At 70.2% G+C, this 56,131-nt stretch carries 54 protein-coding genes (2 of these 54 only partly in view); 27 read left to right on the plus strand and 27 right to left on the minus strand.

The genetic code is table 11. The annotated features are described in order from the left end of the window. On the plus strand, positions 1 to 202 hold the end of the coding sequence (gene ettA, locus COA07_RS02250) for an energy-dependent translational throttle protein EttA (protein WP_066712808.1). Its footprint begins 1,478 nt before the window's first position; the window shows 202 of its 1,680 coding nt (coding positions 1,479–1,680); its start codon lies beyond the left edge, outside the window; its stop codon occupies positions 200 to 202. A gap of 236 nt (positions 203 to 438) precedes the next feature. Here the strand turns inward: ettA and COA07_RS02255 are convergent, their stop codons facing one another. From COA07_RS02255 to COA07_RS02275, 5 genes are all read right to left on the minus strand, one after another. Next, positions 439 to 999: a Uma2 family endonuclease gene (locus COA07_RS02255; protein ID WP_066712806.1), complete on the minus strand. Its 561-nt coding sequence runs from the start codon at positions 997 to 999 to the stop codon at positions 439 to 441. Positions 1,000 to 1,041: 42 nt separating this feature from the next. Beyond that, positions 1,042 to 2,673: a M28 family peptidase gene (locus COA07_RS02260; RefSeq protein ID WP_096640396.1), complete on the minus strand. Its 1,632-nt coding sequence runs from the start codon at positions 2,671 to 2,673 to the stop codon at positions 1,042 to 1,044. Further along, complete coding sequence (locus COA07_RS02265) at positions 2,673 to 3,560, minus strand: NYN domain-containing protein (protein WP_245841953.1); 888 nt, start codon at positions 3,558 to 3,560, stop codon at positions 2,673 to 2,675. Before COA07_RS02265 ends, COA07_RS02260 begins: the two co-directional genes overlap by 1 nt. A gap of 10 nt (positions 3,561 to 3,570) precedes the next feature. Continuing rightward, entirely contained in the window at positions 3,571 to 4,074 is a 504-nt protein-coding gene (greB, locus tag COA07_RS02270; RefSeq protein WP_066711632.1) for a transcription elongation factor GreB, read from the minus strand. Positions 4,075 to 4,239: 165 nt separating this feature from the next. Continuing rightward, the gene (locus COA07_RS02275) at positions 4,240 to 6,234 is read right to left on the minus strand and encodes a lytic transglycosylase domain-containing protein (protein ID WP_373853912.1); all 1,995 of its coding nucleotides are present in this window, start codon (positions 6,232 to 6,234) and stop codon (positions 4,240 to 4,242) included. 115 nt (positions 6,235 to 6,349) lie between these two features. Here COA07_RS02275 and dapA point away from each other — a divergent pair, with 115 nt between their 5' ends. The 6 genes from dapA to COA07_RS02305 all read left to right on the plus strand — a co-directional run bounded on the left by dapA (position 6,350) and on the right by COA07_RS02305 (position 13,275). Then, the gene (dapA, locus tag COA07_RS02280) at positions 6,350 to 7,234 is read left to right on the plus strand and encodes a 4-hydroxy-tetrahydrodipicolinate synthase (RefSeq protein WP_066711633.1); all 885 of its coding nucleotides are present in this window, start codon (positions 6,350 to 6,352) and stop codon (positions 7,232 to 7,234) included. Positions 7,235 to 7,300: 66 nt separating this feature from the next. Beyond that, complete coding sequence (gene smpB, locus COA07_RS02285; RefSeq protein ID WP_066489654.1) at positions 7,301 to 7,783, plus strand: SsrA-binding protein SmpB; 483 nt, start codon at positions 7,301 to 7,303, stop codon at positions 7,781 to 7,783. A gap of 16 nt (positions 7,784 to 7,799) precedes the next feature. Then, the gene (locus tag COA07_RS02290; RefSeq protein ID WP_066711636.1) at positions 7,800 to 8,354 is read left to right on the plus strand and encodes a DUF2062 domain-containing protein; all 555 of its coding nucleotides are present in this window, start codon (positions 7,800 to 7,802) and stop codon (positions 8,352 to 8,354) included. 93 nt (positions 8,355 to 8,447) lie between these two features. Further along, positions 8,448 to 10,469: a M13 family metallopeptidase gene (locus COA07_RS02295; protein WP_066711634.1), complete on the plus strand. Its 2,022-nt coding sequence runs from the start codon at positions 8,448 to 8,450 to the stop codon at positions 10,467 to 10,469. Between the two features lie 15 nt (positions 10,470 to 10,484). After that, positions 10,485 to 12,887, plus strand: a complete 2,403-nt coding sequence (locus COA07_RS02300; RefSeq protein ID WP_096640509.1) for a hybrid sensor histidine kinase/response regulator — start codon at positions 10,485 to 10,487, stop codon at positions 12,885 to 12,887. A 40-nt stretch (positions 12,888 to 12,927) separates the two neighbouring features. Then, complete coding sequence (locus COA07_RS02305) at positions 12,928 to 13,275, plus strand: response regulator (RefSeq protein WP_245841954.1); 348 nt, start codon at positions 12,928 to 12,930, stop codon at positions 13,273 to 13,275. Between the two features lie 369 nt (positions 13,276 to 13,644). Here the strand turns inward: COA07_RS02305 and COA07_RS02310 are convergent, their stop codons facing one another. Beyond that, positions 13,645 to 15,654: a S9 family peptidase gene (locus COA07_RS02310; RefSeq protein ID WP_066711701.1), complete on the minus strand. Its 2,010-nt coding sequence runs from the start codon at positions 15,652 to 15,654 to the stop codon at positions 13,645 to 13,647. Positions 15,655 to 15,764: 110 nt separating this feature from the next. Here COA07_RS02310 and ilvD point away from each other — a divergent pair, with 110 nt between their 5' ends. Genes ilvD through COA07_RS02330 form a run of 4 tightly spaced genes read left to right on the plus strand, consistent with a single transcriptional unit; the run spans position 15,765 to position 20,455 of the window. Further along, complete coding sequence (ilvD, locus tag COA07_RS02315; RefSeq protein ID WP_066711702.1) at positions 15,765 to 17,486, plus strand: dihydroxy-acid dehydratase; 1,722 nt, start codon at positions 15,765 to 15,767, stop codon at positions 17,484 to 17,486. After that, positions 17,467 to 17,919, plus strand: a complete 453-nt coding sequence (locus COA07_RS02320) for a hypothetical protein (protein WP_066711703.1) — start codon at positions 17,467 to 17,469, stop codon at positions 17,917 to 17,919. Before ilvD ends, COA07_RS02320 begins: the two co-directional genes overlap by 20 nt. Continuing rightward, a complete protein-coding gene (locus tag COA07_RS02325) occupies positions 17,916 to 19,289 on the plus strand; it encodes an NAD(P)H-hydrate dehydratase (RefSeq protein ID WP_096640398.1) in 1,374 nt (457 codons plus the stop codon). Before COA07_RS02320 ends, COA07_RS02325 begins: the two co-directional genes overlap by 4 nt. Further along, positions 19,286 to 20,455, plus strand: coding sequence for a class I SAM-dependent RNA methyltransferase (locus COA07_RS02330; protein ID WP_066710131.1), 1,170 nt, complete (start codon positions 19,286 to 19,288; stop codon positions 20,453 to 20,455). The genes COA07_RS02325 and COA07_RS02330 overlap by 4 nt, the downstream gene beginning before the upstream one ends. A gap of 22 nt (positions 20,456 to 20,477) precedes the next feature. Here the strand turns inward: COA07_RS02330 and truA are convergent, their stop codons facing one another. Continuing rightward, entirely contained in the window at positions 20,478 to 21,215 is a 738-nt protein-coding gene (gene truA, locus COA07_RS02335) for a tRNA pseudouridine(38-40) synthase TruA (RefSeq protein WP_066710133.1), read from the minus strand. Further along, a complete protein-coding gene (gene fmt, locus COA07_RS02340) occupies positions 21,212 to 22,117 on the minus strand; it encodes a methionyl-tRNA formyltransferase (protein WP_066710136.1) in 906 nt (301 codons plus the stop codon). Before fmt ends, truA begins: the two co-directional genes overlap by 4 nt. Positions 22,118 to 22,171: 54 nt before the next feature. Between fmt and recR the strand changes: the two genes are divergently transcribed. The 4 genes from recR (at position 22,172) to COA07_RS02360 (ending at position 25,678) form a co-directional block, all read left to right on the plus strand. Continuing rightward, positions 22,172 to 22,768, plus strand: coding sequence for a recombination mediator RecR (recR, locus tag COA07_RS02345; RefSeq protein WP_066710142.1), 597 nt, complete (start codon positions 22,172 to 22,174; stop codon positions 22,766 to 22,768). A 59-nt stretch (positions 22,769 to 22,827) separates the two neighbouring features. Beyond that, positions 22,828 to 23,361, plus strand: a complete 534-nt coding sequence (gene def / locus COA07_RS02350; protein WP_066710143.1) for a peptide deformylase — start codon at positions 22,828 to 22,830, stop codon at positions 23,359 to 23,361. A 167-nt stretch (positions 23,362 to 23,528) separates the two neighbouring features. Continuing rightward, entirely contained in the window at positions 23,529 to 24,911 is a 1,383-nt protein-coding gene (locus tag COA07_RS02355) for a DNA recombination protein RmuC (RefSeq protein ID WP_066710144.1), read from the plus strand. A 50-nt stretch (positions 24,912 to 24,961) separates the two neighbouring features. Continuing rightward, positions 24,962 to 25,678, plus strand: a complete 717-nt coding sequence (locus tag COA07_RS02360) for an AAA family ATPase (RefSeq protein ID WP_245841955.1) — start codon at positions 24,962 to 24,964, stop codon at positions 25,676 to 25,678. A gap of 5 nt (positions 25,679 to 25,683) precedes the next feature. Here the strand turns inward: COA07_RS02360 and COA07_RS02365 are convergent, their stop codons facing one another. Genes COA07_RS02365 through COA07_RS02395 form a run of 7 tightly spaced genes read right to left on the minus strand, consistent with a single transcriptional unit; the run spans position 25,684 to position 30,785 of the window. Beyond that, positions 25,684 to 26,481 (minus strand): TrmH family RNA methyltransferase, encoded by a 798-nt coding sequence (locus COA07_RS02365; RefSeq protein ID WP_066710148.1) that lies wholly within the window; start codon positions 26,479 to 26,481, stop codon positions 25,684 to 25,686. A gap of 29 nt (positions 26,482 to 26,510) precedes the next feature. After that, on the minus strand, positions 26,511 to 26,780 hold the full coding sequence (locus tag COA07_RS02370; protein ID WP_066710150.1) for an HPr family phosphocarrier protein: 270 nt from the start codon (positions 26,778 to 26,780) through the stop codon (positions 26,511 to 26,513). Then, positions 26,777 to 27,184, minus strand: a complete 408-nt coding sequence (locus COA07_RS02375; RefSeq protein ID WP_066488783.1) for a PTS sugar transporter subunit IIA — start codon at positions 27,182 to 27,184, stop codon at positions 26,777 to 26,779. The genes COA07_RS02370 and COA07_RS02375 overlap by 4 nt, the downstream gene beginning before the upstream one ends. 29 nt (positions 27,185 to 27,213) lie before the next feature. Beyond that, complete coding sequence (rapZ, locus tag COA07_RS02380) at positions 27,214 to 28,116, minus strand: RNase adapter RapZ (RefSeq protein ID WP_066710160.1); 903 nt, start codon at positions 28,114 to 28,116, stop codon at positions 27,214 to 27,216. After that, a complete protein-coding gene (locus tag COA07_RS02385) occupies positions 28,113 to 28,541 on the minus strand; it encodes an HPr kinase/phosphorylase (RefSeq protein ID WP_066710152.1) in 429 nt (142 codons plus the stop codon). Before COA07_RS02385 ends, rapZ begins: the two co-directional genes overlap by 4 nt. Then, on the minus strand, positions 28,538 to 30,112 hold the full coding sequence (locus COA07_RS02390; protein ID WP_066710154.1) for a stimulus-sensing domain-containing protein: 1,575 nt from the start codon (positions 30,110 to 30,112) through the stop codon (positions 28,538 to 28,540). Before COA07_RS02390 ends, COA07_RS02385 begins: the two co-directional genes overlap by 4 nt. Further along, positions 30,081 to 30,785 (minus strand): response regulator transcription factor, encoded by a 705-nt coding sequence (locus tag COA07_RS02395; protein WP_066710156.1) that lies wholly within the window; start codon positions 30,783 to 30,785, stop codon positions 30,081 to 30,083. The genes COA07_RS02390 and COA07_RS02395 overlap by 32 nt, the downstream gene beginning before the upstream one ends. A gap of 192 nt (positions 30,786 to 30,977) precedes the next feature. Here COA07_RS02395 and COA07_RS02400 point away from each other — a divergent pair, with 192 nt between their 5' ends. After that, a complete protein-coding gene (locus tag COA07_RS02400) occupies positions 30,978 to 32,609 on the plus strand; it encodes a phosphoenolpyruvate carboxykinase (RefSeq protein WP_174525815.1) in 1,632 nt (543 codons plus the stop codon). A 49-nt stretch (positions 32,610 to 32,658) separates the two neighbouring features. Here the strand turns inward: COA07_RS02400 and COA07_RS02405 are convergent, their stop codons facing one another. Next, on the minus strand, positions 32,659 to 33,108 hold the full coding sequence (locus COA07_RS02405) for an NfeD family protein (RefSeq protein WP_174525855.1): 450 nt from the start codon (positions 33,106 to 33,108) through the stop codon (positions 32,659 to 32,661). After that, a complete protein-coding gene (locus COA07_RS02410; RefSeq protein WP_066712903.1) occupies positions 33,108 to 34,094 on the minus strand; it encodes an SPFH domain-containing protein in 987 nt (328 codons plus the stop codon). Before COA07_RS02410 ends, COA07_RS02405 begins: the two co-directional genes overlap by 1 nt. A gap of 149 nt (positions 34,095 to 34,243) precedes the next feature. On the opposite strand from COA07_RS02410, the gene guaB reads away from it, so the two are divergent. The 3 genes from guaB (at position 34,244) to COA07_RS02425 (ending at position 37,977) form a co-directional block, all read left to right on the plus strand. Continuing rightward, positions 34,244 to 35,701, plus strand: coding sequence for an IMP dehydrogenase (gene guaB, locus COA07_RS02415; RefSeq protein ID WP_066712902.1), 1,458 nt, complete (start codon positions 34,244 to 34,246; stop codon positions 35,699 to 35,701). Between the two features lie 578 nt (positions 35,702 to 36,279). Continuing rightward, positions 36,280 to 37,428 (plus strand): RsmB/NOP family class I SAM-dependent RNA methyltransferase, encoded by a 1,149-nt coding sequence (locus COA07_RS02420; RefSeq protein WP_096640400.1) that lies wholly within the window; start codon positions 36,280 to 36,282, stop codon positions 37,426 to 37,428. Between the two features lie 33 nt (positions 37,429 to 37,461). Further along, positions 37,462 to 37,977: a tetratricopeptide repeat protein gene (locus COA07_RS02425; protein WP_066707790.1), complete on the plus strand. Its 516-nt coding sequence runs from the start codon at positions 37,462 to 37,464 to the stop codon at positions 37,975 to 37,977. 3 nt (positions 37,978 to 37,980) lie between these two features. Here the strand turns inward: COA07_RS02425 and rsmA are convergent, their stop codons facing one another. From rsmA to COA07_RS02445, 4 genes are all read right to left on the minus strand, one after another. Beyond that, positions 37,981 to 38,814 carry a 16S rRNA (adenine(1518)-N(6)/adenine(1519)-N(6))-dimethyltransferase RsmA gene (rsmA, locus tag COA07_RS02430; protein WP_066707788.1) on the minus strand — a complete coding sequence of 278 codons (834 nt, stop codon included), beginning with the start codon at positions 38,812 to 38,814 and terminating at the stop codon, positions 37,981 to 37,983. After that, a complete protein-coding gene (gene pdxA / locus COA07_RS02435) occupies positions 38,811 to 39,827 on the minus strand; it encodes a 4-hydroxythreonine-4-phosphate dehydrogenase PdxA (RefSeq protein WP_083956733.1) in 1,017 nt (338 codons plus the stop codon). The genes rsmA and pdxA overlap by 4 nt, the downstream gene beginning before the upstream one ends. Positions 39,828 to 39,837: 10 nt before the next feature. Then, positions 39,838 to 41,199, minus strand: a complete 1,362-nt coding sequence (locus COA07_RS02440; RefSeq protein WP_066707784.1) for a peptidylprolyl isomerase — start codon at positions 41,197 to 41,199, stop codon at positions 39,838 to 39,840. 92 nt (positions 41,200 to 41,291) lie between these two features. Then, the gene (locus tag COA07_RS02445; RefSeq protein ID WP_174525792.1) at positions 41,292 to 43,487 is read right to left on the minus strand and encodes an LPS-assembly protein LptD; all 2,196 of its coding nucleotides are present in this window, start codon (positions 43,485 to 43,487) and stop codon (positions 41,292 to 41,294) included. A 191-nt stretch (positions 43,488 to 43,678) separates the two neighbouring features. Between COA07_RS02445 and COA07_RS02450 the strand changes: the two genes are divergently transcribed. From COA07_RS02450 to COA07_RS02465, 4 genes are all read left to right on the plus strand, one after another. Continuing rightward, on the plus strand, positions 43,679 to 45,118 hold the full coding sequence (locus COA07_RS02450; protein WP_066707779.1) for a leucyl aminopeptidase: 1,440 nt from the start codon (positions 43,679 to 43,681) through the stop codon (positions 45,116 to 45,118). A gap of 19 nt (positions 45,119 to 45,137) precedes the next feature. Next, positions 45,138 to 45,578, plus strand: a complete 441-nt coding sequence (locus COA07_RS02455) for a DNA polymerase III subunit chi (protein ID WP_066707775.1) — start codon at positions 45,138 to 45,140, stop codon at positions 45,576 to 45,578. An 84-nt stretch (positions 45,579 to 45,662) separates the two neighbouring features. Continuing rightward, the gene (ndk, locus tag COA07_RS02460; protein WP_066707774.1) at positions 45,663 to 46,085 is read left to right on the plus strand and encodes a nucleoside-diphosphate kinase; all 423 of its coding nucleotides are present in this window, start codon (positions 45,663 to 45,665) and stop codon (positions 46,083 to 46,085) included. Next, entirely contained in the window at positions 46,085 to 46,606 is a 522-nt protein-coding gene (locus COA07_RS02465) for a GNAT family N-acetyltransferase (RefSeq protein ID WP_066707772.1), read from the plus strand. Before ndk ends, COA07_RS02465 begins: the two co-directional genes overlap by 1 nt. 3 nt (positions 46,607 to 46,609) lie before the next feature. Here COA07_RS02465 and COA07_RS02470 read toward each other — a convergent pair whose 3' ends face one another. The 4 genes from COA07_RS02470 to purM are packed head-to-tail and all read right to left on the minus strand — an operon-like array spanning position 46,610 to position 49,267. After that, a complete protein-coding gene (locus tag COA07_RS02470; protein WP_066707770.1) occupies positions 46,610 to 47,239 on the minus strand; it encodes a hypothetical protein in 630 nt (209 codons plus the stop codon). Then, a complete protein-coding gene (locus COA07_RS02475) occupies positions 47,236 to 47,598 on the minus strand; it encodes an MmcQ/YjbR family DNA-binding protein (RefSeq protein ID WP_066707767.1) in 363 nt (120 codons plus the stop codon). Before COA07_RS02475 ends, COA07_RS02470 begins: the two co-directional genes overlap by 4 nt. Next, the gene (purN, locus tag COA07_RS02480; RefSeq protein WP_066707799.1) at positions 47,595 to 48,167 is read right to left on the minus strand and encodes a phosphoribosylglycinamide formyltransferase; all 573 of its coding nucleotides are present in this window, start codon (positions 48,165 to 48,167) and stop codon (positions 47,595 to 47,597) included. Before purN ends, COA07_RS02475 begins: the two co-directional genes overlap by 4 nt. Then, positions 48,164 to 49,267, minus strand: coding sequence for a phosphoribosylformylglycinamidine cyclo-ligase (gene purM / locus COA07_RS02485; RefSeq protein WP_066707765.1), 1,104 nt, complete (start codon positions 49,265 to 49,267; stop codon positions 48,164 to 48,166). Before purM ends, purN begins: the two co-directional genes overlap by 4 nt. Before the next feature lie 64 nt (positions 49,268 to 49,331). Here purM and COA07_RS02490 point away from each other — a divergent pair, with 64 nt between their 5' ends. From COA07_RS02490 to COA07_RS02505, 4 genes are read left to right on the plus strand one after another with little or no spacing between them, the layout of a single operon-like run. Then, a complete protein-coding gene (locus COA07_RS02490) occupies positions 49,332 to 50,567 on the plus strand; it encodes a hypothetical protein (protein ID WP_066707763.1) in 1,236 nt (411 codons plus the stop codon). Beyond that, complete coding sequence (locus COA07_RS02495; RefSeq protein ID WP_066707761.1) at positions 50,564 to 51,187, plus strand: HdaA/DnaA family protein; 624 nt, start codon at positions 50,564 to 50,566, stop codon at positions 51,185 to 51,187. Before COA07_RS02490 ends, COA07_RS02495 begins: the two co-directional genes overlap by 4 nt. A gap of 14 nt (positions 51,188 to 51,201) precedes the next feature. Then, on the plus strand, positions 51,202 to 53,373 hold the full coding sequence (locus COA07_RS02500) for an RNA degradosome polyphosphate kinase (protein WP_245842004.1): 2,172 nt from the start codon (positions 51,202 to 51,204) through the stop codon (positions 53,371 to 53,373). A 10-nt stretch (positions 53,374 to 53,383) separates the two neighbouring features. After that, positions 53,384 to 54,883: a Ppx/GppA family phosphatase gene (locus tag COA07_RS02505; RefSeq protein WP_083956732.1), complete on the plus strand. Its 1,500-nt coding sequence runs from the start codon at positions 53,384 to 53,386 to the stop codon at positions 54,881 to 54,883. A gap of 160 nt (positions 54,884 to 55,043) precedes the next feature. Here COA07_RS02505 and COA07_RS02510 read toward each other — a convergent pair whose 3' ends face one another. Beyond that, a complete protein-coding gene (locus COA07_RS02510; protein WP_083956731.1) occupies positions 55,044 to 55,367 on the minus strand; it encodes an I78 family peptidase inhibitor in 324 nt (107 codons plus the stop codon). Then, a protein-coding gene (gene rnd / locus COA07_RS02515; protein WP_066707749.1) for a ribonuclease D crosses the window boundary here: on the minus strand, positions 55,364 to 56,131 show its 3' portion. It continues 411 nt past the right edge of the window; 768 of the gene's 1,179 nt are visible here — the last part of the coding sequence; the start codon falls outside the window, past its right edge; its stop codon occupies positions 55,364 to 55,366. Before rnd ends, COA07_RS02510 begins: the two co-directional genes overlap by 4 nt.

Genomic DNA, 56,131 nt, shown 5'->3' on the forward strand with positions numbered 1-56,131 from the left:
GTTCGCGGGCTGCGCCGTGGTCATCAGCCACGACCGCTTCTTCCTCGATCGCCTGTGCACGCACATCCTGGCGTTCGAGGGCGACAGCCACGTCGAATGGTTCGAGGGCAATTACGAAAGCTACGAGGAAGACAAGCGCCGCCGCATGGGCGACGCCGCCGACCGCCCGACGCGGCTGGCGTACAAGAAGCTCACCCGCTGATCCATCCGCCGACCGGGGCAGGGCGGGGCGCCACGGCGCTCCGCCCGCTCGACCCGGAAGCGCCGTGAATCGGTCGGTGCCGTCAGCGACACTACCCGTCGTCATGCCGGACGTGTTCCGGCATCCACCGCTCCGCATCAATGCCGGCGACAGATATCACGGCTCGGAACGAACGACGTGCGCCGGGGTCGCCAGCATGTCGGCGGTGACGATACGACGATGAAGGCCGGCGCGGCCTAAAGCCCCGTCGTCTCCACCACCAGCCCCGCCACCGTCGCCGCGACCAGCGGTTCGCCGAACGCCACCGTGCGGCGTTCGCGATAACCCTCGCCCTCCGGCGCCCACATCTGGTGGATCACCGCCGACGCCACATCGACCACCCAATATTCCGGAATGCCGGCGCCGGCGTAAAGCGACTGTTTCACAGAGAGGTCGCTGGCCAGCGTGCTGTCGGCAACCTCGACCGCCAGACGCAGGTCCCGGCCCGGTAATACCGCCTCGCTATGGTCGACGACCGCGACGGCCAGGTCCGGCTCGGGCATCGTATCGTCGGACAGCCTGACCGACGGAGCGATCAGCAGGGACAGGCCCGTTTCGCCCGGCAAAGCCTGGCCGATCGCCAACGCGAGCGCACCCTGTATGCGTGCGTGCAGGGTGTGGGCCGGGCTCATGATCCAGATATCCCCCTCGATCAATTCCGTCCGCCGATCGCCGAACGTACCCCCGGCGGCAAGCCGAAGGTAATCATCGACCGTCAGCCGGTACTTGCCCGGGCGAAGACGCTCCTGAACCGTCATGAGGGTAGAGGTATCACCAAAATCGTGCCGGGAAAACCGGCACTACCTACGCTCCCCCGCGCTCCGGTCGCGGATCGCCGCGAACTCGCTGCCCGCGCTCCACGTCGGCCACACGCCCGCCGTCGACAGCCGTGCGCCGATCGTGTGGAACAGGTCGACGTCCTGTGCCGCGCCGGTCAGGTTCCAGCCCGCGTCCCAGGCGTCGCAGGTCTTGTGGTAACAGGCCATATAGTCGTCCAGCCACTTCTGCCCCGCCGCCCGCCCACCGGTGCGCAGGTCCGATGCGCCGCCCAGCGCCATCAGCAGCAGCGACGGCACGCCGCGCCGCACCAGCGAGAAATGGTCCGCGCGATAGAACAGGCCGCGTTCGCTGAACGTCTCGGGCGTCACCACGCGGCCCTGCGCGCGCGCGGCATCGGCTAGCAGCGCGTCGAGCGACGACTGCCCCGCGCCGACCAGGACCACGTCCTTGGCCGCCCCCGCGGTCTGCAGGATGTCGAGCGTCAGGTTCGCCGCGGTGGTCGCCGCGGGATAGACCGGGTGCGCGGCATAATATTCCGACCCCAGCAGCCCACGCTCCTCGCCGGTCCACGCCGCGAACACCAGCGTCCGGTCGCGCTTCGGCCCCGCCTTGAACAGCCGCGCCAGTTCCAGCACGCCCGCCACGCCCAGCGCATCGTCGTTCGCGCCGGGGCGCAGCGTCTTGCCCGACGCATCCGCCGGGCCCTCGCCATAGGCGTCCCAGTGCGCGGCGAACATCACGCTTTCGTCCGGACGGCGCGTGCCGGGCAGCCTGGCGAGCACGTTGGCGCTCTCGATCCGCTCCACCGCCACCCTGGCCACCGCGGTGAAGCGCGGCGCCATCTCGATCGGGCGGAAGCTGGCGGAACGCGCCGCGACGCGCAGCTTGGCGAGGTCCAGCCCCGCCGCGGCGAACAGCCGGTCGGCCGCGTCATGCTCGATCCAGCCCTGCACCGGCACGCGCTCGTCGCCGGGAGCGCGCACGATATCGTAATTCTCGCCGTTCGAGGCATTGACCGTCGACCACGGATAGCCCGCCCCGCCGGTGTCGTGGACGATCAGCGCCGCCGCCGCCCCGCGCCGCGCGGCTTCCTCGAACTTGTAGGTCCAGCGCCCGTAATAGGTCATCCGCCGGTCGCCGAAGCGGCCCTTGGCATCGTCGCCGGCCTGTGCCTCGAAATCGGGGTCGTTGATGAGGAAGACGACCGTCTTGCCCTTCACGTCCACGCCCTTGAAATCGTCCCACCCGGCCTCCGGCGCGGACACGCCGTAACCGACGAAGACCATCGGCGAGGCGGTGATGTTGATCGCATCGTCCGGACGCACCGTCGTCACCGCAATGTCGCGCCCCTGCTTCAGCGGGGTGTCGCCGATCGTCATCCAGGCGTCGGGCGCGATCCGCGTATGGACCAGCGGGACGGGTTGCAGCCACGTTCCGTCCGGGCCGCCCGGCGCCAGCCCGATCGCCTTGAACTGCGCGACCAGCCAGTCGAGCGTCTTCTTCTCCCCCGGCGTGCCGGGCGCCCGCCCGCCGAAATCGGGCGAGGCGAGCGTGCGCACGTCGGCGGACAGCCGCGCCGGGTCGGCGTGCGTCTGCGCGGCGGCGGGAAGCGCGACCAGGGCCGCGGCGGCGGCGATCAGCAGCAAGCGCATCAGCGGACCCGCTTCACATACGACTGGCCACCTTCGCGGCGTTCCAGTTTGAAGTTGGCGACCGATTCGATCAGATCGGACAGCCGCTTGTAGCCATAATTGCGCACGTCGAAGCTCGACCGGTTGGCCGCCAGCTGTCCCATCGCCGACAGGTTCACATACCCCTTCTCGTCACGCTTCGACGCGTCATAGGCGTCGATCAGCAGCTTCAGCAGTTCGTCGTCCACCGGCAGCTTGGGCCGCGCCGCGATCGGCGGCGGCAGCGATTCGGCGATCGGCACGTCGGTTTGTACCGGCACGCGCGGGGCGGGGGCGGGGGCGGCGGGCGGTGTCGGCGTCGCGGCCGGCGCTGCGGCGGTCGGAGCGGGCGTCGGCGCGGGGGCGGCAGGCACCGGCGCGGCGTCCTCCTCGACCGGCAGCGAGATCGCGTTGACGTCGATGAAGCGCGTGCACGCGCGCCGGAACGCCTCGGGCGCGCGGCTGGTCCCGAAGCCGTAGACCGGAATGCCTTCCTGCCGGATGCGCATCGCCAGCGGCATGAAGTCCGAATCGGACGACATGATGCCGAACGCCTCCACCTTGCCACGGAACAGCAGGTCCATCGCGTCGATCGTCATCTTCATATCGGTGGCGTTCTTGCCCTTGGTCAGGTCGAACTGCTGCTGCGGCTCGATGCCGTGCTTCACCGTCATGTCGCGCCACGAATTGAGCGCGGGCTTCGACCAGTTGCCGTACACCCGCCGCACGTTGACCGTGCCCAGTTCCGCCAGCACGGTCAGCACCGGGTCCAGCGTCGCGGCGGAGGCGTTGTCCGCGTCGATCAGCAGCGCGACGTTGCGCGTCGGGGTCATGTCGTAATTGGCCATGCCCGGTGCATCGACCGGCATGGCGGCAAGGTCAATCGTTTAGCGACGGCGCCGCGGCGGGATAATCGATCGCGACGATCTCATATTCGCGCTCGCCGGCCGGCAGCGTGACGCGGCGCAGGTCGCCCACCGCCGCGCCGCGCAGCGCACGCGCGATCGGCGCGTTCCAGCCGACGCGCCCCGCGCCCGCCTCCGCCTCGTCGTCGCCGACCAGCGTCAGGGTGCGGTGGTTGTCGTCCTCGTCCGCGATCGTCACGCTCGCGCCGAACCAGACGCGCGACCGGTCCTGCTGCTGCGCCGGGTCGACCACTTTCGCGGCCTTCATCCGCCGCGACAGCCACCCCAGCCGCCGGTCGATCTCGCGCAGCCGCTTGCGGCCGTAGATATAGTCGCCGTTCTCCGACCGGTCGCCATTGCCCGCGGCCCATGAGATGGTTTCGACCAGCGCGGGGCGCTCATGCGCGAACAGCCGCTCATATTCCTGGCGCAATGTCGTGAAGCCGGCGGGGGTGATGTAGTTCGGGCGATCGGTCATCGGCCTGCGGTTAGGCGCAAAGCGCGGGCGGATGAAGGGGCAGGGTTCACGCGAAGGCGCGACGCCGCGAAGATTGGTCGGTCCGCGCGCCGACTGCGACGATCCGCCCCATGGTCTCCGGATCGGCCGCAACCTCTTCGCGTCTTCGCGGCTTCGCGTGAATCCTCACCCGCCGCGCGACCGCCCCAGATACCAGCTGAGGTTGTGCGGCCCGCGGCTCTTCGCGCGCGGCGGGTTCATCAGGTCGTAGACGACCGCATTCTCCAGCACGCGCTGGACGTAGTTGCGCGTCTCCCCGAACGGGATCGCCTCCACCCAGTCGACCGCATCGACCGCGCCGGTGCGCGGGTCGCCATTGGCGCGCAGCCATTTGTTCACGTTGCCCGGCCCGGCATTGTACGCCGCGATCGCCAGCGGATAGCTGCCGTACAGGTTGAAGATCCGCTGGAAGTAGCTCGACCCCAGCTGGATGTTGTAGCCGGTGTCGTTGACCAGCCGCGCCGGATCATACGGCAGGCCCAGCTTCCCGGCCTGTTCGCGCGCGGTGCCGGGCATCAGCTGCATCAGCCCGCTCGCGCCCACCGGGCTGCGCGCGGCGCGGTCGAACTGGCTTTCCTGCCGCGCGACCGCATGGATCATCGACCATTGGCTTTCGTAGCCCGGCGGGACCGCGACCGTGGGAAAGCCGTTGGCGCTATATTCGGTCAGGCCGTTCTGCATCGCGCTGCGCCCCACCAGCACGCCCAGGTCCGGGCGGCGCATCGTGCGCGACAGCTCGTCCGCAAGGTAGTGGTCCGTGTCGCTGGTCGCGTCCGCGGCGATCTGCTTCACGAACGCGGTCTGGTCCTGGTACAGCCCAGCGCCGCCCAGGAACTGCGCTGCACGCACCGTCTCGCGCGCGTAGAAGGCGTTGCGCGCCGCCGGGGCGATCATCGGCGACGGGGCAGGGGGCGGCGCGGTCAGCGCGCGGCCCAGATGCTCGATCGCCAGCTGGCCGTAATATTGGTCGCGAAATCCCGCGGCGCGCTCGAACAGCGCATTGGTGTCCGCCATCCGCGCATCCTCGGCCGCGCGCGCCGCCCAGTAGAAGCCCTTGGAGCGCGTCTGCGGCGACTGGCTGGCACGGCCATAGCGTTCGAACATCGCCCGCGCATCGGCGGGTCGCCCCAGCTTCAGCGCCGCCTGTCCCGCCAGCCACGCCAGCGAGGTATAATCGTCGCGCTCGCCATAGGGCTTGGTCGACACGTCCGTCCCCGCCGGATAGGCATCGTCGATCTGCCGCGCGATGTCATAGGCGGTCTGCCACTGCCCGTCCGCCGCCGCCCCGCGCGCATTGGTCAGCAGCGCCTCGTAGAATTTCTCGACATTCCCCGGCAGCGTCATGCCCGTGCGCGTGCGCGCCAGCCAGCCGCGCGCGCTGGGGGAGGCGCCGTTGCCGCGCAGCCACGTCGCCTTGTCCGCGATATAGCCCGCGTCGCGCGCGCCGGCCGCGTCGTTCGCCGCCGCCAGCGCCGAGGCGTTGGCCGCCCCGCTGCGGAACGCCAGCCGCGCCTCGAACAGCGGGCGGGCGGTGGGGCTGGTATAGGGCAGCACACGCCCCGCCGCGCTGGTCGCCCCCTGCCACAGCAACGTGTCCATCCGCCGGTCGTTGTCCGCGCTGGTCAGCGCGCCTGGGAACTGGTTGGTGATCGTCGCCTCGTCCTGCGCGGTCAGCGTGCCCAGCCGCCACGCGGTCCGCGCTGCCGCCTGCGCCTGTGCCGACGCGCCCGTCGCGGCATAGGCGCGCGCGCACGCCACCCATCCTTGCGTCGTCAGCGGCGGCCACCGCCGGCAGAAGGCGACGATACTGGTCGCGGGCGTGTTCGGATCGGTCGCCGCCTTCTTCTCGGCGGTGCGGCGCAGTGCATTCTGCCCGGGCCAGCCGGGATGCTGCGCCAGGAACCCGGCATAGCTGTCGAACGGCAGCGCATCGGTCTGCTGCAACGCCTTCCACTGCGCGATCGGCTGCGCCATCCCCGGCAGCGAGGCTGCGGGCGCGGCGGGCGCGGTCGGGACGGGTGACGGCGCGGGGGCGGATAGCTGATCGGGGACGAGGTTGGTCGGCCCGTACTGGCCCCCGGCGACGACCGCGACCGCCCCTGCTGCTGCAACGAAAAGGATCAACGCACCTGCCTTCACTGTTCGACGGACACCATCGGTGGACAGACTAGCGATGCTAGCCGTATCTGGCCTGAACGACGCCCCCCTGTTTACGCTCCAGGAGCAATCGCTGCCCATGTTCTCCGGTTCCATCCCCGCGCTGGTCACGCCGTTCGACGCCCAAGGCGATTTCGTGGAAAGCGCCTATCGCGATCTGGTCGAATGGCAAATCGCCGAGGGTTCGTCCGCGCTGGTCCCGTGCGGCACCACCGGGGAAGCGGCGACGCTGACCAAGGACGAACAGTTCGCGATCGTCCGCGTCTGCGTCGATCAGGCGCGCGGCCGCGTGCCGGTGATCGCGGGCGCGGGATCGAACGACACGCGCGTCGCGGTCGCCAACCTGATCGCCGCGAAGGAGGCCGGCGCCGATGCCGCGTTGATGGTGCCGCCCTATTACAACCGCCCCTCGCAGGAGGGGATCTTCCAGCATTTCGCCGCGCTTGCCCCGCACGCGCCGCTGCCGATCGTCCTGTACAACGTGCCCGGCCGCACCGTCACGGACATCCAGCCCGCCACGCTGGCGCGGATCGTCACCGCCTTTCCCACGGTGTTCGTCGCGGTGAAGGACGCCTCCGGCGTGCTGCAGCGCGTGTCGGAACATCGCGCGCTGGTTGGCGCCGATTTCTGCCAACTGTCTGGCAATGACGATATGGCATTGGGCTATAACGCCACCGGCGGGGTCGGCTGCATCTCGGTCAGCGCCAATGTCGCGCCGCGGCTGTGCGCGGATTTCCAGGCGGCGTGCGCGGCCGGGGATTACGCGAAGGCGCGCGATCTCAACGACCGCCTCTTCGCGCTCCACGTCGCGCTGTTCACCGATGCATCGCCCGGCCCGGTAAAATATGCCATGACGAAGGTGCGCCCCGGCTTCCCCGACGGCCTGCGCCTGCCGATGACCTGGCCCTCGGAAGCGAGCCGCGCCGCGGTCGACGCGGGGCTGGCGCAGGCGGGGCTGGTCTGAGGAAAGCGCCGCCCGGGCCGAAAGCCCCTTTGCCCCGGCGCGCGACAGCCCCTACATCACCGCCGTATGCCGCGTCCCAAACCCGCCACGTTCGACAAGAAGAAGGTCGTCGCCGAGAACCGCCGCGCGCGGTTCGATTATGCGATCGACACCACCTATGAGGCCGGGATCGTCCTGACCGGCACCGAGGTGAAGAGCCTGCGCTTCGGCGAAGGCTCGATCGCGGAAAGCTATGCCGAGGTGTCGGGGGACGAGGTGTGGCTGGTCAATTCGAACATCCCCGAATTCAGCCACGGCAACCGCTTCAACCACGAACCCAAGCGCCCCCGTAAACTGCTGCTTCATGAGCGTGAGATAAACAAGCTGCACGGCGCGGTGGCGCGGGAAGGCATGACGCTGGTCCCGCTCACCGTCTATTTCAACGGGCAGGGGCGCGCGAAGGTGGAACTGGCACTGGCCAAGGGGCGCAAGGCGCACGACAAGCGCGAACATATCAAGGAACGCGACTGGAAGCGCGAGGCCGGGCGCGTCCTGCGCGAGCACGGTTGAGGTGGCGTCGCGTCCGATGACCGGGTGGGACAGGATCGCGGCGTGGAGCCGGCGCAACCTGCCGACCCGCGAATCGATGGAGGGCAGCCGCCTGCTGCGCCCGGTCGCGCATCGCGTACTGGCGCCCGAATTGTGGCGCTTCACCCGCCGCTCCGTGCCCCGCGGCGTCGCGCTGGGGATGATCGCGGGCATCCTGTTCCCGGTGGCGCAGATCGCGATCGCCGCGCTGATCGCCTTTCCGTTCCGCGCCAACGTCCCCGTCGCCGCGCTGGTGACGTTCATCACCAACCCGCTGACCACGCCGTTCATCCTGTTCGCGGCCTATCGCATCGGCGCGTGGCTGCTCCACTCGCACGCCCCGGCTGTGGCGCAACCGGTGGCGGAGGCGGCGACCGGCTGGCTGCAATGGGCGTGGGATGCCGGCCCGGCGCTGATCGTCGGGCTGCTGGTGATCGCCGCCGCATCGGCGGCGCTCGGCTATGGCGCGGCAATGCTGGGGTGGCGCGCATGGATCGCGCGCAAATGGCGCCACCGCCACCAGCACCGCGACGATCATCGCCACGATAGCTAGGCACGCGCTCGCCGCGCTGGCGCATGGCAAACTCCCGCTCTAAGACACGGGCATCCTTGGGGGGAGGATCATCAACAAAGGATGCCTTCGTACATGCGTCGCCGCTTCATCACCCTGTCCGCGCTCGTCGCGCTCGTCCCCGCCGCGCTGATCGCCCAATCCGCTGCGCGAAACCCCGACGCGCCGCAATATGGCACGTTTGGTTTCGACACCGCCGGAATGGACCGTTCGGTCAAGCCGGGCGATGATTTCTATGCCTTCGCCAACGGCACCTGGGCGAAGAACACCGTCATCCCCGCGGACGAGGCGAATTACGGCGCCTTCTCGGTCCTGCAGGACCTGTCGCGCGAACGCACCCGCGGCCTGCTGGAGGCGGCGCGCAGCGATCCGCGGTCGAAGATCGGCACCGCTTATGCCGCCTTCCTCGATACCGCCGCGATCGAGCGTGCCGGCCTTGCCCCGATCCGCCCGTGGCTGGCGACGATCAAGGCGGCGGACAAGCCCGGCTATGCCGCGCTGCTCGCGCAGGCCGATCGCAACGGCGTCGACACGCCCTTCGGCCTCTACGTCGGGCAGGACAGCAAGAACCCCGACGCCTATGTCGTGAACCTGCGCCAGTCCGGGCTGGGGATGCCCGACCGCGATTATTATCTGTCGAACGATGCCAAGCTGGTGGAGGCGCGCACCGCCTATCGCGCGCATCTGGCGCGGCTGCTGACGCTCGCGGGTGAAGCCGATGCCGATGCGCGCGCCGCCGCGATCGTCGCGTTCGAAACGCAGATCGCGCAAGCGCACTGGACCCGCATCGACAGCCGCGACGCGGACAAGACCTACAACCGCATGACGCTCGCCGATCTGGCGCGCACCGCGCCGGGGTTCGATTTCGCCGCCTATTTGAAGGCGGGCGGCCTTGCCGCCGATACGCTGGTTGTGGGTCAGCCGACCGCGATCGCCGGGGAGGCCGCGCTGATCGCGAAGACGCCGATCGCGGTGCTGCGCGACCAGCTGATCGTGCGCAGCCTCGACGGGTTCGCCGATGTTCTTCCCGCCGCGATCGATCGCGAAAGCTTCGCCTTCAACGACACCGTGCTGAACGGCACCCCCGAACAGTCCGAACGGTGGAAGCGCGCGGTCGGCTTCACCTCCTCGGCGCTCACCGACGAGGTGTCCAAGGTCTATGTCGCGCGCTATTTCCCGCCCGCGACCAAGGCCGCGGCGGACGAAATGGTGCGCAACATCATCGCCGCGATGAACCGCCGCATCGACACGCTCGAATGGATGGCGCCCGAAACCAAGGCGAAGGCGCATGCAAAGCTGGCCGCCTTCGTGCCCCGCATCGGCTATCCCGATCGCTGGCGCGACTATGCCGCGCTGTCGATCCGCGCGGGCGATGCGTTCGGCAACATGCTGCGCGCCAACCAGTGGCAGCACGATTATAACGTCGGAAAGCTGGGCAAGCCGATCTACCGCTGGGAATGGGGCATGGCCCCGATGACCGTGAACGCGCAGGCCAATTTCGGGCTGGTCGCGATCACCTTCCCCGCGGCGATCCTCCAGCCGCCGTTCTTCGATCCGAAGGCGGATGCGGCGGTCAATTACGGCGGCATCGGCGCGGTGATCGGGCATGAGATGAGCCATCATTTCGACGATCAGGGCGCGAAGTTCGACGCACGCGGGCGGCTGACGCAATGGTGGACCGACGCCGACGTCGCGCGGTTCAAGGCGCTGAGCCAGAAACTGGTCGCGCAATATGACGCCTATCAACCGCTGCCGGGGCTGCACGTGAAGGGTCAGCTGACGCTGGGCGAGAATTCCGCCGACCTCGCCGGGCTGGCCGCCGCGCACGACGCCTATCTCGCCTCGCTGAAGGGCGCGAAGCCGCCGGTGATCGACGGCTTTTCCGCCGACCAGCGCTTCTACCTCGGTTGGGCGCAGGTGTGGCGGCGCAACTATCGCGAGGCGAACCTGCGCCAGCGCCTGCTGACCGATCCGCACGCGCCGTCCGAACAGCGCACGTGGATCGTGCGCAACATGGATGCCTGGTACGACGCCTATCGCCCCGCGCCGGCCGATCGCCTGTACCTGGCGCCCGACGCACGCGTGCGGATCTGGTAGGGGATGTCGCTGGGGATGATCGACGGGCGGGGCGCGCAACGGCGCCAGTGGCGCATCGGACTGGCGCTGGCGACCCTTGCCGGGGTCGCCGCCGCGGGGCTGGTGCTGTGGCTCGTCCATGACGCCACGATCGCGGCCGGGTTCTTCGGCGCCGCGATCGTGCTGGCGGGCGTCGCGCTCGCCGTCGCGATGCTGCGCCGCGTCGATACCCCCGCCACCGCGGTGGAACACGACTGGGAGCTCATCCGCGCGTTGGTCGAATCGAGCGACGACGGGATCGCCGTGACCGACCGGTCCGGGCGGCTGGTGTGCGCTAACGACTGCTACGAAAACCTGTTCGCCGGCTTTCCCACGCCGCCCTCGCTGCCGCTGGCGGGCGATGGCGGCGGGCAGCTGGCGGTCGCGGGGCGCGCGGCGTGGCGCGACGGGCGTGCGACGGCGGCGCTGCGCGGCGCGGTCGGCGCGATCGACGCGACGATCACCCGCGCGGGGCAGGAACAGGATATCCTGGTCTGGCGGTTCGCGCATGGCCCCGCGCCCTCGGGCCAGCCGGCGCGCTTCGCCGAATCGATCGACGGCACGTTGGGCGCGCAGCTGGGCAGCGCCGGGGTGATGGCCGCGCTGGTCACCGCCAATGGCCATGTGCTGGCCGCCAATGCGGTGCTGCGCACCCGCGCCACCGGCACCCCCGACGGGGCGCTGACCGGTGAGGATCTGGCCCGGTTCCTGGCCGAAGACCATGGCGGCACCGTCCGTTTCATTTCCGAAGGGGAGGGCGCCAACCCGCTGCGGTTGCTGCAGATCCCGCTGTCGGGCGATGACGACGCGCCGATCCTGGTGGTGATGGTCGACGTCGACACCGGCGTCGCGGGCAGCGCCGAGGATGTCGAGGCGCTGCTGATGCTGATGCCGTTCGGCATCGCGCTGGTCGATCGTGACGGCCGCTTCGTGCAGATGAACCAGGCGTTCGCGCGCGCCGCGGGGGTCGAGCCGGGGCAGCTGCCCGTCTATCCCGGCGACCTGGTGGTGCGCGAGGACAAGAGCGCGGTCGCCGACGCGGTCCGCCGCTTCGCCAGCGGCGCGGCGCGCTCCACCGATCTGGCCGTGCGGCTCAAGGACCATCCCGACGAACCGGTCGCACTGTCGATCGCCGCCGCGCGCGGGCTGGGCGAGGCGGCGGTGCTGCTCAGCCTGAAGGACAATAACGAGGAAAACCGCCTCAAGCGCGAGGTTGCGCAGGCCACCAAGATGCAGGCGGTCGGCCAGCTGGCCGGTGGCGTCGCGCACGATTTCAACAATATCCTGACCGCGATCATCGGCCATTGCGACCTGATGCTGATGCGCCATTCGCCCGGCGACAGCGATTACGACGATATCCAGCAGATCCGCGCCAATTCGAACCGCGCCGCCAGCCTGACCCGCCAGCTGCTCGCCTTCTCGCGCCAGCAGACGCTGCGCCCGCAGGTGCTGCAACTGCCCGACGTCGTGTCGGAGGTGTCGAACCTGTTGCGCCGCCTGATGGGCGAGACGGTCGTGCTGGAGGTCAAGCACGGCCGCGATCTGGGTCCCGTCCGCGCCGATCCGGGGCAGCTGGAACAGGTGGTCGTGAACCTGGCGGTCAACGCGCGCGACGCGATGCTGGCGAAGGGCAACGGCGGCAAGCTGACGATCCAGACCCGCTCGGTCCCGATCGCTGAGGTGCGCCGGCGCGGCAGCGATATCGTGCCGATCGGCGATTATACCGCGCTGGAAATCTCCGATACCGGCACCGGCATTCCCCCGGAGGTGCTGCCCAAGATCTTCGAGCCGTTCTTCACCACCAAGGAAGTCGGCAAGGGCACCGGGCTGGGCCTGTCGACCGTCTACGGCATCGTCAAGCAGTCGGGCGGCTATATCTTCGCCGATTCCAAGCCGGGGCAGGGCGCCACCTTCACCATCTACCTGCCGGTCCATGCGGCCAGCGGGCAGGAACCGGCGACGCTGCTGACCGTGCCGACCCCCGCCGCGCGGCAGCGGTCGAGCGACCTGTGGGGCACCGGCACGATCCTGCTGGTGGAGGATGAGGACATGGTCCGCGCCGTCGCCGAACGCGCGCTGGCGCGGCAGGGCTATACCGTGCTGGCGGCCGAGAATGGCGAGGCGGCGCTGGAACTGCTGGCGGGGGTCGACCGCCCGACGTTGGTCATCTCCGACGTGATGATGCCGGTGATGGACGGCCCGACGCTCGCACAGGCGCTGCGCCAGCTGCATCCCGGCATCCCGATCCTGTTCATGTCGGGCTATGCCGAGGAACAGCTGCGTCGCTCGATCGACCTCGACAACGTGTCGTTCCTGCCCAAGCCGTTCTCGGTCCAGCAGCTGGCGGAGGCGACGCGCGACGTGTTGCTGGCGCAACAGGGGACGGCGGCGGAAGCGTGAGGCCATTGCGCGCGCGCCGCATCACGCTATGGCGGAACCCATGACGATGCGCGTTTTGCTGGTCGAGGACGAACCCCTCATCGCGATGATGCTGGAGGATTTCCTGGAAGCCCTGGACAAGGGGCATGCCGGAACCGCCGATTGCGTCGCCGCCGCGCTGCCGATGGTCGCCGCGGGCGGCATCGACGCGGCGATCCTCGACGTCAACCTGCGCAGCGGGGAAAAGAGCTTCGCGATCGCCGATGCGCTTGCCGAACGCGGCATCCCGTTCGTCTTCGCCACCGGCGGCGGCGGGGAGGAGATCGCCCCCGAACACCGCGACCGCCCGCGGCTGTCGAAACCGTTCACCATGGACGGCGTCGACCAGGCACTCGCCCAGCTCGCCTGAGGCGCGATCGTCCCGGACGTTTCCGGGGCACGGCGAGGTGCAGCTACAAGCTCCTCCCGTCATGCCGGACTCGTTCCGGCATCCACCGCGCCGCGTACGCCGCCGGCGTTGTTTCTGCCGCACGGTGGGGAAAGAAGCCGGCCGGGATGACGACGGTCCAAAGCCGCAGACCGCCACGCTCGCAGCGCACCCGTCCGGCTCCGGGCGGCCACCGTGCGGTGCTGTCAACAGGTCGCAGCGCATGCCGCGCGGTGGATGCCGGAACAAGTCCGGCATGACGGGGCGGGCTGCCGCAAGGGTATCCAACGCGATGGCACGGCAGGGCGCGGCGGAAGCGGTCACCCCCTCCCGCGCGCGCCCATGAACCGCCTACTGGCCCCCGGCCGCTGTCCCCGCCGACAGCCCCTTCACGAACTGCGCGCCATGCTTCACCTGCGCGGTGGACGCGGCGAGCGCGCCGCCGACCGGTTCGGCACGCCCGCCCAGGCACGGCGCCAGGAAGTTTTCCGCCACCGCGTTGAACGCGATGTTGTTCACCGGCCGGGCGAAGCCATGGCCTTCGTCGGGGAACAGCACATAGGTGACCGGGATGTTCTTCGCCGCCATTGCCGCGACGATCTGGTCGCTCTCGGCGACGTTGACGCGCGGGTCGTTGGCGCCCTGTCCGATCAGCAGCGGCTTCTTGATCCGGTCCACGAACGTCAGCGGGCTGCGCTCCTTCAGCAGCGCGCGCCCTTCCTCGGTCGTCGGATCGCCCATCCGCTTGTAGAATTGCTGCTTGCCGGCTTCCCAATACGGCGGGATCGTCTTGAGCAGCGTGAACAGGTTCGACGGCCCGACGATGTCCACCCCGCACGCGAACGCATCGGGGGTGAAGGTCAGCCCGGCCAGCGTGGCATAGCCACCGTACGAACCGCCCATGATCGCCACCTTGTCCTTGGTGGTGACGCCCTGCTTCACCGCCCAGTCGACCGCGTCGATCAGGTCGTCGTGCATCTTGCGGCCCCATTGCAGGTCGCCGGCGGACACGAACTTCTTCCCGAACCCGGTCGATCCGCGATAATTGACCGACAGCACCGCATAGCCGCGGTTCGCCAGCCACTGATGATAGCCGTTATAGCCGTAGCCGTCGCGCGCCCACGGTCCGCCATGGACGAACAGCACCATCGGCACGGGTCCGGTCACCCCCTTCGGCCTGGTCAGGTACGACACCAGCGTCAGCCCGTCGCGCGCCGCGATCTCCGCCGGCTCCATCGCGACCAGCGGCGCACCGACCAGCTCCGGCCGGGTCACGTACAGCTGCGTCAGCGCCCTGGCCTTGCGGTCGTAGACATAGGTGGCGACCGGCGCGTTGACCGGGTCGAACGTCACCAGCCATTTGTCGTCCGCGTCGGTACGGCTGCCGACCGTGAACTCGCCCTTGTTCTGCGCCTTCAGGAAGGCCAGGTCCGCCTTCAACGCATCGCCCACCGGGACATATTCATTGGTCAGGTAATCGACCGAATAGGCTTCCAGCTGTCCGGTCACCGGGTTGAACAGCCCGCCGTCGACGTCCGCCTTGGCGCTTTGCCCGACGATCGCGGTCTTGCCGCTCGCCACGTCCTGCGCGATCAGCGCGGCGGTGTCGCGCCCGCGCGAATCGGTCCAGTACAGCGTCTTGCCGTCGGTGGTGAAGCCCAGCGGCGCGGTGGTCAGCGAATCCTCCAGCCCCACCTGCGCGACCGGGGTCGTCTCCACGTTCGTGCCGGTGACGCGGTAATAGTCGCTGCCGCCATCGGGCCGCGCCTTGCTGGCCAGCCGCAGCTTAAGCTGGTCGTCGGCGACGAACCCGGCATAGCCGTCGTTCTGCATCACCTTGGTCAGCTGCCCGCTGTTGAGGTTCAGTTCGTAGACGTCATGCCAGCGCGGGTCGCGGTTGTTGACGCCGATCAGGATGCGGTCCTTGATCGTCTGGCTGGCGCCGATCACCTGCACGCGGGTCTTCTCGAACGGGGTCAGCGTCTTTTGCGCGCCGGTCGCGACGTCGACGCCGTACAGCAGGAAATTCTCGTCCCCGCCCTTGTCGTTGACGTACAGGATCGAGCGCGAATCCGGCGCCCAGAAGCTCTGCCGGATCGGGCGCCCCTTCTCGGCGGTCAGCGGGCGTGCCTGGTCGGGCTTGTCGGACGGCGCGACCCAGATGTTGAGCACCCCGTCGCGCGGCGCGATGAAGGTGATCCACCTGCCGTCGGGGGACAGTTTACCCCCGGTGCGCGTCGGATTGCCGAACAGTTTCGCCCGCTCGATCAGCGGCACCGCGCCGGGCGCATCCGCCATCGCCGCCATCACCGGCTGGATCGCGAGCAGCGCCGCACCGGCGCCCAGAATCGCCTTCAACATGCCAAATATCCTCCCTGCTGTATTAGCCGAGCATGGCACGCGGCGGCGTTACCTATCAACGCTAATATCCTTGCGTTTACCCCGCCTCCCGCGACATAGGCGTGCGCGTTATGACCCATGTTTTCGACAAATCCCGTCTGCCCAGCCGTCACGTCTCGGTCGGGCCGGAGCGCGCTCCCCACCGCAGCTATTATTACGCGATGGGCCTTTCGGAGGAGGCGATCGCACGCCCGTTCGTCGCGCTCGCCTCCGCGGGCAACGACAGCGCACCGTGCAACACCACGCTGGATGCGCAGGCCGATGCCGCGCGCCGCGGGGTGGAGCAGGGCGGGGGGATGCCGCGCCGCTTCAACACCATCACCGTGACGGACGGCATCGCGATGGGCCACCAGGGGATGAAATCCTCGCTGGTCAGCCGCGAGGTGATCGCCGATTCGGTCGAACTGTCGGTGCGCGGCCATTGCTATGACGCGCTGGTCGGCTTCGCGGGATGCGACAAGTCGCTGCCGGGGATGATGATGGCGATGCTGCGCCTCAACATCCCCTCGATCTTCGTCTACGGCGGGTCGATCCTGCCCGGCCGGTTCGAGGATCGCGACGTCACCGTCGTGGACGTGTTCGAGGTGGTCGGCCGATACGCCGCCGGCAACTGCCCGATCAGCGAGGTTCACGCGCTCGAAAAGGTCGCCTGCCCGGGGCACGGCGCGTGCGGCGGGCAATATACCGCCAACACCATGGCCTGCGTGGGCGAGGCGATCGGCCTGTCGCTGCCCAACAGCAACATGGTCCCCGCGCCCTATACCACGCGCGAACAGATCGCGGTTGCCGCGGGCGCGCAGGTGATGGAGCTGCTGGCGAAGAACATCCGCCCGCGCGACATCTGCACGCGCCAGGCGTTCGAGAATGCCGCGCGGATCGTCGCGGCCACTGGCGGATCGACCAATGGCGCGCTCCACCTGCCCGCGATGGCGCATGAGGCGGGGATCGCGTTCGACCTGTTCGACGTCGCGGAAATCTTCAAGTCGACGCCGTACATCGCCGATCTGAAGCCGGGCGGTAAGTATGTCGCGAAGGACATGTACGAGGCCGGCGGCATCTACATGCTGATGAAGACATTGCTGTCCGAAGGGCTGCTGCACGGCGACTGCATCACCGTCACCGGCAAGACGCTGGCGGAGAACATCGACCAGGTGACGTGGAACCCCGATCAGAAGGTGATCTACGACGCCAAGGCGCCGATCACGCCCACCGGCGGCGTCGTCGGCCTGCGCGGCACGCTGGCGCCCGATGGCGCGATCGTGAAGATCGCCGGGATGCACCGGCTCCAGTTCGAAGGGCCGGCGCGCTGCTTCGATTGCGAGGAGGATGCCTTCGCCGCGGTCGAGGCGCGTGCGATCCGCGAGGGCGAGGTCGTCGTGATCCGCTACGAAGGGCCGAAGGGCGGGCCGGGGATGCGCGAGATGCTGTCCACCACCGCCGCGCTCTACGGGCTGGGGATGGGCGAGAAGGTCGCGCTCATCACCGACGGGCGCTTCTCGGGCGCGACGCGCGGCTTCTGCATCGGCCATGTCGGGCCGGAGGCGGCGGACGGCGGCCCGATCGCGCTGGTCGAGGACGGCGACACGATCCGCATCGACGCGGAGGCGGGGACGATCGACCTTCTGGTCGACGACGCCATACTCGCCGATCGCCGCACGCGCTGGACCGGGCGACAGAATGACTATGGCGCCGGCGCCTTGTGGCGCTATGCGCAGAATGTCGGCCCTGCCTATAAGGGGGCGGTCACCCACCCCGGCGCGGCAGCGGAGCGGCATGTTTACGCGGATATCTGATCGGTTCCTGTTCCTTGCCGCGCTGGCGTTGCTGGCGGGGTGCAAGGAACGCACCGCCGACCCCTCCGTCCTGGCGAAGGTGGAGGCCGATCAGACCAGCGCCGCCGCGGACGAGGGGCGGATCAACTGCGCGCTCGCCGGGGCTGACACGTTCCAGCGCGCGTGCCGCGTCGATCGCGGCACCGATACCGCCGGGCGGCTGGTGCTGACCGTCCATCACCCCGACGGCGGGTTCCGCCGCCTGCTGGTCACCCGCGACGGCCGCGGCGTCACCGCGGCGGACGGCGCGCAGCCCGCCAAGGTCGGGATCGTCGACGCCGGTGAGATAGAGGTGGCGATCGGCAACGACATCTATCGCCTTCCCGCCACCGTGAAGCCGTCCGCGTCCGCAACACCGTCGCCCACGCCATCGGAAACGGCGCGCCCGCAATGATCCCCATCTCCGGTATGCCGGTGCTGACCGCGGCGCAGATGCGCGCGGCGGAAGACAGCGCGATCGCCGCCGGCACCAGCGTCGGCGCGCTGATGCAGCGTGCCGGCCATGGTATCGCCGACGCCGTGCTGCGGCTCGCCGGCCCGCATGAGATCCTGATCCTGTGCGGCCCCGGCAACAACGGCGGGGACGGCTATGTCGCCGCCGCGCGCCTGCTCGCGGCCGGACGGAAGGTGCGCGTTGCCGCCGCCGCGGATCCGCGCAGCGATGCCGCCCGGGTGGCGCGCAACGGCTGGGGCGGGGCGGTCGAACCGCTCGCCACCGCGCGGGCCGCGCCGGTGGTGGTCGACGCGCTGTTCGGCACCGGCCTGTCGCGCGCGCTCGATGCGGGGGCTGCGGCGGCGCTCGCGCGGCTGGTAGCGCAGGCCACGCTATCGATCGCGGTCGACCTGCCCAGCGGCATCGCCACCGACACCGGGGCGCTGCTGGGCGATGTGCCCGCCGTCGACGTCACGCTCGCGCTCGGCGCGGTGAAGCCCGCGCATCTGCTCCAGCCGGGCGCCACGCGGTGCGGCGCGGTGCGCGTCGTGCCGATCGGCGTGGAGACCGCCTCCGCCGCGCACGTCCTCGCCGCCCCCGCGCTGGCGACGCCAGCGCCCGACAGCCACAAGTTCACGCGCGGCATGGTCGCCGTCATGAAGGGGCGGATGGCCGGCGCCTCGCATCTGGCCGCCACCGCCGCGATGCACGCCGGCGCCGGCTATGTCGCGCTGCTCGGCCCGACCATCCCCGGCGCCCCGCACGCGCTGGTCCGCCGCCGCCTCGACGACGCCGCGCTGGACGACGCGCGGATCGGCGCGGTGGTCGTCGGCCCCGGCCTCGGCCGCGATGACGAGGCGCGGGCGCTGCTGGGTCGCGCGCTCGCCACCGCGCACCCGCTGGTGATCGACGGCGACGCGCTCCATCTGGTCACGCCGCCGCAGCTTGCCGCGCGCACCGCGCCGATGATCCTGACGCCCCATGCCGGCGAGTTCGCCGCGCTGTTCGGCGCGCCCTCCGGGTCGAAGCTCGATGCTGCGCGCGCGGCGGCGCAGGCAAGCGTCGCGGTGGTCGTCTTCAAGGGCGCCGATACCGTCATCGCTGCGCCCGACGGCCGCGCCACGCTCGCCTCGGCCGGCAGTGCCTGGCTGTCGACCGCGGGGACCGGCGACGTGCTGGCGGGCGCGATCGCGGCGATGCTGGCGGGCGGGCGCGCGCCCTTCGACGCCGCCGGCGCGGGCGTCTGGCTCCATGCCGAGGCCGCGCGCCGCGCCGGCCCGGCGTTCATCGCGGACGATCTTGCCGCACATATGGCAGGGATATTCGCATGACCACGATCGTCCGCGTCGCCGCCCGCGGTGACGGCGTCGCCGACGACGGCCGCCACATCGCCTTCGCCGCACCCGGCGATACGATCGCGGCGGACGGCACCGTCCAGCCCGGGCCGCATCACAATGTCCCGCCGTGCCGCCATTTCCCCGCGTGCGGCGGCTGCCAGCTCCAGCATCTCGACGACGAAAGCTGGTCGGATTTCATCGTCGAGCGGGTCGCCTCCGCGCTCGCCGCGCAGGGCCTGTCCGCGCCGATCCGCATGCCGCAGCTGTCGCCGCCGCGCACCCGCCGCCGCGCGACGCTGCACTTCGATCCCGCCGGCCGGCTCGGCTTCGCGCAGGAAAAGAGCCACCAGCTGGTCGACGTGCAGGAATGCCACGTCCTCGCGCCCGAACTGTTCGCGCTGGTCAAACCGCTCAAGCGCCTGCTGCCGTCGTTCAAGCCGAAGCGCCGCCTCGACGTCCATCTCGCGCTCGCCGATCAGGGCGTGGACCTGCTGGTCACCGGCATCGCGCCGGAGGGGCTGGCCCATGCCGACGCCATCTCCGCCTTCGCGCAGGAACATCGCCTCGCGCGGTTCGCGTTCGACGACGGCATGGGGCCGGAAACCCGCTGGGAACCGGATGCGGTGACGATCACGCTGGGCAACGTCCCGGTCCCGCTGCCCCCCGCCGCCTTCCTCCAGGCGACGCGCGAGGGCGAGGCGGCGCTGGTCGCCGCGGTGCGCGAGGCGGTCGGCGATGCCGGAATCGTCGCTGACCTGTTCGCCGGCCTCGGCACCTTCGCGCTCGCGCTTCCCGGCCGCGTCTATGCCGCGGAGGGCGCGCGCGACGCGATCGCCGCGCTGAAGGCCGCCGCGGGCCGCGCGCAGCGGCTGGTGTTTACCGAACATCGCGACCTGTTCCGCCGCCCGCTGACCACGGCCGAGCTGGACCGCTTCGGCGCGATCGTCCTCGATCCGCCGCGCGCCGGCGCGCGCGAACAGGCGGCGCAGCTGGCCGCCTCCATCGCGCCTGCCATCGCCTATGTCTCGTGCAATCCCAGCAGCTTCGCACGCGATGCGAAGACCCTGTGCGAAGGCGGCTGGCGGCTCGACTGGGTGCAGCCTGTCGGCCAGTTCCGCTGGTCGACGCATGTCGAACTGGCCGCGCGCTTCAGTAGATAGCCTCCCCGAAGCGCCGCGCGCGTCAATAAACCGCCTCCACGAAGAACAGCCCGTCGGGTGGCGCGTTCAGCCCCAGCCGCTGGCGATCCGTCGCCGCCAGCGCATCGGCCAGGTCGTCGCGCGTCCACCGCCCCATGCCCACCATCGCCAGACAGCCGACCATCGAGCGGACCTGATGATGCAGGAACGATCGCGCCGCCGCGCGCACCGTCACCCGGTCGCCGTCGCGCGCCACGTCCAGCCGGGCCAGCGTCTTGACCGGGCTGGCCGACTGGCAATGCGCCGACCGGAACGTGGTGAAGTCATGCCGCCCGACCAGCACCTGCGCTGCATCGTCCATCGCGTCCGCATCCAGCACCTGCGGCACCTGCCACGCCAGCCCCTTTTCGAATGTCAGCGGCGCACGTCGGTTGGCGATGCGATATTCGTACGCGCGGCCCAGGCACGAAAAGCGCGCATGCCAGTCGTCGGCGACGATCTCGCACGCCAGCACCGCGACCGGGGCAGGGCGCAACCGCGCGTTCAGCGCCTCCATCAGGCGGAACGGCTCGATCGGCTTGGCGATCTCGACATGCGCGCGCATCCCCAGCGCGTGGACGCCCGCGTCGGTGCGCCCCGCCGCATGGCACGTCACCGCCTCGCCCGTAATCGTCGCCGCGGCGTCCTCGATCGCCTGCTGCACGCTCGGCCCGTGGGCCTGCCGTTGCCAGCCCATGAACGGGCGGCCGTCATATTCCACCGTCAACGCGAAGCGGGTCAAAGGCGCGTCCCCGCCGCGATCGGAAAACCGCGCAGCAATTCGTCCACCCCCATCTCGCCGCGCCCCGCGCGCTTCACCTGCACCGGACGGATCGCATCCTCGCCGCACGCGATCAGCAACCGGTCGTCCAGCACTTCGCCCGGCACGCCGCGTCCGCCCTCGATATCGGCGCGCAACACCTTGATCCGTTCCCCGCCACATTCGAAGAAGGCGCCCGGCGCGGGGTTCAGCGCATCGACCAGCCGGTCGATCTCGATCGCGGGCTGCGCAAAGTCGATCCGCGCCTCCTCCTTGGCGATCTTCGCGGCATAGGTGACGCCCTCGTCGGGCTGGGCCACCGGCGGATGGGCGTCCGGGTCGGCCAGCACCTGCACCATCAGCGCCGCGCCCATCGCCGCCAGTTCGGCGGTCAGCTCGCCCGTGGTCTTGCCGGCGCAGCGCGTCCGCCCCTCCAGCCGCACCGGCCCGGTATCCAGCCCGCGCTCCATCTGCATGATGCCAACGCCGGTTTCGGCATCGCCCGCCATGATCGCGCGCTGGATCGGCGCGGCCCCGCGCCAGCGCGGCAGCAACGATCCGTGGACGTTAAGGCACCCCAGACGCGGCGCGTCCAGCACCGCCTGCGGCAGGATCAGGCCATAGGCGGCGACCACCGCGACATCCGCCTCCAGCGCCGCGAGCGCCGCTACCGCGCCATCCTCGCGGAACGACACCGGCGTGCGCACCTCGATCCCGTGCCACTGCGCGCGCATATGCACCGCCGACGGCACCAGCTCGCGCCCGCGCCGCCCGCCCGGCCGTGGCGGCTGGCTGTACGCCGCCACCACGTCATGCCCCGCCGCGACCAGCGCATCCAGCGTCGGCACCGCGAACTCGGGCGTCCCCATGAAGATGATCCGCATGGCCCGCTCTCGACACGCTGGCGGCGCGTCGCGCAACCCCCTATCTGTTCCGGCATGGCATCTCAGGAGATCGACGCGCTCACCAGCGCGCTGGCGCGGCTTCCCGGCTTCGGCCCGCGCTCGGCGCGCCGCGCGGTGCTGCATCTGGTCAAGAAGCGCGAAGGCGCGCTCGCGCCCTTGCGCGCCGCGCTGGTCGCGGTCGAGGAACGGCTGGCGACCTGCGGCATCTGTGGCAATGTCGATACCACCGATCCGTGCGGCATCTGCACCGATCCGCGCCGCGACGACCGCGCGCTGTGCGTAGTGGAGGATGTCAGCGACCTGTGGGCGCTCGACCGCTCGCGGCTGTTCCCCGGCCGTTTCCATGTGCTCGGCGGGCGGCTGTCCGCGCTGGAGGGTATCCGGCCGGAGGATCTGGCGATCGACAGCCTGCTGGCGCGCGTCGCGGGCGGGGGCGTGGACGAAGTGGTGCTGGCGATGAACGCCACGCTGGAGGGGCAGACGACCGCCCACTACCTCGCCGAACGGCTGGAGAAATTCCCCGTCCGCCTCACCCAGCTGGCGCACGGCCTGCCGGTCGGCGGTGAGCTGGACTATCTTGACGAAGGCACGCTGGCCCAGGCGCTGCGCGCGCGCCGCCCGGTGGCGTGAACTCCCCCCGAAGCCGCCGCTCGCTTGACGCTGTCGGGTCGCGCCCCTAGCTGGCGCGCATGGCCATTCTCCCGATCGTCGAAGTCCCCGATGCGCGCCTGCGCGAAACCTGCGCCCCGGTTGCGGAGGTCACCGACGAGGTGCGCGGTATCGTCGCCGACATGTTCGACACGATGTACGCCGCGCGCGGCATCGGTCTGGCCGCGATCCAGGTCGGCATCATGCAGCGCATCGTCGTCATCGACCTTCAGGACGGCGTCGAGGAAGGCGAGGAAGCGCCGCCCGAGGCGGCACGCGATCCCCACGCCTATATCAACCCGGAAATCACCTGGGTCAGCGACGAGCTGTCGACCTATAACGAAGGCTGCTTGTCGATCCCCGAGCAATATGCCGAGGTGACGCGCCCGGCGCGCTGCCGCGTCACGTGGCTCGACACCGACGGCACCCGGCAGGAGGCCGAATATGACGGCCTGATGGCGACGTGCATGCAGCATGAGATCGACCATCTGAACGGCGTGCTGTTCATCGACCATATCTCGCGGCTGAAGCGCGGGATGCTGATGAAGAAGCTCGACAAGCTGCGCCGCGGCTGACCCCGCCGAAGCGAAAATTCCGCCCGTCCTGCCGGACCCGTTCTGGCATTCACCGACCCGCGCGGGCAACGGCCTGGTCGATGCGGCCCCGTGCCGCGGCAACGCAACACGTCGGGTCCGCCGATTAGCGGTTGCCGCCGCCGCGCCGTTCGATCTATGTTCCGCCCATGGTCGAATATCTCCTCATCGCTCTCGTCGCCGTCGCGCTGGGCCTCGCCATCGGCTGGCTGGCCGGCAAGCGTGAGGTCGCGACGCTGCGCGCCGATCGCGATGCGCAGGCCGAACAGTTCCGCCGCGCGATCACCGATCTGGCCGCGGCGGAGGAACGGGCGAAGGCCGTCGACGCACTGCGCGACGAACTGGCGCAGGCGCGCGAAGAGCGCGAGGCCGCGCGCCTCGACGTCTCCCGCCTGACCGCCGAGGGCCGCGCGGCGGAGCAGCGCATCGCCGATCTGAAGGTCGCGGCGGACGAGATGACGCTGCGCTTCAAGGAAGTGGCGCAGACCGCGCTGACCGACGCGCAGAAGGCGTTCCTCGAGCGCGCCGAGGCGCGGCTGCGCCAGTCGGAGGAGCAGGCCGGGCAGGGGCTGAAGGCGCTGCTGCAACCGGTCAACGACCGCCTGCTACGCTATGAGGAAGGCGTCGCGAAGATCGAGGCGGAGCGCCGCGACGCCTTCGGCCAGTTGCACGGCCAGATCGAGGCGATGCGCGCCGGGCAGGAGCGTGTCTCGGGGGAGGCGGCCAAGCTGGTCAACGCGCTGCGAAACGCCCCCAAGGCGCGCGGCCGCTGGGGCGAGCAGCAATTGCGCAACGTCCTCGAAAGCTGCGGCCTTACCGAACATACCGATTTCCAGATGGAAGTCAGCGTCGCGGCGGAGGACGGGGCGGGCCGGCTGCGCCCCGACGCGATCGTCCGGGTGCCCGGCGGCAAGTCGCTCATCATCGACGCCAAGGTATCGCTCAACGCCTATCAGGATGCGTTCGGCGCGGTGGATGAGGGCGAGCGCCAGCTGGGCCTCGCCGCGCACGCCGCCTCGATGCGCGCGCACGTCAACGCGCTGGGGGCCAAGGCCTATTGGACGCAGTTCGACGATGCGCCCGAATATGTGGTGATGTTCGTGCCGGGCGAACATTTCCTGTCCGCCGCGCTCGAACACGATCCGACGCTGTGGGACTTCGCCTTCGACCGCCGCGTGCTGCTGGCCACCCCCACCAACCTGATCGCGATCGCGCGTACCATTGACGCGGTGTGGCGTCAGGAGAAGCTGGCCACGCAGGCGCAGGAGATCGCCGCGCTCGGCAAGGAACTCTACGCGCGCCTTGCCGTGATGGGCGGACACGTGTCGAAACTGGGCAAGAACCTCGACACCGCGATGGGCGCCTATAACGCCTTCGTCGGCAGCCTCGAAAGCCAGGTGCTGACCAGCGCCAAGCGGTTCGAGGCGCTCAACGTCGACACCGGCAACCGTTCGATCGAGGCGCTGCCGGTCGGCGAACAGATCGCCCGCCCGCTGACGAAGCTGGCCGCGCTGGACGACGCGGCGGAATAGCGATGGCGCGGGCGTTCCAGACGCGGCTGGCACCACCCTATCTGAAGCAGGTGCGGCTGCGCGACGACGTGGCGATCGATCGGGCCCGCTACCCCTTCAACCTGCCGCTGTTTCGTGACGACGATTTCCAGCTGCGCTTCGATCGCGCGATCACGATCATCGTCGGCGAGAACGGCGTGGGCAAATCCACGCTGCTGGAGGGGATCGCCGCGATCGCCGGTTTCGACCAGGCCGGCGGCGGCCCCGGTTATCGCCCGCTCGATCATAGCGAGGCGCTGGAACATAACGGCGACCGTCTTCAGGACGTCCTGCGCGCCAGTTGGCTGCCGAAGGTCGGGCAGGGCTGGTTCTTCCGGGCGGAAAGCTTCTTCAGCGTGGCCCGCTATCTCGATCGGGCCGCGCTGGACGCCGGCGCGCTGCCCCCGGATTTCCTCTCCTATTCGCACGGCGAAGGCTTCCTGCGCTTCTTCGAGGAGCGTTGTGCAAGGCCGGGGATTTTCCTGTTCGACGAACCCGAATCCGCCCTGTCGCCCCGCCGCCAGTTCGCGTTCGTCAAGTTGCTACGCACCATCGCCGCGGCGGGGAAGGCGCAGGTCATCTTGGCGACGCATTCGCCGATCCTGATGGCCACGCCGGGCGCTGCGCTATTCTCCATGACGCGCGCCGGTATCGACCCGATCGGCCTGCACGATACGGATCACTACCGTCTCTACCGCGAGTTCATTCTCGATCCAGCGGGAACGGTCGACGCCATGTCCCACGACTGACCGGCTCAGCGATGCCGCGCCAGCACCTCATAGGCCATCACCGCGGTCGCCACCGCCGCGTTCAGGCTGTCGGCCTTGCCGCGCATCGGCAGCTTGACCAGCAGGTCGCACGCCGCCTCATATTCCTCCGGCAGCCCCTGCGCCTCGTTGCCGGTCAACAGGAAGGTGGGGGCGGCATAGGGCGCATCGCGATAGCCCTCCTCGGTCTGGAGGCTCAGCCCCACCAGCTGCCCCGGTCCCTGGCGCAGCCAGGCGATGAACTCGCCCCACGCCACGCGCACGATCGGCACCGTGAACAACGCCCCCATGCTGGCACGCACCGCCTCGGTGGAGAAGGGGTCGACGCATTCGTCCACCAGGATCAGCGCGCCCGCGCCCACCGCGTCGCCGGTGCGCAGGATCGTCCCCAGATTGCCCGGATCGCGCAGCCGCTCCGCCACCAGCCAGATCGGCGCGGCGGTGCGGTCGAGCGCGTCGAGCGTCGTCTCGAACATGTCGAACACGCCGACCACGGCCTGCGGATTGTCCTTGCCCGACAGTTTCGACAGGATGTCGGGCGTCGTCTCGATCGCCTCGCCGTAATCCGCCTCGACCGCGTCGATCAGCGCGCGCACCAGCGGGTGCCCGGCGCTGGCCGCGGCGAAGAACAGGAACCGCGGTACGCGCCCCGTCTCCAGCGCCTCGGTCAGGATGCGCAGCCCCTCGGCCAGGAACAGCCCTTCCTCGCGCCGGTGGCGCTTGTCGCGCAGCCCCTGCACGCGCTTGACCAGCGGGTTCGAATAAGCGGTGATGGTTCTGGGCATGACGGCGCGCGCACGGACGGGAAGGGGGATCAATCCTCCCCGAACTTGCCCTCCACCAGCGCGCACATCGCCGACACCGCATCCTCGGCGGCGTCGCCGTCGGCGCTGATCGTGATATGGTCGCCCTTGGCCGCGCCCAGCATCATCAGCCCCATGATCGACGTGCCGATCACTTCCGAATCGCCCTTGGCCACCTTCACCGCGGTCGGCAGGTTCGACGCCAGCGTCACGAACTTGGCGCTCGCACGCGCGTGCAGCCCGCGGCGGTTGGTGACCTCGACGGTGCGCGAGACGGTCAAGCCGCCGCCTCGCCCAGCACCTCGGACGCGACCGAGATATATTTGCGCCCCGCCTCGCGCGCGGCGGCCACCGCCGCGACGACCGTCATCGCCTTGCGCGCCGATTCGAGCCGGATCAGCATCGGCAGGTTGATCCCCGCGATCACCTCGACCCGGCCGCGCTCCATCAGCGAGATGGCCAGGTTCGACGGCGTCCCCCCGAACAGGTCGGTCAGCACGATCACGCCGCGCCCGTCGTCCACCTCCGCGATCGCCCCGGCGATGTCGGCGCGGCGCGCCTCCATGTCGTCGTCGGGGCCGATGGCGACGGTGCGGACCTGCTTCTGCGGGCCGACGACATGTTCCATCGCCGTCACGAATTCATCCGCGAGCCGGCCGTGGGTGACGAGTACCAGGCCGATCATGGGGCCGATCATTGCTTTCGACATTCCGTTCATTGACCCGGCGTCCGTTCCCCAGGCGCATCCTGCGGCGCGGCCCCCAGATCGCGATGCCGGATGGTGGGCGAAAAACCGCCGTCGCGCAACCGCCCAGCCACGCGCTCGGCGACATGGACCGACCGGTGCTTGCCGCCCGTGCACCCGAAGGCGACGGTGACATAGGGTTTTCCCTCCGCATGATAACGCGGCAGCAACAGCAGCAGCAGTTCTTCGATCCGCCCGACCGCCTCGTCATAGGCGGGGTCCGCCGCGATATAGGCGCCGACGCGCGCGTCGCGGCCCGTCAGCGGGCGCAGCGCCGGGTCCCAGTGCGGATTGCGCAGGAAGCGCATGTCGAACACCAGGTCGGCGCCGGTCGGTACCCCACGCGAAAAGCCGAACGATTCGACCGTCAGCGTCGTTTCGCCCTGCGCCTCGCGCACGAACGCCTCGCGGATCTGCTGCGCCAGCGCGTTGGGGCGCATCCGCGTCGTGTCGATCAGCCGGTCGGCCGCGGCGCGCAGCGGCGCCAGCAGCGTGCGTTCCTGCGCGATCCCCTCCGCCGCCGGGCGATCGGTGGCCAGCGGGTGGCGCCGCCGCGTCTCGACATAGCGGCGCGCCAGTTCGCTGCCCGAACAGTCGAGGAACAGGATCTCCGCCGATACGCCCGCGCGGGCGCGAAGATGCTCGACATGGCGGATCACCGTCTCCGGATCGAAATCGCGCGTGCCCGTGCCCAGCCCGACCGCGATCGGCCGTTCCGGCTCGCTGCCCCCGCCGGTCGGCGCGATCACCACGCGCCCCAGCAGCGACAGGGGGATGTTGTCGACCGTCTCCCAGCCCAGATCCTCCAGCGTCTTCAGGACGTTGGTCTTGCCCGCGCCCGCCATGCCGGTGACGATCAGCACCTCGGTCATCGCGCCGCCTCCACCGCGCGCGCCAGCGCCCATTCGACCTTGATCGGCGCGCTGGGCCAGCGCGGGTCGATCACCACCTCGGGCAGGGTGACGCCGGCGATCTCGATCATCCGCGGGTCGGGCATCCGTTCGTCCTCATCGCCGAGCGTCACCGCCATGACGACCGGCGCGACGATTCGATAGGGCCAATCGACGATTCCGATCCCGCGCACCTCCATCCGCCCCGCGATCGTTGCCGGCGCAGCGGCGCTCAGCACACCATCGCCGGCGGTCAGCACGGTGTAATCGTCGGACACCAGCTCCGCACCGCGGTCGATCAGCCGCAGCGCCAGGTCGGACTTGCCCGCGCCCGATCGCCCGGTGATCATCACCCCCCATCCGCCGATCGCGACGGTGGTGGCGTGCAGCGTCAGCGTGTCGGTCATGCCGCCACCTCCGGCACCAGCGGCAGGCGCACGACGAAACGCGCGCCGCTCGCCCGGTCCTCGCGCTGTTCGACGGTGATCTCGCCTTGATGGCCGTCGACGATCGTCCGCGCGATCGCCAGCCCCAGCCCGGAATGTTCGCCGAACCCCTCGCTCGACGGGCGCACGGAATGGAAGCGGCGGAAAATCGCCTCGCGCGCTTCCTCCGGCACGCCCGGCCCTTCGTCCTCGACGCGGATTTCCAGCATCGCCTGGTCGCGCCGCGCGGCGATGCTGACCAGTCCGCCGTCGGGGGAAAAGGAGATGGCATTGTCCAGCAGATTGGCGAATACCCGTTCCAGACGCGCGCCTTCGCCCTGCACGATCAGCGGCGCCGGATCGGGTCGGTCGAAGCGCAGCCGCACGTCGCGCGCCACGCCCCGATGCAGCCGGTCGTCGACCATCGCGCCGATCATCGCGGCGATATCCACCGGCTCGAACGTCGCCCGGCTCAATTGCGCATCGAGCCGCGAGGCGTCTGAAATGTCGCTGATCAGCCGGTCGAGCCGATGGACGTCGTCCTTGACGATCGCCATCAGGCGCGCCTGCAACACCGGGTCGTGGACCCGTTCCAGCCCGTCCACTGCGGACCGCAGCGAGGCGAGGGGGTTCTTCAACTCGTGCGTCACGTCCGCGGCGAACGCCTCGGTCGCGTCGATCCGCGCGCGAAGCGCCAGGCTCATGTCCGACAGCGCGCGCGCCAGCATCCCGATCTCGTCGCGGCGATCGGGCAGCCGCGGCACCACCACCTCGCGCGCGCGGCCCAGCCGCACGCGCACCGCGGCGCGCGCCAGCCGGCGCAGCGGGTTGACGATCGTGCGCGCCAGGAACAGCGACAGCCCGATCGAAATGACGGCCGCCACCATCAGCACCACGCTCAGCCGGAACCGTTCCAGCCGCACCCGCTCGGTCACGTCGCGCGCATTGACGCTGCTCATCAGCGCGCGACCGCCCGGCAGGGGCGCGGCGGCGGTGATGACCGGGGTACGATCCGGCGCGCGCCAGATCGTGACGGAAAACGGCTTGCCCGCCTGCACCGCGGCGACATCGCTCCATTCGCGCCCGTTGCGCCGCTCGCGATAGCCCGGTGCCAGCGGCGCGCGCACGATCCGGTCGATGCCCGCGTCCAGCCAGCGCGCGCTGCGCTTGGCCAGCCCGTCATGGTCGGGGTCTTCCAGCCGGAAATTGGCGACGCCCAGCTGCCGGCTGTCGGCGATCGTCGCGCCGTTCGCGTCATACAGGCGCAGCCGCGCACCGGTGTCGCGCGCCAGCCGCGCCAGCAACGGGTCGCGCTCCGCCGGGCCGACCGCGGACAGCGCCTCGGCCATCAACCGCGCCTCGCGCGCGGCCTGCACGACGCGCCCGTCCAGGATGCGCGTGCGGAACGAATCGAGGTAGAAGAACCCTCCGGCCAGCAGCAGCAGCGCGAAGATGTTGACCGCCAGGATCCGCGGGGTCAGCGATACCCGCCCCGTCCACGCCACCGCCTGCTCGGCGGCCTCACTCCTCTGAGAAACGATAGCCGGCGCCATACAGCGTCTCGATCGAATCGAACTGCGGGTCCACCTCGCGGAATTTCCGCCGGACGCGCTTGATGTGCGAATCGATCGTGCGGTCGTCGACGTAGATGTCGTCCTGGTAGGCCGCGTCCATCAACTGGTTGCGCGTCTTCACGATGCCGGGGCGCTGCGCCAGCGTCTCCAGGATCAGGAATTCGGTGACGGTCAGCGTCACCGCCTCGCCCGCCCAGGTGACGCGGTGCCGCGCCGGGTCCATCATCAGCCGCCCGCGCTCGATCGGCCCCTGCGCCTCGCCCTCCGCGCCGTCGCTGGTGGGCGCGGCCTCGGTGCGGCGCAGGATGGCGCGGATGCGCGCGATCAGCAGCCGCGGGCTGAACGGCTTGGCGATGTAATCGTCCGCGCCCATCGCCAGCCCCAGCGCCTCGTCCAGCTCGTCGTCCTTGCTGGTCAGGAAGATCACCGGGATCTGGCTCTTCTCGCGCAGCCGGCGCAGCAGCTCCAGCCCATCCATCTTCGGCATCTTGATGTCGAAGATCGCCAGGTCCGCGGGATTGTCGGTCAGCGCCTTCAGCGCGGTCTCGCCGTCCGAATAGACGCGCGTCAGGAACCCTTCGGCCTGCAGCTGGATCGACACCGAGGTCAGGATGTTGCGGTCGTCGTCGACCAGCGCGATCGTCGCGGTCATCGCGTGGGCCGGGGGAGGGTCCGGGTCATGCCCGCGGCGTAGATCAAAGCGGCGCGCGCCTCAATGCCCGCGCGTGCGCCGACCTGTCCCGCCATGATCCGCGGGCCGTTTGTTTAACATGTTTGACGCGGTCGGCGCGTACCGGTATCCGATCGTCAGGGACACGGGGCGCGGCCGTCGGGCTGCGCGCCGATGCAGGAAGAGGACGGACCATTGAGCGATCGCATTCCTACCGCCGGACTGGACACGCTGGGCATCGAAACCCGCGCCACCGTCCACTGGAACCTCGTCACCGCCCGGCTGGTCGAGCTGGCCGTCGCGCGCGGCGAAGGGAAGCTGTCGGCGGACGGCCCGCTGGTCGTCGAAACCGGCCAGCACACCGGCCGCTCGGCGCAGGACAAGTTCACCGTCCGCGATGCCGAGACCGAGAACACCGTGTGGTGGGGCAAGTCGAACAAGCCGATGGACCCGGCACATTTCGCCGCGCTGAAGGCCGATTTCCTCGCCGCGCTGCGTGAAAAGGGCGACCTGTTCGTCCAGGACCTGTTCGGCGGGTCGCAGCCCGATCACCGCGTGCGCGTGCGCGTCGTCAACGAACTGGCGTGGCACAATCTGTTCATCCGCACGATGCTGGTCCGCCCGGACGAGGCGGATCTGAAGGGCTTCGCGCCCGATTACACGATCATCGACCTGCCCAGCTTCCGCGCCGATCCCGCGCGCCACGGCTGCCGCGGCGAAACCGTGATCGCGGTCAACCTGACCGAGAAGCTGATCCTGATCGGCGGCACGAAATATGCCGGCGAGATGAAGAAGTCGGTGTTCGGCATCCTCAACTACCTGCTGCCGACATCGGGCGTGATGCCGATGCACTGTTCGGCCAACATGGGCGACGACGGGCGCACCGCGGTGTTCTTCGGCCTGTCGGGCACCGGCAAGACGACGCTGTCGGCCGACCCGAAGCGCACGCTGATCGGCGATGACGAACATGGCTGGTCCGACGATGCGGTCTTCAATTTCGAGGGCGGCTGCTATGCCAAGATGATCCGCCTGTCGGCCGATGCCGAGCCGGAGATCTTCGCCACCACCAAGCGGTTCGGCACGGTGCTGGAAAACGTCGTGATGGACGACGTCACCCGCCAGCTCGATCTCGACGACAACAGCCTCGCGGAGAACAGCCGCGGCGCCTATCCGATCGATTTCATCCCCAACACGTCCGAACGGAACATGGGGGGCACGCCGCGGAACATCGTGATGCTGACGGCGGACGCCTACGGCATCCTGCCGCCGATCGCGAAGCTGACCCCGGACCAGGCGATGTACCATTTCCTGTCGGGCTATACCGCGCGCGTCGCCGGGACCGAGATCGGCGTGACCGAGCCGGACGCCACCTTCTCCACCTGCTTTGGCGCGCCGTTCATGCCGCGCCACCCGTCGGTGTACGGCAACCTGCTGAAGGAGCGGATCGCGCGCGGCGGGGTGGATTGCTGGCTGGTCAACACCGGCTGGACCGGCGGCAAGTACGGCACCGGCCACCGCATGCCGATCAAGGCGACCCGCGCGTTGCTCGACGCCGCGCTCGACGGCAGCCTCAACGACGCCGAATTCCGCACCGATCCCAATTTCGGGTTCAAGGTGCCCGTGTCGGTCCCCGGCGTCGACACCGCGATCCTCGACCCGCGCGAAACCTGGTCGGACAAGGCCGCCTATGACGCGACCGCCGCGAAGCTGGTCGACCTGTTCAACGAGAATTTCGCACAATTCGCCGAGCATGTCGACCAGGGCGTCCGCGAAGCCGCGCCCCGGGCGCCCGCGACTGCGGCCTGACCCGCGCGCCGGCCCGGTCGCGTCTCCCCGCGACCGGGCCGGTTGAGGCTCAGTCCGCCATCGCCTCCACCACCACCACGCCGCCGTCCACCGCGACGATCCGCACCGCGCTGCCCGCGGGCAGTTCCGGGCCGCGAGCCGGCCAGCTGCCGTCGTCGATCGCCACGCGCCCGCGCCCATGCTCGATCGCGGTTTCCAGCCGCGCGACGCTGCCGATCATCCGCGCGGTGCGATCGTTGAGCCGCGCATCGCCGCCCGTCACCGGAAAGTCGCGGTACCAGCGCCGCCCCACCGCGACCGCCACCGCGCTCCACACCGCGAACGACAGCAATTGTACCGGCACCACGACGTCCGGCACCGCCACCAGCAGCGCGGCGGTGATTGCCGCGGCCACCGCCAGGAAGATCAGGAACACCCCCGGCACCGCCAGTTCGGCGATCGCCAGCGCCAGCGCCGCGATCAGCCAGCCGGTGGCCATGCCCCCGATCGCATCCAGCATCACGCCTCCGGCAGCTCGAACGGCCCGCGCCGCTGGTCCGTGCGCGCGTTGTCCGTGCGCACGGGGGCGGCCGGCGCCGCGTCGGGCTTCAGCGCCTCCCTGGCCAGTTCGCCGATCCCGCCCAGCGTCCCGATCAGTTGCGTCGCCTCGACCGGGAACAGGATCGTCTTGGCATTGGGGCTGGTCGCGAACTTCCCGACCGCCTCGACATATTTCTGCGCGACGAAATAGTTGATCGCCTGCGTGCCGCCGCGCTCGATCGCCTCGCTCACCACCATCGTCGCCTTCGCCTCGGCCTCGGCGGCACGCTCGCGCGCCTCGGCGTCGCGATAGGCGGATTCGCGCCGTCCCTCGGCCTCCAGGATCCGCGCCTGCTTCTGCCCCTCGGCGCGCAGGATCTCGGACGCGCGGCTGCCCTCCGCATCAAGGATGTTCGCGCGCTTCTCGCGCTCGGCCTTCATCTGCCGCGCCATCGCGTTGACGATGTCCTGCGGCGGGCGGATGTCCTTGATCTCGACGCGGGTGATCTTCACACCCCAGGGCGTCGTCGCGTGATCGACGACGTTCAGCAGCCGCGCGTTGATCTCGTCGCGCTTCGACAGCGTCTCGTCCAGGTCCATCGACCCCATCACGGTGCGCAGGTTGGTCGTCACCAGGTTCAGCAGCGCATTGTACAGGTCGCTGACCTCATAGGCCGCCTTGGGCGCGTCCAACACCTGGAAGAACACCACCCCGTCGGTGGAGATCATCGCATTGTCCTTGGTGATGATCTCCTGCCCCGGAATGTCGATCACCTGCTCCATCATGTTCACCCGCCGTCCGACGCGGTAGAAGAAAGCGGGATAGAAATTGAACCCCGGCACCGCGGTCGCCGTGTAGCGCCCGAAATGTTCGATCGTATATTGATAGCCCTGGCGGACGATCTTGATGCTGGTCATCAGGTACGCGAGCACCAGGATCAGGAACAGGATGGCGGCGATCAGCATGGTCGTGGCAACTCCCCCGTGATGTGCCGGCGATGATAGCGCGCGCCTCGCACGCCGCCTAGCGCCACCGCCGCCGGCCCCCTAGCGATCCGCCGCGCTTGCGGTTACATGGCGCGCCACTCCTGCAGCACCCTGGGATTCGGCACCACATGGATATCCGCCTCGGCCTCACCTTCGACGACGTCCTGCTCGTTCCGGCCGAGTCGAGCGTCCTTCCGGGGGAGGCGGACACCCGCACCCGCCTGACGCGCGGCATCGCGCTCAATATCCCGGTCGTCTCCTCCGCGATGGATACGGTGACGGAGGCGGACATGGCGATCGTCATGGCGCAGCTCGGCGGCATCGGCGTGCTTCACCGCAACCTCACCGTTGACGAACAGGTCGCGGCGGTGCGCCAGGTGAAGCGGTTCGAAAGCGGCATGGTCGTCAACCCGATCACCATCGCCCCGGAGGCGACGCTGGCGCAGGCGCAGGCGCTGATGGCCGCGCACCGGATCAGCGGCATTCCGGTGACCGAGAAGGACGGCCGCCTCGTCGGCATCCTCACCAACCGCGACGTCCGCTTCGCCGAAAACCCGAACCAGCCGGTCGCCGAGCTGATGACGAAGGACAACCTTGCCACCGTCTCCACCGGGGTGGGGCAGGAGGAGGCGCGCCGCCTGCTCCACCAGCGCCGCATCGAAAAGCTGCTGGTGGTGGACGAGGCGTATCGCTGCGTCGGCCTCATCACCGTCAAGGACATCGAAAAGGCGGTGATGTACCCCGAAGCGACGAAGGACGCGGCCGGCCGCCTGCGCGTCGCCGCCGCCACCACCGTGGGGGACAAGGGCTTCGACCGGACCGAGGCGCTGGTCGATGCCGAATGCGACCTGATCGTCATCGACACCGCGCACGGCCACAACCGCGACGTCGCCCGCGCGGTCGAACGCGTGAAGAAGCTGTCCAATTCGGTCCAGGTCGTCGCCGGCAACGTCGCCACCGCCGCCGCGACGCGCGCGCTGATCGACGCGGGCGCGGACGGGATCAAGGTCGGCATCGGCCCGGGGTCGATCTGCACCACCCGCGTCGTCGCCGGCGTCGGCGTGCCGCAGCTGACCGCGGTGATGGACTGTGCGGAGGAAGCCGCCAGGTCGGGCGTCCCCGTGATCGCCGACGGCGGGCTGCGCACCTCGGGCGATCTGGCCAAGGCGCTGGCCGCGGGCGCCTCCACCTGCATGGTCGGCTCGCTGCTGGCGGGGACGGAGGAAGCGCCGGGCGAAACCTTCCTGTACCAGGGGCGCGCCTATAAATCCTACCGCGGCATGGGATCGGTCGGCGCGATGGGCCGCGGCTCGGCCGACCGCTATTTCCAGGGCGAGGTCCGCGACCAGCTGAAACTGGTGCCGGAAGGGATCGAGGGGCAGGTGCCGTTCAAGGGGCCGGCGCGCGAGGTGATCCACCAGCTGGTCGGCGGAATCAAGGCGGCGATGGGCTATACCGGCTCGGCCGCGATCCCCGATCTGCAACGGCGCGCGCAGTTCGTCCGCATCACCGGCGCGGGGCTGAAGGAAAGCCACGTCCACGACGTGACGATCACGCGTGAGGCGCCCAATTATCCCACGCGCTGAGCCGGGCGGGCGCCCGCCTGTACATGTCGCCCGCCTGTCCTACGGGCCCGCATTCTGGCACAGCCACGGGCAATGACGACCCCGCACACCCGCCCCGCAAGGATTTCCGTGCGAGTCCCGGCCCGTGCGACGGAAAGCTGCCGCCGCCTCACCATTCGCAACACGACCACCCCGGCGAAGGCCGGGGCCCAGTCGGGCAACGCCGCCGGATCACCCCGACCGCTCCCCACCTGGATCCCGACCCGAGCCGGGGCGCAGGCAGGGAAGGGGCGGCCGCACCACCGCCCCGCCACCACCTCAACATCTGCCCCGCAACCCCGCCAGCGTCTCAACATTCGCAACATTCGCCTGACCCGGCACACCGCCCACCCCACCACCACCCCGGCGAAGGCCGGGGCCCAGGTCCGGGCCAGCCGTTGTAAACCAGCGCCGTCCGGCCACTGCACCGCGGCCTCCGCCGGGGAGGGGCCACGGACGGGGGAAATCCCTCGCTATCGGCCCAGCGCCCCGCCTTCGACACCAGTCGCGCCCCTGGCGCGCCACCATCCCGGACCCCCTCCCATGCCGATCCGCCCGCAATGACCCCCGCCGCCCGCACCCAGGCCGCGATCGAGCTGCTCGACGCGATCATCCTTGCCGCGCGCGAAGGGGGCGCCGCGGCCGATACGCTGATCGCGCGCTATTTCGCGCAGCGCCGCTACGCCGGCTCGAAGGACCGCCGCGCGGTCCGCGACCTCGTCTACGCCGCGATCCGCGCGCTGGGGGAGGTGCCAGCCAGCGGCCGCGCCGCACTGCTCGCGCTGGCGACGGACGACGCCGCGCTCGCCGCTACCTTCGACGGGTCAAGCCACGGCCCCGCGCCGATCGCGGCGGGGGAGGTGCCCGCCGCCGCCGGGCTGCATCCGCGCTGGCTGGTCGACGCACTCGCCGCCTCGGGCCTCGATGCCGTCGAACAGGCCGCGCTGATCGACCGCGCCCCGCTCGATGTCCGGCTGGTCGACCCCGCCGCCGACCTTCCCGATGCCGCGCCGATCTCCGGCCTGCCGCACGCCCGTCGCCTGCCCGCCGGGGCGGACGTCGCCGCGCTCGCCGGACAGGCGGAGGTGCAGGACGCCGGCAGCCAGGCAGTGACGCTCGCCGCCGCCGCCGCGCCGGGGATGACCGTCCTCGATCTGTGCGCAGGGGCGGGGGGCAAGAGCCTCGCGCTCGCCGCGCAGATGGCGGGGAAGGGGCGCATCATCGCCGCCGATATCGACCGCGCGCGCCTGTCACGGCTCGCGCCCCGCGCCGAACGCGCCGGGGTGTCGATCATCGAAACGCGGCTGCTCGATCCGGGCCACGAACGCGCCGCACTCGCCGATGTCGCCGCCGACGTGGTGTTCGTCGATGCGCCCTGTTCGGGCACCGGCACGTGGCGCCGCAACCCGGAGGCGCGCTGGCGGCTGACCCCGCAACGGCTCGACCGTTTCGTCGCGGCGCAGCGCAACGTGATGGGGATCGGCGCGGCCTGCGTGCGCCCCGGTGGCGCGCTGGTCTATGTCGTATGCTCGCTGCTCGATGCGGAGGGCGCGGCGCAGGTCGATGCCTTCCTCTCCGCCTTCCCCGGCTGGGTCGCCGAACCGCTGTCGCTCCCGTTCGGGCGCGCGCGCGGTTCCGGGCTGCGGCTGACCCCGGCGCACGACGGCACCGACGGCTTTTTTGTCGCACGCCTCCGGGCGCCGTGCTAACCGCGAGGGATCGTGCCGAAGCTGGAGCCGTTCATGCGTTTCACGTCCGTCGCCGTCGCCCTTTCGCTGGCGCTGGTGTCGATCTCCACATCGCTGCACGGCCAGCGCCCCGATGACCAGATCGACCCGCGCAGCATGGCGCTGCTGCAACAGGGCCGCGCGGCGCAGGCGGCGGGCAACCTCGACGGCGCAACCGACCTGATCGAAAGCGCGGTGACGGTCGATCCGCGCAACCGCCAGGGGTTTATCGCGCTGGCGCAGGTCGCCGATGCGCGCGGCCTGCCGGGCAAGGCGATCCGCCTCTATCGCGAGGCGCTGCTGCTCGATCCCAACGACGTCGACGCGCTGTCGGGCCAGGGCGCGGCGCTGGTGGAAAGGGGCGCGGTGGAACGCGCACGCCAGAACCTGTCGCGCGTGCGCACGCTCTGCAAGGGCGCCTGCCCGCAGGCGACGACGCTGGCCGCCGCGATCGCCAAGGGACCGCCGGCGATCACCACCGCTCAGGCCGAAGTGACGAAGGTACCGCCCAAGGCCTCGGCCAAGGACTGACGCCTAGGGACGCTCGCTCAGCCGCCGCGCGACCGCGACGAAGGCGGCGACGTCGACGGTCTCGGCGCGGCGGGTCGGGTCGATGCCCTCGGCCTCCAGCGCCTCGATCGCGCCCGGCACGCCGCGCACGCTCTGCCGCAACATCTTGCGCCGCTGGCCGAAAGCCGCCGCGGTCAACCGTTCCAGCACCGCCAGGTCGACGCCCGCCGGCGCCTCGGTCGGGGTGATGTGCACCACCGCCGACATCACCTTGGGCGGCGGGGTGAAGGCGGAACGGTGCACCGGCATCGCGATCCGCGCCGCACTGCGCCACTGCGACAGCACAGCCAGCCGCCCGTATGCATCGTCTCCGGCGCCCGCGACGATCCGGTCCGCCACCTCGCGCTGGAACATCAGCGTCAGCGTTTCCCACCACGGCCGCCACGCGGCGGACAGCCACCCGATCAGCAGCGCGGTGCCGACATTGTACGGCAGGTTCGACACGATATGCGGCGCACCCTCGAACAGCGCGCGCGCGTCGATCTCGGTCGCATCCCCCTCGATCACCCTGAGCTTGCCGGGGTAGGCCGCTTCCAGTTCGGCCAGCGCGGGGATGCAGCGCCGGTCGCGCTCGATCGCCGTCACCCGCGCGCCCTGCGCCAGCAGCGCACGGGTCAGCCCGCCGGGGCCGGGGCCGACCTCCAGCACCTCGGCGTCTGCCAGATCGCCGGGGATGCGCGCGATCCGCGCCAGCAACTGCGAGTCGAACAGGAAATTCTGCCCAAGCGCCTTGGACGCCGACAGGCCGTGCCGCGCGATGACGTCGCGCAGCGGGGGCAGCTCCACCGCGCCGGTCATGCGACGGCGGAGCAGCGTGCGCGGTTCGTCGCGGCCTCGTCCGCCATCAGGATCGCGGCGATCATCGCGCCGGGGTGGGCGCGGTCCTGCCCCGCAATGCCGAAGGCCGTCCCGTGATCGGGGGACGTGCGCACGATCGGCAGCCCCAGGGTGATGTTGACCCCGTCATCGAAGAACAGCGTCTTGAGCGGGATCAGCGCCTGGTCGTGGTAGCAGCACAGCGCCGCGTCATAATCGGCGCGCGCGCGGGCGTGGAACATCGTGTCGGCCGCGAACGGCCCGCGCGCGTCGATCCCCTCGGCGACCAGCTGCTCGATCGCGGGGATCATCACGTCGATCTCCTCGCGCCCGATCGCGCCGCCTTCGCCGGCGTGCGGGTTGAGGCCGGCGAAGGCCAGCCGCGGCCGCTCGATCCCGAAATTGCGCCACAGCCCGCGCGCGGTGACGCGCGCCTTGGCCACCAGCAGGTCGACCGTCAGCAGCCCGGGCACCTCCGCCAGCGCCACGTGCGTCGTGATCGGCACCACGCGCAGCCCCGGTCCGGCCAGCATCATCACCGCATTGTCGCGCGAAATGCCGCAGCGTTCGGCGACGAACTCGGTCTGTCCCGGATGGGTGAAGCCGATGCCGTACAGCTGCGCCTTGGACACCGGCCCGGTCACCAGCGCACGCGCCGCGCCCGAGCGGACCAGTCCCGCGGCCAGCTCCAGCGCGTGCAGCGCACTGCGCGCGCCATCGGGGTCGGGGGTGCCGGGAACGATATCGCCACCGTCCTCGACGGTCATCACCGGCAGCGCCTCGTCGAACAGCCGCGTGCCGGCGGTCAGGTCGGTGACGATCCGCACCGGCCCGTCCCACACCTGCCGGATCGCGCGGCAATCGCCGACCGCGACGAACGGCGGCAGCCCGCGATCGTGCCGCGCCGCCCACGCCTTGGCGATGATCTCCGGCCCGATCCCCGCGGGATCGCCCATCGACACCATGATCGGCGTGGTGCGGTCCGGCTGCTGCATCCGCCGCGCCTCAGCGATACTCGATCACGGCGTCGCGGCGCAGGTCGCGCAGCGCCTGCTGCGCGCGCAGGTTGACGCGCTGCTGCTCCAGCTGGTTCTGGATCTGCGCCGCACCCGGCAGCTGACCGCTGGCCACTTCGTCGCGGCCGCACAGCACCAGCGTGCGCACGCCTTCCTCCGGGTTGCCGAACGGCGGCGTCGCCTGGCCGACCTGCAGCTTCAGCATGATCGCCTGCAGCTGTGGCGGCAGGTCGCGGACGCGCACCGCGTCATTGTCGACCACCTCGGCGTTCAGTGTCGCGGCGACCTGCGGCACCGAACCGCAGCCCTTCAGCTTCTCGATCGCGGTGGCGAACGCGCCGGTCCGCTGCGTCGCCTGCGCCTGCGTGGTGCCGGACGGAAACTTGATCGTCAGCTGCTTCAGGCTCAGCCGCGCGTCGCGCGGATCGGCCATCAGCACCTGTCGCTTGTCGGCCAGATACAGGATCGAGAAGCCGCCCGGCGTCGGCACCGGGCCGGCGACCTGGCCGACCTGCATCGTCTGCGCCGCCTGCGCCAGCGCGTCGGGCAGCTGCGCGGCGCGCACCCAGCCCAGGTCGCCGCCGACGCTGCGCGTGGTCGCGGCGGAGAAGTTGCGCGCGAAATAGGCGAACGGCGCCTGGCCCTTGCCGATCTCGGCGATGATCTGGCGCGCGTTATTGAACACCTCCTGTTCGCGATCCGGGGTCGCGGCGAGGTAGATTTCGTTGAGGTGGAATTCCTCCGTGCCCTTGGCCGCTTCCAGCCGGTCGAGAATCGCCTTCACCTCTTCGTCGCCCACGTTGACGAACGGCTCGACGCGGCGGCGCAGATAGCGGTTCCACGCCAGCTCGCCTTCGATCTGGCGGCGGATCGAGCGTTCGGACGACCCGTTCTGCGTCAGCCACTGCGTGAACTGCGCGGGCGTACGGTTGAAGTTCTTGGCGACGCCGGCGTACGCCTGATCCAGCTCGGCCTTGGTGATCGTGATGTCGGCGGTCTTGGCCTGCTGGATCTGCAGCGTCTCGTCGATCAGCTGGCGCAGCACCTGCACGCGCAGCCGCTCGCGATCCTGGTCGGACAGCTTGGCGTTGTTCGCCGTCGCCACCAGCGCCACGCGCTGGTCGACGTCGGTGCCGGTGATGACCGTTTCGTTGACGATCGCGGTCGCCTTGCGGATGTTCGAATCCGTCTTGCCGAAGATCTGCAGGTTCGACGGGATGTTCAGCCCGGTGTTGTCCGGCAGCCCCTGATCCTCGACCGTCTGCGCGATGGCACCCGCGGCCGCGCCAAGCGCCAACACGGTCCCCAGCATCCGGCGGGTCAGCAGCGCCGCGCCCTTCTTCGTCGTCATCACCGTTTCTCGAAATCCCGTTGGTGTCGCGGGTCGGCGCGCGCGCGACTGTCCCGTGTGGCGGAGTTGCCCGATCTCAGCTGAACCGTGGCTTAGCGGCCGATGTTCTTCAAGGAAAGCGTCAACAGATAGCTGTTGCCGGCGCGCGCGTCGCCGGTCGACTGATAGTCGCGCCGCCACGTCAGCCCCAGATCGATACAATCGTCTTCATAGGCGACACCGACGCGGTGGCGGATCGGGGTGAAGCCGTCCGACTGCGACAGCGGGTCTTCGGCCCGGTCGGTCAGGTCGATCATCGCCGATCCCCATACCGACCAATAGCGCGCGAACGCCAGCCGCCCGCCGGCGCGCACCTCCTCGCGGTCCTGCAGATCCTCCAGCCCGGTGATGTTGCGGTTCAGCCGCAGGTAGCCGACCGTGGCATAGGTGCGACGCGTGCCGACCGTCGCGTCGATCTCGTTCCGGCGCACTGCCAGATTATCCTTGTCGAGGCGATAGCGGTGGGTGAACGTCACGAACTCGCCGATCCGCACGTTCGTGCGCCCGACGATGTCGGAGAAGCGATCGGACAGGCCGGTCCCGTTGGGCAGGATCGTCGGCCGGTCGTTCAGGCGATAGCTCTGCCCCACGGTCGCGGAGATCGCGACCCCGGTCAGGTCCAGCGACCAGTCCGCGCCATAGGTGAGCCGGCTCGAATCCTCCCACCGGTCGTACCCGGGGAAGCGATTGAGGGAGAACAGGTTCGAATCCTCCAGGTCGACCGCGCGCGCATCCTCGTTGGGGACGGCCAAGTTGCGGGTCGGCGGGGTCGCGACGATCTGCACGCGCGGCGCGAACCGCTGGAACCCGCCCAGCAGCTGCCCGACGAAGGGCCAGCGCACCTCCGCGGCCAGCGCGCCGATCGCGCGCGTCTGGAATCCGTCCAGCCCGCGATAGCTGGCGATCGTCGTCGCCGCACTGCCGCTGGTGTTATAGGCATCGCCGCGGCCGAAGGCGGTCAGCAACACTTCCTGGCCCAGCGTCGTGATCCCGCGCCAGTCCCAGCGCGCGCTGACGAATGCGCGCTGCGTATCCTGCCCGGCGCGCCGCCCGATCGCGAGCGTATTGGCCTGCAGCTGGATCGTCCCGCCCAGCAGTGCATCGGTGAAGCGGCGGCGGTAATCGATCTCGGGCAGCGCCACCGGCTGCATGCCCTGGCGTTCGCCGACGCGCAGCGTCTGCACCGCCCATCCCGCGACCGACAGATAGCTGTCGGCGTCGATCCGCTCGAGTGCGACATGCGTGCGCAGCCGGTCCTCGCGCGAAATGTCGTAGCGGCGCAGGAACGTGCGGTCGGTGACCATCCGCAGCGATCCCGACAGCGACCAGTTCGGGTCGAGCTGGAACCGCGCCTTTCCGTCCAGATAGCCGCGCAGCGCGCGTTCGGTCTCGGTCGTGAACCCGTCCGACAGGTCGCCGCTGCGCCGGCTGCTGGTGGCGTATCCGGTCAGCGAGAAGGCGCCGAGCTGCGTCACCTGTGCATAGCGCATCTCCAGCATCGGCAGTTCGGAGGAGAACAGGTGCGGCGCGACGATCAGCGAGCGGTCCTGACCCAGCGCGATATTGACCGGCAGCACCAGTTCCACGCCGTTCAGCCGCGTGATTCCGATCCCCGGCGTCAGTAGCCCGGTATCGTTCGCCTCGCCCACCGGCACGCTGAACCGCGGCAGCGCCGGGGAGGTGAGGCCCAGCAGGTGGAATCGCGCCTGGTCAAAATAGACGCGCTCCCGGTCCGGGCGGTACGTCACCTTTACCGCGGTGATCTTCCACGACGGTTCCTTGGGGCAGCCATCGCTGTCGGTGACCGGGCATTGCGAGAAGGCCGCGCGATCCAGCAGCACCGTACCGTCCTGCTGGCGCGTGCCGCGCACCGCCGCGATCCGCCCGCCGCGTTCCAGCACGACCAGGATGTTGTCAACCACGCCGTCCTTCAGCGAATCGGTCAGCTCGATCGAATCGCCATAGGCGACGTCGCCCTGGGGGTTGGTCACCGCCACGTTGCCGGTCGCGACGACGCGCCCGGTCTTGCGGTTCCACTCCACCTTGTCGGCGCGCAAGCGGTCGCCTTCGCGCGTCATCCGCACCTCGCCGGCGGCGGTGACGATATCGGCGTTATAGTCGTACTCCAGCGTACCGGCGCTGAACTGCACCTGGTCCGCCGCAACGGGCGTGGTCGCGCTCTCACCGACCGGTGCGGGGGGCGCCACGGCGCGGTCCTGCAACGACTGGGCGGCCGCCGGTCCCGCCATCGACAACCAGATCGCACCACCGGCGAGAAGATCCAGACGCCTCACGTTGCTCCCGTCGACCGCATGGTGCGCCGCCGGAATGGCGTGGGCGCATCGTCGCCGCCCTATCGCATCGCGCGACGCGTGCTGCAACGCTTTGCGCCGCGCCCCGCATGCCGCTAGAGAGCCGGCACGGAATGAAAGGTTTGCAGATGAAGATCGCGTTCGCCCCCAGCCGCCCCGCGGATGCCGCCGTCCTCGCGCTGCCGGTCAAGAAGGGGGACGCGCTGACCGGGCTGGTCCCCGCCGCCGACGCGCTGGTAGAGGCCGCGGCGCGCGGCGCCCGCTTCGAAGGGGAGGCGGGCAGCAGCGCCGAGCTGTTCGTCGGCGCCGATGGCCGGACGCAGCGGATTGTCCTGCTGGGTGTCGGCACCGGTGACGATGCGGCCTATGAACGCGCCGGCGGCGCGCTGACCGCGCGGCTGCTGACCTCCGGCGAGACGTCCGCCGTCGCGGACCTGTCGGGCGTCGATGCCGCCGCGACCGCGCGGTTCGCCGCCGGCGCGGCGCAGCGCGCGTGGCGGTTCGACGAATATCGCACGAAGCTGCCCGAAAAGCAGAAGCCGACGCTCGCCGCGCTGACCGTGGTGGGCGACGACGCCGCCTGGCCGGCGCGCGAGGCGGTGACCGCGGGCCTCGACCTTGCCCGTACGCTCGCCGCGCTGCCGCCGAACGTGCTCTACCCGGAAACGTTCGTGGAGCGCGTGCTCGCCGCGGTCGACGGCCTGGGGCTGGAGGCGACGGTGCTGGACGAGGCGCAGATGCGCAATCTCGGCATGGGGGCACTGCTGGGCGTGGCGCAGGGGTCGATGCGTGCGCCGCGCATCCTGGCGCTCAAGTGGAACGGCGCGGGCGAGGGCGCGCCGGTCACCGCGCTGGTCGGCAAGGGCGTGACCTTCGACACCGGCGGCATCTCGATCAAGCCGGCCGCGGGCATGGAGGACATGAAGTGGGACATGGGCGGCGCCGGCGCGGTCGCGGGGGCGATGCTGTCGCTCGCGCGGCGCGGTGCGAAGGCCAATGTCGTCGGCGTCATGGGACTGGTGGAGAACATGCCTGACGGCAATGCGCAGCGCCCCGGCGACGTCGTCACCAGCATGTCGGGCCAGACGGTGGAGGTCATCAATACCGACGCCGAAGGGCGGCTGGTGCTGTGCGACTGCCTGACCTGGGTCCAGAGCGTCCACAGGCCCGCGACGATCGTCGATCTCGCCACGCTAACGGGCGCGATGATCGTCAGCCTGGGCAACGAATATGGCGGGCTGTTCGCCAATGACGACACGCTGGCCGACGCGCTGCTGGCGGCGGGGCGGACCTCGGGCGACCAGCTGTGGCGCTTCCCGCTGTCGGACGCCTACGACAGGCTGATCGATTCGCCGATCGCCGACATGAAGAACGTCGGCCCCCGCGGCGCAGGGTCGATCACCGCCGCGCAGTTCCTGCAACGCTATGTCGACAAGGGCGTGGCCTGGGCGCACCTCGACATCGCGGGCATGGTGTGGGCGGACAAGGACGGCCCCACCTGGGCGAAGGGTGCGACCGGCTTCGGCGTGCGCGTCCTCGACCGCTTCATCGCCGACCGCGAAGGCTGAGGCGGGCCGGCGGCGCGCGGTGCAGGTCGATTTCTATCATCTGGTGCACACGCCGCTGGAGCGCGCGCTGCCGCAAATCGCCGAGAAGGTGGTGGCGAGCGGCGCACGCCTGCTGATCGTCGCCGCCGCGCCCGAACGGCAGGCGGCGCTCGACCGGCTGTTGTGGAGCCACACGCCCGACAGCTTCCTGCCCCATGCGGTGGCCGGCACCGCCGACGATACGCGCCAGCCGGTGCTGATCGCGGGCGACGTCACCCCCGCCAACGGCGCGCGCCACGTCGCGCTGGTGGACGGCGAATGGCGCGACGCCGCGCTCGATTTCGATCGCGCGTTCCATTTCTTCGACGACGATCATATCGCCGCGGCGCGGATCGCGTGGAAATCGCTGGCGGCGCGCGACGGGGTGGAACGGCGCTACTGGAAACAGAATGACGCCGGCCGTTGGGAACAGGCGGCCTGACGCGGCGGCTTGCATCGTCGCGGCACCGGGCCTAGGGCGGCGCCACTTTTCCGCAATCCTCAATTTCAGGAGCCCGTGACCGTCATGGCCGCGAACCGTACCTTTTCGATCATCAAGCCCGACGCCACGCGCCGCAACCTGACCGGCGCGGTCACCAAGATGCTGGAGGAAGCCGGCCTGCGCGTCGTCGCCTCCAAGCGCATCCAGATGACCAAGGAGCAGGCCGAGGGCTTCTACGCCGTCCACAAGGAGCGCCCGTTCTTCAACGACCTGGTGTCGTTCATGACGTCCGGCCCCGTCGTCGTGCAGGTGCTGGAAGGCGAGAATGCGATGCAGCGCAACCGCGACATCATGGGCGCCACCAACCCGGAGAACGCCGCACCGGGCACGATCCGCAAGGAACTGGCCGAATCGATCGAGGCGAACACCGTCCACGGTTCGGATTCGGACGAGAATGCCGCGATCGAGATCGCATACTTCTTCAAGCCCGAAGAGATCGTCGGCTGATGACGACGTGGCGGCTGCGGCGCGCGTCGGTCGACGATGCCGCCGCGGTCGCGCTGGTCGCACGGGCCAGCTTCCTCGATACCTTCGCCGGCGTGCTGTCGGGCGCGGACATCCTCGCGCATCTCGACCGCAAGAGCCGGCCCGAGCAGTTCGCGGCGTGGAGCGCCGATCCCGCCGCGGTCCTCACGCTCGCCGAACATGCGACCGGAGCCGCGCCGATCGGCTATTCGCTGCTGACCCCGCCGGAGGAAGTCGGCGAAACCGGCCCCGGCGATATCGAACTCCGCCGCATCTACACGCTGTCGGCCGCCCGCGGGACCGGGTTGGGCGCGGCGCTGATGGCACAGGCGATCGACGATGCCCGGGCATTGGGCGCGCGGCGCATGTTGCTCGGCGTGTTCGCCGGCAACGCCCGCGCGCGCGCCTTCTACGAACGCCAGGGCTTTGCCGTCGTCGCCGAGCGCCGCTTCAAGGTCGGCGAGACATGGTGCGACGATCGCGTCTATGCCCGCGACCTGTGATCTTTACGGCGTAAGCCGCGCCCAGGCCGCATCCAGCGTCGCCTGATCCCCACCGCGTTGCCGCAGCCGCAACCCCTCCAGCTTCACGTCCCGCCCGCGCAGCAAGCGGCCCTCCGTCCGCCAGACGATATCGTAGATGCCGGTCGCCACACGCGGTGCGTCGCCGTCGAAATAGCGGACCGTGACCAGCACCGGCAGCCGCCCCGACCGGCTGTCGTCGCCCCTGTCGGTCAACGCCAGCAGCTCCGCGGCAAACCAGTTCGCGTCGATCTGCGGATCGCCCGCCGGCCGCTGCGCCGGTATACCCAGCGTCCGCGGGAAGACGATGCGTGCCTCGCTCAATTCGTGCCGCTCGTCCTTCAGCGCCAGCACCCGGCCACCATCCTCGACACTCGCCGACAGGTCGACCCGCCCACGCTCGCGCGCGGCGTCGCGCTGCTCGGCGATCTTTTCCGCGCGCTCCTCGCGCTGGCCGTTCCAGCTCAGCCACAGCGTCAGCGCACCGATCAGCAGGCCCGCGACCGCCACCACCTCGGCCAGCGTCACCCAGCGCCGCCGCGTCGCCGCCGTATCGCGCCGCTCCGCGCGCGTTTCCGGCGCGGTATCGGGCGGCGGAGCCGGATCGTCGCTCACCGCCCGCCGGCCTCCAGCAACCGCGCGGGCGCGGCCAGTTCCCAGCTGCGCGCGACGCGGTCCTCGACCAGCGCCCAGTCCACGTCATCCGCCGCGACGTTTACCGCGACCCATCCGGACGGTCCAAGATACGCGGGGCGCGAATAGGTGTCCGGTGCGGCGTCCAGCAGCATTGCCTGTTCGTCCATCCCGCTGGTGCGCACGCACACCGCCACGCGCCCGTCGCCATGATGATCGTCGCGAAACTGCGCGAACTGCTTTCCGGCCACGAAGAAGGTCGGCTGCCCATGGCTCACGCGCTCCTCCACCTCGGGCAGCAGCAGCGCGATGGAGCGGATCCGGTCGAGCGCGTCGGTCATCGGCGTACCATGTCCGCCAGAACGGCGGGATACAGCCGGTGTTCCTCCGCCAGCACCCGCGCCGCCAGCGCATCGGGCGTGTCGCCGGGCAGGATCGGCACGCGCGCCTGGCCCAGCACCTTGCCCCCGTCCAGTTCCTCGGTCACCAGATGGACCGAACAGCCCGCCTCGGCGTCCCCGGCCGCGATCGCACGCGCGTGCGTGTCCAGCCCCTTGTACTTCGGCAGCAGCGAGGGGTGGATGTTCACGATCCGCCCGCGCCAGCGTGCGACGAACTCGTCGGACAGCAGCCGCATATAGCCCGCCAGCGCGATCCATTCCGCCCCGGCCGCGCGCAACGCGGCGTCCAGCGCGCTCTCGTACGCCTGCTTGCCGATCCCCTTCGGCGACAGCGCGAAGGTCGGCAGTCCCGCCTGCACTGCCCAGTCGAGGCCCGGCGCCTCCGGCTTGTCCGACGCGACGACGACGATCCGATACGCAGCGCCCGCATGGGCGGCGAGCGCCTGCATGTTCGATCCCCGGCCGGAAATCAGCACCGCAACCTTCGCCCGGGTGGACGTGCCCGTCATGCGCTGTGCGTCGCGGTCCAGTCGCCGCGCGCGCTCCATGTCTCGGTGCTGCCGGTCACCGTGCAGCCCCGCGCGCCCGCCTCGATCCGGCCGATCGTGAACACCGTCTCGCCCGCCGCGGTCAGTTCCTCCGCCACCTGCGCCGCGTCATCGGCGGCGACGATCGCGACCATCCCGATCCCGCAGTTGAACGTGCGCGCCATTTCCTCCGGCTCGATCCCGCCCTGCGCCTGCAGGAACGCCATCAGCCGCGGCTGTTCCCAGGCATCGGCATCGACGACCGCATGCGCCTCACGCGGCAGCACGCGCGGGATGTTCTCCAACAGGCCACCGCCGGTGATATGCGCCAGCCCCTTGATGCGATGCGCCTTCAACAGCGGCAGCAGGCTTTTGACGTAGATGCGCGTCGGCGCCATCAGATGGTCGATCAGCAACCGGTCCCGATCGAACAGCGCGGGGCGATCCAGCTTCCACCCCTTGTCCGCCGCCAGCCGCCGGACCAGCGAGAAGCCGTTCGAATGCACCCCCGACGATGCCAGCCCCAGGATCACGTCGCCCGCGCCGATCGTCTGGCCGGTCAGCACGTCCCCGCGCTCCACCGCACCGACGCAGAACCCCGCCAGGTCGTAATCGCCCGCGGCGTACATGCCCGGCATCTCCGCGGTTTCCCCGCCGATCAGCGCGCAGCCCGCGATCCGGCACCCTTCGGCGATCGAGGCGACGACGCTCTCGGCGACGGCATTGTCGAGCTTACCGGTCGCGTAATAGTCCAGGAAGAACAGCGGCTCGGCGCCCTGCACGATCAGGTCGTTGGCGCACATCGCGACCAGGTCGATGCCGACGCCAGCGTGGCGACCCCATTCGATCGCCAGTTTCAGCTTGGTGCCGACGCCATCGTTGGCGGCGACCAGCAGCGGATCGGTGAACCCCGCCGCCTTCAGGTCGAAGAAGCCGCCGAACCCGCCCAGGTCGGCGTCGGCCCCCGGCCGCCGCGTCGCGCGCGCCAACGGCGCGATCGCGCGGACCAGCGCGTTGCCGGCGGCGATCGACACGCCCGCGCTCTCATAGGTGTAGGGCTCGTTGCGTCCTTCGGTGCTCATGGCGGATGCGCCTAGCCACATCGCGCTTGGATTTCCACGCCTGCTTCGCCAAAAGACGCGCAACATGCGTGTCCGTCTTCCTGTCGCCCTGGCTTCGGCCGTTGCGGTCGCCGCGCTGGGCGCCGTTGCCGTCATGGCGCAGATCGACGGCGCCGATCGCGGCGTCGCCGCGGTCGACAGCTCCAACGATTTCGAAGTCGCCGGCATCACCGTCGACACCAGCGGCCCCAATGCGGAGGCGGCGCGGCTCGCCGGCTGGCGCGAGGCGCAGCGCAAGGCGTTCGTGCAGCTGTCGCAGCGGCTGGGCGCGGGCGGCGGCGGCGCGGCCGACGGCACGCTCGATTCGATCGTCTCGGCGATCGTCGTCGATCGCGAACAGATCGGGCCGAATCGCTACATCGCGCGACTCGGCGTGCTGTTCGACCGCGCGCGCACCTCCGCGCTGCTGGGCGTATCCGCGTTCGTCAGCCGCTCGCCGCCGTTCGTCGTCGTGCCGGTGCAATGGTCGACCGGGGTGGGCACCACGTTCGAACAGCGCACCGTCTGGCAGGAGGCATGGGCACGCTTCCGCACCGGCGGCAGCACCATCGACTATATCCGCCCGGCCGGCACCGGCCCGGACCCGCTGTTGCTCAATGTCGGGCAGACGCAGCGGCCGGACCGCGGCTGGTGGCGTGCGGTGATCGACCAATATGGCGGCAGCGACGTGCTGATCCCCACCGTCCGCCTGTATCGCCAATGGCCCGGCGGCCCGGTGGTCGGCGTGTTCGAGGCACGCTACGGCCCCGACAATCGCCTGCTGCGCACCTTCACCCTGCGCGTCGGCAAGGCCGCCGGTCTGCCGGCGCTGCTGGACGAAGGCGTGCGACGGATGGACGCCGCCTATCAGGAAGGGCTGCGCGGCGGCTACCTGCGCGCCGACAGCGGGCTCAACCCGGTCATGCCGGTGGCGACGCCGACGCCCGGGCAGACGATCGACGACCTGCTCGACACGCTCGCCCCGCCGACGCCGTCGATCAGCATCACCGTTCAGTTCGACACCCCCGATGCGGGCGCGGTGACGGGCGGGGAGGCGGCGATGCGCGGCGTACCGGGCGTCGCCAGCGCCTCCACGACCAGCCTGGCGCTGGGCGGCGTCTCGCTGATGACGGTCGGCTATGCCGGCACGCCCGATGCCTTCCGCGCCGCGCTGGAGGCGCGCGGCTGGCAGGTGTTCGGCAACGGCACGACGATCCGCATCCGGCGCGCGCCCCAGTTGCTGCCCCCGGACGTCCGCGCGCCGGGATTGCCGGCCGGATGAGCCAGATCGCGCTGCCGCTGGCATGGCAACCCGATGCGCGCGATGCCGAGTTTCTCGTCAGCCCTTCCAATGCCGTTGCCGTCGCGATGCTCGATCGCTGGGCGACCTGGCCGGTGCGTACCGCCATCCTCGCCGGGCCGCCGCGGTCGGGGCGCTCGCTGCTGGGCCGCATCTTCGCCGCGCGCGCGGGCGCGCGGGTGATCGACGATGCCCATCGCGAACCGGAGGAGGCGGTGTTCCACGCCTGGAACCGCGCGCAGGAAACGGGCCGGCCGCTGCTGCTGATCGCCGACGACGCGCCGCCGACATGGCAGGTGGCGCTACCCGACCTTCGCTCTCGGCTTCATGCCAGCCCCACCGCCACGATCGCGCCGCCCGACGACGCGCTGATGACCGCGCTGTTCGAACACGGCTTCGCGCAGCGGCGGCTAGATGCGCGCGCCGATCTGATCGCATGGCTGGTCGCGCGGGTGGAACGTCGTCACGCTTCTGTCATCGACGCGATGGATAGGCTGGACAGCGCGGCACTCGCGGGCCGCCGGCGCCTGACCATCCCGCTGGCGCGCGAAACCCTGCACGCGGTGCCCGCCTTCACCGACCGGAGCGACGAGACGACATGACCCGAACGCCGAAGATGGCGCGCCTCGATGCCGACGACGCGCTGGACGATCCGTTTCGCGATCGCGACGGCGGGCGGTATTTCAACCGCGAACTGTCATGGCTGGCGTTCAACCGCCGCGTGCTGGACGAAGCATGCAACCGCGCGCATCCGCTGCTGGAACGGCTGCGCTTCCTGGCGATCTCTGGCGGGAACCTCGACGAATTCTTCATGGTCCGCGTCGCCGGGTTGAAGGGCCAGCAGATCCAGGACGTCGACGCGCGGTCCGCCGACGGCCTCACCCCCGGGCAACAGCTGAATGCCATCGTCGAGGAAGCCGACGCGCTGATGGCCAGCCAGCAGTCGGTATGGCGCGACATCCGCGCCGAACTGGCGGAGGCGGGGATCCGCGTGCCGGGCCATCGCTCGCTCGACAGCGCGCTCGATGCCGATCAGCTGGCGTGGCTGGAAACGCATTTCCGCGAACAGCTGTTTCCCGTCATCACGCCTCAGGCGCTCGACCCCGCGCACCCGTTCCCGTTCCTGCCGAACAAGGGCATGGCGGTGATGTTCGATCTGGTGCGCCGTTCGGACCAGGAACCGATCCGCGAGCTTGTGATGCTCCCCGCCGCGATGCCGCGCTTCGTCCGGCTGCCGGGGGAGGGGGCGTGCTACATCGCGGTGGAATCGGTGCTCAAGCGGTTCTCGGGCTTGCTGTTCCCCGGTTATGACGTGCTGGGCGCCGCCGAATTCCGCGTCCTGCGCGACAGCGATATCGAGATCGAGGAGGAGGCCGAGGACCTTGTCCGCTATTTCGCCAACGCCATCAAGCGACGCCGGCGCGGGCGGGTGATCCGGCTTGAACTGGAAACCGGCATGCCGGACACGCTGGCGGCGGTGTTGCGCGATGAACTGGGCGGGGCCGACGCGATCGTCACCGAAACCGGCTCGCTGCTCGGCATCGGCGATCTGGCGCTGCTGGCGGACGAGGATCGCCCGGACCTGAAATTCGTGCCCTTCACCCCGCGCTTTCCCGAGCGCATCCGCGAATTCGGCGGCGATTGCTTCGCCGCGATCCGCGCCAAGGACATCGTCGTCCACCACCCGTATGAGACGTTCGACGTCGTCCTCGCCTTCCTGAAACAGGCTGCGAACGATCCCGACGTCGTCGCGATCAAGCAGACGCTGTACCGCGCGGGCAAGCAATCTGCGGTCATCAACGCGCTGATCGCCGCGGCGGAAAACGGCAAGGCGGTGACCGCGGTGGTCGAGCTGAAGGCGCGCTTCGACGAGGAGCAGAACCTGCAATGGGCGAGCGCGCTGGAGCGTGCCGGCGTGCAGGTCGTCTACGGCTTCATCGACTGGAAGACCCATGCCAAGGTCGCGATGGTCGTCCGGCGCGAGGGCGGGGTGTTCCGCAGCTATTGCCACTTCGGGACGGGCAACTACCACCCGGTCACCGCGCGCATCTACACCGACCTCAGCTTCTTCACCGCCGATCCGGCGATCGGGCGCGATGCGGCGCGGATGTTCAACTACATCACCGGCTATGTCGAGCCGGAGGATATGGAGACGGTGGTCCTCAGCCCGCGCTCGTTGCGCAAGAAGCTGATGGCCTGCATCGACGCCGAGATCGCCAACGCCCGCGCCGGTCGCCCCGCGGCGATCTGGGCGAAGATGAACTCGCTGGTCGACCCGACGATCATCGAGAAGCTGTACGAGGCGAGCGGCGCGGGGGTGGAGATCGAGCTGATCGTCCGCGGCATCTGCTGCCTGAAGCCGCGGGTGCCAGGGATGTCGGACAATATCCGCGTCACCTCGGTCGTCGGCCGCTTCCTGGAACACAGCCGCATCGCGGTGTTCGGCAACGGCGCGGCGCTGCCCAATGACGGCGCGCTGGTCTATATCTCTTCCGCCGACTGGATGCCGCGCAATTTCGACCGCCGCGTCGAATATATGCTGCCGATCGACAATGAGACGGTGCACGACCAGATCCTCGACCAGGTGATGGTCGCCAACCTGATCGACAACGAACAGAGCTGGGACCTGCAATCCGACGGCAGCTACGTGCGCATCCAGCCGCCCGCCGACGCCAAGGGGTTCAACCTGCACCGATATTTCATGGTCAACCCTTCGCTGTCCGGCCGCGGTGCCGCGCTGGAGGCCGGCGTCGAGGTGCCGACCCTGTCGCTTCGGCGCCGGTCGTAGGCGGTCGGGAATGGCCCTGCCGCTGACGCCGCGCCGCATCATGTCTGCCATCACCGGCTCGGGCGAGGAGCCGCGTACCGCGATCATCGATATCGGATCGAACTCGATCCGCCTCGTCGTCTATCAGGGGCCGCCGCGGCTGCCCGCGACGCTGTTCAACGAAAAGGTGCTGGCCGGCCTCGGCCGCAGCCTGGCGGCATCGGGGAAGATCGACGAACAGGCGATGGCGATGGCCGCCACCGCGCTGCACCGTTTCGCCGCGCTCGCCCGCGAGATGGCGGTCGTCAGCATCCGCACCGTCGCCACCGCCGCGGTGCGCGATGCCAGCAACGGCGCGGCACTGATCGCGATCGCCGAAGCCGCCGGCCTCACGGTCGAGATCCTGCCGGGCGAGGAGGAGGCGCGCGCCGCGGGCATGGGCGTGCTGTCGGGCATCCCCGATGCCGACGGGATCGTCGGCGACCTGGGCGGCGGCAGCCTTGAACTGGTGCGGGTAAAGAACGGCGAGCTGTTGCAGCGCACGTCCTTCCCGCTTGGCGTCCTGCGCATCGGTGCGCTGCGCGAACGCGGCAAGCTCGCCGGCCATGTCCAGAAACTGCTGGCACAGCACGGCTGGATCGGCGCGGGAAAGGGGCTGCCGCTCTATCTGGTCGGCGGATCGTGGCGCGCGCTGGCGCGGCTCGACATGGAGGCGACGCGCTATCCGCTGCCCGTCATCCATCAATATGCGATGCCCCCCGCCAGTATCGCGCGGCTGCGCCGCACGCTGGCGCATGTCGGCAAGGCGCGCCTGAAGGCGATCCCCGGCCTGTCGGCCGGCCGCATCCCGACGCTGCTCGATGCCGCCGGATTGCTGTCGGCGCTGCTCGACCAGTTGCGCAGCAGCGGCACAATGGTGTCCGCCTACGGCCTGCGCGAGGGGTTGCTCTACGCCGCGCTGCCCGAGGATGTGCGCGCGCAGGATCCGCTGATCGTCGCCGCGCGCGACGAAGGGCGCCGCAGCGGGCGCTTTCCCGAACATGGCGACCTGCTCGCCGAATGGATCGCGCCGCTGTTCGGGGACGACAGCGCCGCCGATGCGCGCATCCGCATCGCCGCGTGCCAGCTGGCCGATGTGGGCTGGCGCGCCAATCCGGAATTCCGCGCCGAACGCGGGCTGGAAATCGCCATCCACGGCAATTGGGTGGGGATCGACGGTCGCGGGCGCGGCATGCTGGGGCAGGCGCTGTGGACCAGCCTGGGCGGCGATCTCACCAGCCCCGTGCCCTTGCCCGGACTGGCGGGGGAGGCCGACCTGCGCCGCGCGATGCGCTGGGGGTTGGCGATGCGGCTCGGCCAGCGGCTCAGCGGCGGGATCGCGGGGCCGCTGGAACGCTCGTCGCTGATGATCGACGGCACACGACTGCGACTACGGCTCGCCGATGACGATGCCGCGCTCTATGGTGAAGCGGTACAGAAGCGCCACCGCGCCCTTGCGGCATTGATGGGCCGCGAGCCCAGCCTGGCGTAGGGCCGGGCGGCCTAAGCACAACCGCCGCGGTGGATGCCGGAACCGGTCCGGCATGACGCGAGACCTGTGCAAACCCCACGCCGTCATGCCGGACGTGTTCCGGCATCCACGTTTCCACGCACGGGAAAGCGCCTGATTTCGCGGCACCATGGCCCCGCCCTTAACCGCAGGTTAGCTTGACGATCACGCCGTTCGCATCGGTTTCGATGTTCAGCCGGTCGGCGCGGAAATCCATCGTCAGGATCGCGCCGGTCACGTAGCGCCGCACCAGCCGCGCGCCGGACAGGCGCTTCGCCTCGTCGCCCGCCTTGTCGGCCCGTTGCCCGACCAACGCCTGCGCCGGGTTCGCGTCGCACTGCGCGCCCGGCACTTCGGCCACCACGCTGCCGGGGGCGGGCGACGCCGACGCGGGACCGGCGCCCGGCTGCTGCGCACAGGCGGCCAGCGCCATCGTCGTCGCCAGTACGGTCGTCGCGCGCATCATGCCGCCACCCCCTCGGTCCGCGTCATCTTCAGCTTGCCGCCCTGCACCGCGAAGCCCAGCCGGCCCTCGACCAGTTCCAGCGCGTCATGCCCGAACTGGTCGTAGCGCCAGCCCTCCAGGATCTGCAGCCCCTTGCGCTGTCCGGCGGCCAGCGCCTCCAGCTCCTCGCCGCGCGCCAGCAGCCGCGGCGCCACGTCGATGTCGCGCGCACGAATCTTCAGCAGCAGCTTGAGCAGGTCGGCGACCAGCGCCCCCTCGCGCCCCAGCCCGGGCTTGCGATCGTCGCGCGGCGGCAGCTCGTCGTCGGACAGCGGGCGGGCGCCCTCGATCGCCGCGATCAGCCGCGCACCGATATCGTTCGACGCCCAGGTCTGCGACAGCCCGCGCACCTTGGCCAGATCGGCCTGCTTGCGCGGCGGGTGCCCGGCCAGATCGGCGATCGTCTCGTCCTTGACGATCCGTCCGCGCGGCAAATCCTTGGCCTGCGCCTCCAACTCGCGCCAGCGCGCGATCGCCTTCAGCCGGCCGAGCACGTCGGCCTTGCGGCTGGCGACGCGCACGCGCTTCCACGCCAGGTCGGGGTCGTTGGCGTAATTGGCCGGATCGGCCAGCCGCTCCATCTCCTGGTCCAGCCACGCGCCGCGCCCGGTCTTCTTCAACCGCTCCAGCATCTTGGGGAAGATCGCCGAAAGGTGCGTGACGTCGCCGATCGCATATTCGATCTGCCGCGCGTCCAGCGGGCGGCGCGCCCAGTCGGTGAAGCG

Source organism: Sphingomonas adhaesiva (genome assembly GCF_002374855.1).
Taxonomy (GTDB): domain Bacteria; phylum Pseudomonadota; class Alphaproteobacteria; order Sphingomonadales; family Sphingomonadaceae; genus Sphingomonas; species Sphingomonas adhaesiva.

Coding starts and splice junctions, on each gene's coding strand:
- pdxA (WP_083956733.1), bottom strand. CDS start 39,827: ATGCAGCAGCCGGACCGCACCACGCCGATCATGGTGTCGATGGGCGAT.
- COA07_RS02405 (WP_174525855.1), bottom strand. CDS start 33,108: ATGCTGGATGCGATCGGGGGCATGGCCACCGGCTGGCTGATCGCGGCG.
- COA07_RS02295 (WP_066711634.1), top strand. CDS start 8,448: ATGCGTCGCCGCTTCATCACCCTGTCCGCGCTCGTCGCGCTCGTCCCC.
- COA07_RS02420 (WP_096640400.1), top strand. CDS start 36,280: ATGACCCCCGCCGCCCGCACCCAGGCCGCGATCGAGCTGCTCGACGCG.
- dapA (WP_066711633.1), top strand. CDS start 6,350: ATGTTCTCCGGTTCCATCCCCGCGCTGGTCACGCCGTTCGACGCCCAA.
- COA07_RS02490 (WP_066707763.1), top strand. CDS start 49,332: ATGCGTGTCCGTCTTCCTGTCGCCCTGGCTTCGGCCGTTGCGGTCGCC.
- COA07_RS02300 (WP_096640509.1), top strand. CDS start 10,485: ATGATCGACGGGCGGGGCGCGCAACGGCGCCAGTGGCGCATCGGACTG.
- COA07_RS02385 (WP_066710152.1), bottom strand. CDS start 28,541: ATGACCGACACGCTGACGCTGCACGCCACCACCGTCGCGATCGGCGGA.
- purN (WP_066707799.1), bottom strand. CDS start 48,167: ATGACGGGCACGTCCACCCGGGCGAAGGTTGCGGTGCTGATTTCCGGC.
- COA07_RS02265 (WP_245841953.1), bottom strand. CDS start 3,560: ATGCCGGTCGATGCACCGGGCATGGCCAATTACGACATGACCCCGACG.
- greB (WP_066711632.1), bottom strand. CDS start 4,074: ATGACCGATCGCCCGAACTACATCACCCCCGCCGGCTTCACGACATTG.
- recR (WP_066710142.1), top strand. CDS start 22,172: ATGGCATCTCAGGAGATCGACGCGCTCACCAGCGCGCTGGCGCGGCTT.
- COA07_RS02365 (WP_066710148.1), bottom strand. CDS start 26,481: ATGCCCAGAACCATCACCGCTTATTCGAACCCGCTGGTCAAGCGCGTG.
- COA07_RS02505 (WP_083956732.1), top strand. CDS start 53,384: ATGGCCCTGCCGCTGACGCCGCGCCGCATCATGTCTGCCATCACCGGC.
- rapZ (WP_066710160.1), bottom strand. CDS start 28,116: ATGACCGAGGTGCTGATCGTCACCGGCATGGCGGGCGCGGGCAAGACC.
- COA07_RS02510 (WP_083956731.1), bottom strand. CDS start 55,367: ATGATGCGCGCGACGACCGTACTGGCGACGACGATGGCGCTGGCCGCC.
- COA07_RS02330 (WP_066710131.1), top strand. CDS start 19,286: ATGACCACGATCGTCCGCGTCGCCGCCCGCGGTGACGGCGTCGCCGAC.
- COA07_RS02465 (WP_066707772.1), top strand. CDS start 46,085: ATGACGACGTGGCGGCTGCGGCGCGCGTCGGTCGACGATGCCGCCGCG.
- purM (WP_066707765.1), bottom strand. CDS start 49,267: ATGAGCACCGAAGGACGCAACGAGCCCTACACCTATGAGAGCGCGGGC.
- COA07_RS02290 (WP_066711636.1), top strand. CDS start 7,800: ATGACCGGGTGGGACAGGATCGCGGCGTGGAGCCGGCGCAACCTGCCG.
- COA07_RS02445 (WP_174525792.1), bottom strand. CDS start 43,487: ATGGCGGGACCGGCGGCCGCCCAGTCGTTGCAGGACCGCGCCGTGGCG.
- fmt (WP_066710136.1), bottom strand. CDS start 22,117: ATGCGGATCATCTTCATGGGGACGCCCGAGTTCGCGGTGCCGACGCTG.
- COA07_RS02305 (WP_245841954.1), top strand. CDS start 12,928: ATGACGATGCGCGTTTTGCTGGTCGAGGACGAACCCCTCATCGCGATG.
- COA07_RS02320 (WP_066711703.1), top strand. CDS start 17,467: ATGTTTACGCGGATATCTGATCGGTTCCTGTTCCTTGCCGCGCTGGCG.
- COA07_RS02255 (WP_066712806.1), bottom strand. CDS start 999: ATGACGGTTCAGGAGCGTCTTCGCCCGGGCAAGTACCGGCTGACGGTC.
- COA07_RS02475 (WP_066707767.1), bottom strand. CDS start 47,598: ATGACCGACGCGCTCGACCGGATCCGCTCCATCGCGCTGCTGCTGCCC.
- guaB (WP_066712902.1), top strand. CDS start 34,244: ATGGATATCCGCCTCGGCCTCACCTTCGACGACGTCCTGCTCGTTCCG.
- COA07_RS02325 (WP_096640398.1), top strand. CDS start 17,916: ATGATCCCCATCTCCGGTATGCCGGTGCTGACCGCGGCGCAGATGCGC.
- smpB (WP_066489654.1), top strand. CDS start 7,301: ATGCCGCGTCCCAAACCCGCCACGTTCGACAAGAAGAAGGTCGTCGCC.
- COA07_RS02395 (WP_066710156.1), bottom strand. CDS start 30,785: ATGACCGCGACGATCGCGCTGGTCGACGACGACCGCAACATCCTGACC.
- COA07_RS02375 (WP_066488783.1), bottom strand. CDS start 27,184: ATGATCGGCCTGGTACTCGTCACCCACGGCCGGCTCGCGGATGAATTC.
- COA07_RS02310 (WP_066711701.1), bottom strand. CDS start 15,654: ATGTTGAAGGCGATTCTGGGCGCCGGTGCGGCGCTGCTCGCGATCCAG.
- COA07_RS02440 (WP_066707784.1), bottom strand. CDS start 41,199: ATGACGACGAAGAAGGGCGCGGCGCTGCTGACCCGCCGGATGCTGGGG.
- COA07_RS02495 (WP_066707761.1), top strand. CDS start 50,564: ATGAGCCAGATCGCGCTGCCGCTGGCATGGCAACCCGATGCGCGCGAT.
- COA07_RS02355 (WP_066710144.1), top strand. CDS start 23,529: ATGGTCGAATATCTCCTCATCGCTCTCGTCGCCGTCGCGCTGGGCCTC.
- COA07_RS02425 (WP_066707790.1), top strand. CDS start 37,462: ATGCGTTTCACGTCCGTCGCCGTCGCCCTTTCGCTGGCGCTGGTGTCG.
- COA07_RS02500 (WP_245842004.1), top strand. CDS start 51,202: ATGGCGCGCCTCGATGCCGACGACGCGCTGGACGATCCGTTTCGCGAT.
- COA07_RS02260 (WP_096640396.1), bottom strand. CDS start 2,673: ATGCGCTTGCTGCTGATCGCCGCCGCCGCGGCCCTGGTCGCGCTTCCC.
- ndk (WP_066707774.1), top strand. CDS start 45,663: ATGGCCGCGAACCGTACCTTTTCGATCATCAAGCCCGACGCCACGCGC.
- ilvD (WP_066711702.1), top strand. CDS start 15,765: ATGACCCATGTTTTCGACAAATCCCGTCTGCCCAGCCGTCACGTCTCG.
- COA07_RS02390 (WP_066710154.1), bottom strand. CDS start 30,112: ATGGCGCCGGCTATCGTTTCTCAGAGGAGTGAGGCCGCCGAGCAGGCG.
- rsmA (WP_066707788.1), bottom strand. CDS start 38,814: ATGACCGGCGCGGTGGAGCTGCCCCCGCTGCGCGACGTCATCGCGCGG.
- COA07_RS02450 (WP_066707779.1), top strand. CDS start 43,679: ATGAAGATCGCGTTCGCCCCCAGCCGCCCCGCGGATGCCGCCGTCCTC.
- COA07_RS02410 (WP_066712903.1), bottom strand. CDS start 34,094: ATGCTGATCGCCGCCATCCTGTTCCTGATCCTGGTGCTCGCGTACCTG.
- def (WP_066710143.1), top strand. CDS start 22,828: ATGGCCATTCTCCCGATCGTCGAAGTCCCCGATGCGCGCCTGCGCGAA.
- COA07_RS02400 (WP_174525815.1), top strand. CDS start 30,978: ATGCAGGAAGAGGACGGACCATTGAGCGATCGCATTCCTACCGCCGGA.